Genomic DNA, 50,841 nt, shown 5'->3' with positions numbered 1-50,841 from the left:
CCTTCCCGAACTCAGAAGTGAAACCTCTTTGCGCTGATGGTAGTGTGGGGTTACCCATGTGAGAGTAAGTCATCGCCAGCTCATTATTCGAAACACCCCCTGCTTATGCAGGGGGTGTTTTTTTGTGTGTGGGGTTTATAATTATTAAGATAAAACTGTCCTTAAAACTTCATCTCATCGCAACTGTCCTGTCATTCACACTGTATTAAATAAGACGTCGACTTTATAAAAAGATGAATAGACGTATGAGAAAAATTTCTTTAAGTTTCCTGGCGGTCTCTGTATTCGCTCTGACGGCATGCAATGAATCCGATGATAAAACCCTTCAGCCCATCGAAAGCGTAACTGAACCAACTTTGGTGTCTTTTGCCAAACTGGATGTAGAGACCTATGCAGAAGGCCTTGATTCAGGACGAGATGTACGTGGGGCAAATGGTATTTTTCCTCCATTTTCAGGCCAGCCTGTACAGGGTTTTTCTGCTGCATTAAAGCAGCCGGATGGAACTTATCTGGTGATGTCGGATAATGGCTTTGGCTCGCAAGATAATTCTTCTGATTATTTATTGCGTTTGCATCATCTTTCTAGCGATTTCAGAACCAAGGCGGGCGGTACAGCAACTGTCAAACATTTATCTTACATTCAGCTTCGTGATCCGAACAAACTGATTCCTTTTGAAATTGTCCATCAGAATACTCAAGAGCGTTTATTGACAGGTGCTGACTTTGATCCGGAATCTATGCAGCGCGCGCCCAATGGCGATATCTGGATTGGAGATGAATTTGGCCCTTATTTATTACATTTTAGTGCAGATGGAATATTAAAAAGCCCGCCGATTGCTTTAGCTGATCCATTAGAAGCTGGAACTGAACTCAGATCTCCACAAAATCAGCTAAACAAGGGGACTACCGGTTATATTGACGGTTATATTGAACCTTTGGTACAGCGGAGTGGGGGCTTTGAAGGTATGGCAATTTCCCCCAATGGTCGCTATTTATATCCTTTACTTGAAAAACCTTTATTAAATGCCACGACGCCACAACTAATCATTTCAGAATTTGATCTGGAAAAGAAAGTTTATACTGGAAATTTCTATTATTTTGAGTTGGCTTCGAAAGCCTCTGCAATTGGTGATTTTCAGTTATTTAGTGCCAAAGAAGGTGTGATTATTGAACGTGATGACAGTGAAAATAATCTGGGCGGCTATAAAAAATTAATCAAGGTCAGATTGAATCAGTCCGGTGAGTCTGTCGCACGTGAAGAACTGGTTAATTTAATGGATCTGGCCAATCCAGATTTACTTTATGGTCCGGTACGTCCGGGAGATCTTGCCACCGGTCAGCGCTTTGGTTTTCCATTTCAGAGCATTGAAGACATTATTATTGAAGGGCCTGATTTAATTACCGTCTTGAATGACAATAACTTTCCCGGTTCAAGTGGTCGTAATCGAAATCTGGCAGATGATAATGAAATTATTCAAATCCGATTAGCTCAAGCATTATATTAATTTCAGTTTTTTCTCAATTTTAAAACGTTCCCTGAGTCTGAGAACTCAGGGATTTTTATATCGAAGAAGAAGCTTGAATTGTTAAGAAATCATTAAAAACTGGACGCATGGGTTTAGAATTTTGAGCAAAGCTTAAGACTTTAGTCGCATATTGCCTGAAAATTAGCTGTGTTGAACTAAGTTGTTGCACGAACATGGCGATAAGAATCATTAAAAATAATAAATAAGAGTTAGTGGCATGTGTCGTGCTGAAAACAACGAATAATAACTCACAGGAGGTGAGTAAAAATGGTAGAAAACACGAAAATGGCAGCAAATACGGTTAGTGTGAATGATGTGATTGATCAGGCAAAATTCAATAAATTTCACTTAAGCATTGTATTGTGGTGTTTGTTTATTGTTCTATTTGACGGGTATGATTTAGCAATTAACGGTGTCGTTCTGCCTCTACTGATGCAGGAGTGGGGCATGAGTGCTGTTGAAGCAGGCATGCTTGCCAGTACAGCACTAGCCGGCATGATGTTTGGTGCCATGCTGTTTGGGATGCTTGCAGACAAAATCGGTCGTAAAAAAGTGATTTTAATTTGTGTCACTTTATTTAGTGCTTTTACATTTTTGGGTGGATTTACCACCACTCCAACAGAGTTTGGTATTTTACGTTTTATTGCCGGCTTGGGCATAGGCGGGGTATTACCTAACCTGGTTGCGTTAACCTCTGAATATGCGCCTAAACGTTTAAAAAGTACACTTGTAACTACCATGTTTAGTGGTTATGCCGTAGGTGGGATTATGGCTGCATTATGTGGTACATGGTTTACTCCAAGTTTTGGTTGGGAAATTATGTTCTTCATTGCAGGTATTCCCTTACTTTTTGTTCCATTGTTTTGGAAGTTCTTACCTGAGTCTCTAACTTTCTTGGTTAAAGAACAAAAAATGAATGAGGCACGTCATTTTATAAAACGAGTTGAGCCAACTGCAGACGTACGAGCAGACACTGAACTGGTTCTAGCCACAGGCGATCAGACACAAAGTGCATCAGTAAAAGCGTTATTTACAGAAAATCGTGCAATGGGAACATTCTTATTCTGGATTGCTTTCTTTATGTGCTTGCTCATGCTTTATGCACTTGGAAGTTGGCTGCCAAAACTCATGATGGCTGCGGGTTATTCTTTAGGCAGCAGTTTAATGTTCTTATTAGCACTGAATATTGGTGCCGTGATCGGAACCATTAGCGGTGGTATTCTGGCAGACCGTTTTGACTTTAAACCTGTTCTTATTAGTATGTTAACTGTGGGTGTACTGTCTCTGGTTGGTTTAGGCTTTAACTCTCCAACACCTGTTATTTATTTACTTGTCAGTTTAGCAGGTGCTTCATCTATTGGTACCAGTATCTTGTTATATAGCTATGTTGCTCAATACTATCCTGTTGCAGTACGTTCTACCGGTATTGGTTGGGCTTCTGCTGTGGGGCGTACAGGTGCAATTGTGGGTCCAATTGTGATTGGTATGCTGCTGGGTATGGAATTACCACATAAATGGAATTTCATCGCGGTTGCCATGCCGGGTATTATTGGCATCATCGCTATTTCAATGATTCGTCAACCACAACCCGGTCGCGTTCAGGTGAAACAATTAAAAGCAGCCAAAATTTAAACGATCCTCATAGATTCATTCAGCTAAAAAAGCCCCTTTGTCTGAAGGGGTTTTTTATATTTTTAGTATGAAATAAAACCACTCAAAAAAAGTGATTGAGCTAAAAAATCTACAAATTCTGCTTAAATTAAAGTCATTATTATTAATAGCTTAAAATTTAATTTTTAATAATAATGTGACATATCACGCAAATAAATGGCATTACATTTATCATAGCAGAATATCAATTAGTCTTATTGTGCCTTAAATCCCGCTTGCGTATATTGCCTGACATTGAAGATTGCCTTCAATCTTCAACAAAGATGTTATGGACAAGTACTCATGGGAGATGAGAACGATGACAACGGAAAAAATAGATGTAAATTCTGTAGTCGATAATGCGAAATTCACGCCTTTCCACTTCAATGTAGTTGCTTGGTGTTTACTCATTATCTTATTTGATGGCTACGATTTAGCAATCAATGGTGTGGTTTTACCCTTACTGATGCAAGACTGGGGCTTAAGTGCAGTGCAAGCGGGCATGCTTGCAAGTACCGCACTGGCTGGCATGATGTTTGGTGCGATGATCTTCGGTTCCCTCGCGGACAAGATCGGTCGTAAGAAAGTGATCATGATCTGTATTGTATTATTCAGTGGTTTAACTTTTGCGGGTGGCTTTGCCTCAAATCCAACCGAATTTGGTATTTTACGTTTTCTTGCCGGTCTGGGTATTGGTGGGGTCATGCCGAATCTGGTGGCATTGACTTCGGAATATGCGCCACAAAAAATGCGCAGTACCTTGGTAACCACCATGTTTAGTGGTTATGCCGTCGGTGGTGTAATGGCTGCGTTGTTGGGTTCATGGTTTACCCCAAGTTTTGGTTGGGAAATCATGTTCTTTATCGCGGGTATTCCATTATTTTTATTACCAGTGATCTGGAAATTTTTGCCTGAATCGCTGGCATTTATTGTGAAGCAAAACAAGCAGGCTGAAGCACGTCAAATCGTACGTCGTCTGGCACCAAATCTAACGGTTACCGAGAATACAACGCTTACCCTGCCACAGGAAAATGTGCCTGAAGCAGCAAACGTGGTGAGCTTGTTCCGTCGTGGCCGTGCGGTCAATACCTTATTGTTCTGGGTCGCGTTCTTCACTTGTCTGTTAACTATGTATGCTTTAAGCAGCTGGTTACCGAAGTTGATGATGGCAGCGGGCTACTCGATGGACAACAGTCTGATGTTCATGATGGTGATGAACGTGGGTGCGGTTGTAGGTATTGTGGGTGGTGGTATTCTGGCGGATCGTTTCCACTTGAAACCGGTACTGATGTTCCTGGGTATTATGGGTGCGATTGTGATGAGCCTGATGGGCTTCCAGTCGAATTCGTTCCTGCTTTATATCTTGGTGTTCTTGGCGGGTGCAGCGTCGATTGGTTCGCAAATGTTGCTATATAGCTATGTTGCGCAGTTCTACCCACTTGCGGTACGTTCGACAGGTATTGGCTGGTCTTCTGCGATTGGTCGTATGGGTGCGATTGTAGGCCCAATCCTGATTGGTGGCTTACTGGGTATGAACCTGCCAGCTTACTTCAACTTTATGGCAGTCGGTTTACCGGTTCTGATTACTGCAATTGCGGTTGCCTTGATCATGCATGACAATGAGTCTGAAAAGATTGGTTCAATTGAACCAGCAGTATCTAAAGCTTAAAGCTAAGGATTAAATAAGAAGCCTCCGATAGGGGGCTTTTTTATTATTATCATTAAATGATAAATTTAAAAAATATTAAAAAAGTGATAAATAAATGAACCTAAATGATCGTTTTAAGAAGTTTGCGGATTCTGAATATGAATCGATAGATGATATACAGGATATTAAATTTATAGGGCGTAAGGCAGATTATTTTGCTTTTGAGCGCTCATGGATTTTGGAAGTCAAATTTTTAGAAAAAGATAGACAGAGTACAATTAATGACTTTACAAATGATCAAGTAGATAAAGATCAGGATTTCCCAGAATTTTTTGGGACTGTACATATTGAAGAGTTGATCCAAAAACATAAAGATCCTAATTTTATTAGAAATAAATTATGTGATTATGCCTCTCGAAATTTGCGATCACTTCTTTCATCAGCAGATAAACAAATCTCTGAAACTAAAAAAGCTATAGGAAAAGATGATTGCACAGGGATATTAGTTCTTCTAAATGAAAGAAATGATTTTCATGATCAAGATTTTATTTACCAAGAAATAAGTCGTCTATTACATAGAAAAGATGAACAAGGCAATATTCAAAGAAAACATATACAGGATGTATGGTATATCCATGAATATAAAGAAAATAATAAAAGAAATGTTTTCTCTAGTTTTTTAATGGGTCCTACAGCTAATATTGAGTCAGTTAAATCATTAGGAAATTTTTTGCACATGGATTGGATTAGTTATAATGGATATGCTTTTATACCCTCAGACTTAAAATAAATCTTGAGGTAGATTCTATGCAATTCGACTCATTCTCCCCAATCCCTGAAGATGATGACGAATTACATCTTCCTGAACTGGTGTACTGGGCTTCTTTAGGCGATGTTGAACAGGTCGAGCAAGGCTTACAGGAAGGTCTGGACGTTAACTCTGCCGACGAAGAAGGCTATAGTGCTTTACAGGCCGCTGCTGAAAATGATCATCTGGAAGTGGTCAAACTCTTGGTCAGCAAGGGTGCTGATATTGCACATCGCAGTCCTAATACTGCTTTAGAATTGGCCGAAATGGCAGGCAATAAAGAAGTGATGGTTTATCTAAAAAGCTTGACCGGAACTATTTAAAGCAAAAGAGAACCTTAATCATGAGGTTCTCTTTTTATGGTAGGAACTTAGGCAGCATCGCCTTCAAGTTCTTTTAAAATGGCTTCATTAAAGGCCGGAAGATCATCCGGATTCCGTGAAGTAATCAGTACCCAGCCACCGGTATTACAGCGATGCACTTCTTCATCGACCCATTTTCCGCCGGCATTTTCCAGATCCAGCTTGATGCTTTTATACGAGGTCAGATTCTTGTCTTTAATTCGATCTGCATCAATTAAGGCCCATGGCCCATGACAGATCGCCGCAATCGGTTTGTGATTGTCGGCAAAATGCTGAATAATTTTCTGGGCATCCTGATTAATTCTTAAAGTATCTGCGTTGACTGTACCACCTGGAATCACCAACAGATCATAATCATTCAGGTCGACATGGTCAAAACTGGTATCAGGCGTATATTGGGTAGCAGCTTTGGTATCACCTTTGACAGTGGCTACATCTTCATTTTTTTCTGCAGCATGAATCACTTCAAAACCTTTGGACTTTAAAAAATTTAAAGGCTCAGTCAGTTCATCATGTTCAATACCTTGATTGGATGTAATAAAGAGGACCTTTTTTACCATGATTGCTGTTCCCAAAAAATGTGAGGATTTTTAGCTTAACAACAAGCCGATTTTTACAATGTTGGAGTTTTAACTCGGAACTGTTAAGCAATGATAAATAAAGCAATGCACAGAAAAAGAAATAGCAGAAAAAAAGCCCCAACATCCTGTTGGGGCTTTTTCCGTATCTCGTGATTTAGGTATAACTCCTGTCGTACCTCACGTCCTGATGCTTGCTTATTCTTGTTGTTTTTAGGTTTTCGGAGCATCCTGCTCTCTATGTGTCTAAAGTAATACACAAGCAGATTTTGTACCAGCAGCAGATTGCGCTTATTGTTGTACGCTTTGACTTACATGAACGCAGAGAAATTGAGCACGACCAGCTGCTGAATTCTTGGCATCAAAAATGTACATCTAAGCCAATATACGGGCCTTTAAATTCCAGCTGTAAATCTGGACGTTGATCCTGTTGAAAATCTACCGTCATCATGCGATAACCGATTTTGGCACCGACATCGACCAGCAGATTATCAATAAAATCATATTGTAACTCAGCCTGTACATCGGTCTTTTTACTATCGCTGCCATGACTGTAAACGGCTTCTGCTTTGGCACTCAGTCCGGTAAATGGCAATTTAACCCCTGCAGTTGCATAGAGCAGTGGAGTGTATTCATCCAGATCGTATTGCGTGAAAGCCTCGGTATTCAGGTTTTTTACCGTACCCTCCAGATTGCTTAAGCCTGCGCCTACATCGGCATGTACCACGGTATCCAGTAATTCGTAATACAGAATATAGTCAATATTCTTCAGTTCGATTTCTGAGGCATTGATCGGAGTGCTTTGTTCGCTGTTGCTGTCCAGATTGACATATTTGATTTTGGCATTTGGCAACAGTGGCACTGGATGTTCAAAAGCCACGGACAGCTGCGCCGTACCTTGTCGATCCAGATCATGTTTCATACTGCTATTTTCGCTATAACCGTTAAAATTCCAGTAGCTGAGATCGGCTTTTGCCCCGATGAAATCTGCATGACTGAGCGTGCTTAATCCAAAACTGAAGAATAATGTGGCGAGTATTTTTGTCTGCATGACAGTGAGTCCCTAAAGCTTTATTAAAATTGAGCGTGTCTGGTTACTTAAAAACATCTTCTTAATATTTATCAGCAAGTGCATGATATAGAGAATTTCAAAAATGTATATCCTAGGATTTTGAAGGACTAAAAAATGCGATCTACAGCAGTACAACAGTGTAAAGACTATTCATTCTATGTGGCTGGTCAGGCGGTTCAGACCGGAGAATGGCTAGAGGTTAAACATAAATATACGCAAGCACTCTATGCACGTGTAGCTTTGGCCGATGCCAAAAGTCTGGAGCAGGCCATTCAGTCTGCCCTAGACACCGAGGCAGAGATGGCGGCTTTAGAACCCTTTCAAAAACAGAAAATTCTACTGCATTGTGTAGGCCGCTTTCATGAAATACGCGAAGAACTGACTGAAATTCTGATTGCAGAAGGCGGTAAACCGCGCAAAGCGGCAGAAGCCGAAGTCGAGCGTCTGATTAATACCTTTCAAATTGCCGCAGATGCCGTGACTCAAATCGATCAGGGACGTATGCTGCCTTTGGCTGTAACCGCGGCAGCATCGGGGTATCAGGGTATGGTTAAGCAGGTGCCGATTGGCGCAGTGTCTTTAATCAGCCCTTTTAATTTTCCCTTAAATCTGACCGCCCACAAAATTGCACCGGCAATTGCTGCCGGTTGTCCTTTCGTGTTGAAACCCGCCAGTCTGACGCCGATTTCTGCCTTGAAAATTGCCGAGATTCTGGCGGAAACCGATTTGCCGAAAGGCGCATTTTCAGTTTTACCCTGTCCGCGCGAGCTGGCCGATGTGCTGGTCACCGATGACCGTTTTAAATTACTCAGTTTTACCGGTTCCGATGTGGTGGGTTGGGATATGAAAGCGCGAGCTGGCCGCAAAAAAGTGGTTCTGGAGCTGGGCGGTAATGCCGCAGTGATGATCGAGCCGGATACCGAAATTAATGATGCCTTGATTACCCGTCTGGTTGGCGGTGCTTATGGTCATGCCGGGCAGGTCTGTATCAGTGTGCAGCGCATTCTGGTGCATCAGGATATTTATGCCGAAGTCAGAGATAAACTGCTTGCAAAACTCAAACATCTGAAAGCCACCGATCCAAATCTGAGCACAACTTTGGTGGGGCCGATGATCAAGGAAGCAGAAGCCAAACGCCTGAAAAAATGGCTGGAAAAAGCACTGAAAAAGGATGCCAGAATTCTGGCAGGTGGTGAGCTGGATGGAGTGATGTTCGCACCGACTTTATTGGAAAACGTGGATCATAATCTGGAAATTTACCGTGATGAAGTCTTTGGTCCGGTGGCGATGATTGAACCTTATCCTGATTTTGAAGCGGGAATTGCCTGTATCAATCGTAGCCGTTTTGGCTTGCAGGCCGGAGTTTATACCCAGAACTTGAACAAGATGCTGTATGCCTGGGATCATCTGCATGTCGGCGGGGTCATTATCAATGACATTCCATCTTTCCGGGTGGACAACATGCCCTATGGTGGGGTGAAGGATTCAGGTTTAGGCCGTGAAGGGATTCAATCTGCCATTCGCGATATGCAGGAAGAACGGATGCTGGTGATTAAATCTTAAGTAAATGACATCAATCGCTCAGATCCCGTGATGGATTTGCTGCAGGTCAGACCGGGGTATTGCAGTCCATTTTTAGATGTCAAAAATGCACGTGGAGCAGGGCGATCAGATCTCTGCTCCGCGCATTTCAGCTATAGAGTGGCTCACATCGCGATAAGCCTTTGACTTTAATTCTTCTATAAATATAAGGCGATTTGGATGATCGCAGCATGAGCTTTGCTTGACTACGGTTCTGTAGTCAAACTTAAGAAAGATATATTCCAAAAAGTTTGTCAATATATAACCTGTAAAATCAGGTGGGTTTCGTTGAATTATTGAACGCTTAATTCGAATAGATTATAAATAACGAATATTTTCAGCAGAATTTACAGAAAAAATTTAAAAAAGTCAGTATTGTTGAACCATCTACAAGGTCAGCTTTTCGATCAGACTTTAAGCAAGATGTAAGACCTGCTGACCTGTTTGTACATTAGAATTCGACGCCCAAAAGGTGCAGCTCTAATCCAAACACCCAAAATAATTGAAATGCTTCTTTATTTGCTTGCGCTATAACCATAACAAGCAGCATCTGAAGGGGTTTAAAGTTTAGGTGTTCTATGACAGAAACTCGTGAGAATTGGTCTGCACGATCAGGATTCATTATTGCAGCCATTGGTTCCGCCGTTGGCTTGGGAAATATCTGGCGTTTCCCTTATGTGGCTTATGAAAATGGGGGTGGGGCATTCCTGATCCCTTACCTGATTGCGATTTTTGCAGCAGGTTTGCCTTTATTGTTTTTAGACTATGCGGTCGGACACAAGTTCCGTAAAGCACCACCCATGGCCTATAAAAAACTCATGAATGCCGAATCCTTGGGTTGGTGGCAGGTGATGGTGACCCTGATCATCGGGATTTACTATGCCAGCGTCTTGTCTTGGGCCGGCAGTTATATGTTCTATTCCTTTGGGCAGCAGTGGGGCACAGATACCCAGGACTTTTTCTTTAACACTTATCTGCAAAATGGTGAAGGTTTAAGTTTAGGTTTTGTTCCTGTCCTGTTTTTCGGTCTGGTGGTTGTTTGGGCTGCGGTGATGCTGATTCTTTACGGTGGGGTACGCCGTGGGGTGGAACTGGCGAATAAAATCTTTATGCCACTTCTGGTAATTTTATTTTCTATTCTGGTGATTCAGGCGGTACGCTTACCGGGTGCAGTCGACGGCTTGAATGCTTTCTTTACGCCGAACTGGGAGGCCATGAGTAACTATAAAGTCTGGCTGGCCGCATTTGGTCATATCTTCTTCTCACTGTCGGTGGGCTTCGGGATTATGTTGACCTATGCCTCTTATTTGAAACGCAAAACCAACTTGACCGGTTCTGGGATCGTGGTAGCACTGGCCAACTCATCCTTTGAAATTCTGGCGGGTATTGGTGTATTTGCAGCGCTTGGTTTTATGGCCTTCAGCGCAGGTGCAAATGTTGAAGATGTCGTATCTGGCGGTATTGGTCTGGCCTTTATTGCTTTCCCGAAAATCATTTCCAGTTTAGGTGCAGGTGGTGACCTGTTTGGCTTCCTGTTCTTTGCTTCATTGACCGTTGCCGGTATTACCTCGATGGTCAGTATCCTGCAAGTTCCGATTGCCGCATTCCAGGACAAACTGGGCTGGTCGAAGAACAAGTCAGTCACGATTATTGCCGGTGGTTCAGCGGTGATTTCTACCTTGATGTTCTCGACCCATAGTGCGATTACCTTTGTCGACATTATTGACTACTTTGCCAATAATATCGGTATTGTCGGTGGTGGTTTGATCTCCATTATTCTGTTGTCGTGGTTCCGTCGTCCATTGATGAAACAGCTGGAAGGCCATGTGAATCAGTTTGCCAGCGTGAAACTTGGTCGCAGCTGGAACTTCATGCTGACCGTCATCACGCCGTTGTCCTTATTAATGGCATTGGGTCTGACCCTGAAATCGATCATGGCAGAAGGTTATGGTGGCTATGCTGCCAGCACCCTGTGGATGGTGGGTGGAGGTGTCATGGCATTCTTTATTCTGGGCGCCATTCTGTTTAGTCTGGTCAAAGACCGTCATAGCTAGGAGAGCGACTATGAATACATCTGCACTGGTGATGATGATCATCTCTATCGTTTTATTGTGGGGTGGTCTGGTACTGTCCGTGATTCATCTGGCAAAAAATCCGGAAGAACCAGAAGACTAAAAATCTTCACATAAACCTACTGTTTTACTGTAAACGAAAGTCATTATCATCTATGGTGATAATGACTTTTTTAATGGCTGACGATTTGGCATGATTTCCGTTTCAGATGGACAAGTCTATACAGCCTTTGCCGTGACCTTCTTCGCTGGGCTTGCCACCGTGTTGGGTGGAGGACTGATACTCTTCTTAAAAAAACCCAATTTCCGTCTGCTGGCCTTTGGTCTGGCCTTTGCCGCGGGCGCCATGATCTATGTTTCTTTAACCGAAATTCTGAATAAATCGATTGCCTCCTTTAGTCTGGCTTTTGATGAAAAAACCGGTTTTGCCTTTGGCACCTTTGCATTTTTGTTGGGCGTGATTCTGGTGTTATTGCTGGATCATTTTGTGCCGAATCCGCATGAAACTGTTGAAACGCATGCCAGTGAGGGCGTCAGTTCACCGCAACTATTGCGTACCGGTATGCTGACTTTATTCGCCATTAGCGCACATAACCTGCCAGAAGGTCTGGCGACCTTTTTTGCCACGCTGGAAAGTCCTGCCTTGGGTGCGCCTTTGGCGGTGGCAATTGCGATTCATAATATCCCGGAAGGTGTGGCAATTGCCTTACCAGTGTATATGGCGACCGGACGCAAAGATTATGCGCTCTGGGCCAGTCTGGTGTCGGGACTGGCTGAACCTTTGGGTGCCGCCTTGGGTTACTTTATTCTGGCACCTTATATGAGCGATACAGTATATGGTTTGGTTTTTGGTTTAATTGGCGGGGTGATGGTCTATCTGGCACTCGATGAGTTATTGCCGACTGCAAAACGTTATTCCGAAGGGCATGAAACGGTATATGGACTGGTGAGCGGTATGGCTGCGTTGGCCAGCAGTCTGGTGATCTTTAAGTTTATTCAGTAAGTCCTGTTGCCATCCGGCAACTCCATAAAAAAAGCAGCCTAAGCTGCTTTTTTTGATTGTAAACTAATGATTTATGCGGTCTTTTCAATATGGCAATAGAAGAAACCGTCGCCTTGATCGGCTGTTGGTAACAACTGACGACCGTGAATCTGTTCGATGCCCCAATCGGCTTCAATCTTGATTTCTTTGGCATCGCTATGCTGGGCAAAGAACTCGACCATCTGCTGTTCATTTTCCGCTTTTAGAATCGAACAGGTGATGTACAGCAAGCTGCCGCCAACTTTCAGCTGCTGCCACATATTTTCCAGAATCTGCTTTTGCAGCGCGACGGTTTGCGGAATATCTGTGGAATGACGCAGCAAGCGAATATCCGGATGACGACGAATCACACCAATCGCAGAACATGGCGCATCCAGCACAATACAGTCGACCGGTTCAGGCGCTGTCCAGCTAATGGCATCGGCTGCAATAATTTCAACTTCGGCATAATCGGTTAACAGTAAGCGTTCCAGATTTTCTGCCACACGCACTAAACGTTTGGCATCCTGATCAATTGCATACAGCTTTTTCGGGCTGTATTTTTCCAGAATATGCGCAGTTTTCCCACCCGGCGCAGCGCAGGCATCCACCACGACCTTGCCTTCAAGATCAGGCACTAAAGTTGCGCAAAGCTGTGCGTGTTCATCCTGAACCGAGAAACCGCCAGCTTCATAGCCCGGCAGGTTTGGAATATGTACATTCTGTTCCAGCACAATGCCTACTTCAGACAGGGTACAGGCGCGTGCCTCATAACCTTCTTCTTCCAGAATTTCCAGATATTCATCACGGCTGACCTGATTGACATTGACACGCAAGGTCAACGGCGCAATCTGTTTTAACTCGTGCGACAGTTCAGCCAGCTGTTCCGGCCAGTCTTTCTTTAAACGCTTAAATAACCAGCTTGGCAGGCCATGCGCCTGATTTAAAGCCAGATCAAATTCTTCTGTTTCACGTGAAACACGACGCAGCACCGCATTGACCAGACCACTTAAAGGTTCGAATCCCAGCTGTTTGGCTGCTGTCACCGTTTCTGAAATCGCAGCATGCGCCGGAATACGGGTACATAGAATCTGGTATAAACCCAAATATAAGCAGCTTTCTAGAGCTTGGTTATCGAGAGGTTTGGTTAACAGTGGCAGGGTAATGGCTTTCAGGCCATGCCATTGACGTAAACAGCCTAAGGTTAACTCGTGATACAAGCCACGGTCACGTTCAGACACGATATTGATATGTTGATTGAGTACAGAAGCAAGTGATTGGCCGTTTTGTACAGCCAATAGCGTTTTGACAACTTGCGCGCGCAAATTCAAGTTTTTAGCTGATGATTGAATTTGGCTCATGTGAATTTATATCCTAGCGATAGTTTTTGAGTTTGATTAATTTGAACAGCATTCAGGGCTTTGCCGCCCGGCCATTGCAGATTGGTGATGCAAATGGCGCTCTGATCACCACACATTACATGTACGCCGTCTTTATCCAGGGCAATCACTTCGCCAGGCAAAGCATTACTTGCGTTGTGCGTAGAAAGTGATGAGTTCCAGATGCGTAAATTGTTGCTGTCATCCAGCGGGGTAAAGGCTACTGGCCAAGGATTAAAAGCGCGGATATTACGGTCAATCTCTGCCGCAGCTTGTGTCCAGTCAATTTGCGCTTCTGCTTTAGACAGTTTATGTGCATAGACCGTCAGGCTGTCATCTTGCACTTCACGCTGTGCTAAATAGTGCTGCAAGGTCTGTTCCGATTCTAAAACCTTTAGCGTCGCTTCAGCGCCCTGTAGCGCCAGTTTGTCATGCAGGCTGGCAGAGGTATCTTCGGCGGTAATTGGGCAGATGGTTTTGTACAGCATGTCTCCGGTATCCAGACCGGCTGCCATTTTCATAATGGTCACACCGGTTTCGGTATCGCCAGTAGCAATCGCGCGCTGAATCGGGGCTGCACCGCGCCAGCGTGGCAACAGGGAACCATGAATATTCAGGCAACCATATTTTGGTGTATCCAGAACCACTTGTGGCAGGATCAGGCCATAGGCCGCCACCACCATCACATCTGCATTTAAGGCTTTGAGTTCTGCTTGCGCTGCCAGACCTTCTTCAGTCGAAGATTTGAAATGAAGCGGTTGGTACACTGGAATATTGTGTTCAAGCGCCAACTGCTTGACCGCAGATGCCGTGAGTTTTTGTCCGCGTCCGGCCTTGCGGTCAGGCTGGGTATACACCGCCACAATTTCATGCTCGGTTTTGAGCAGCGCAGCCAATGCAGTCGCTGCAAATTCTGGTGTGCCTGCAAATATGATCTTCACACATGAAATTCCAAATAAACTTAAAGCGTATTATAAGCCAAAAGCCAAATTTCAGCCTAATCGTTGCAAAAACTTATTGAATAAGACCGGTGAGTGCTTGAATTTCAGTGGAATTTTTATATAAAAAAAACTCATGCAAATTGTAAAAATTATTCATGAAAGTTTTGTATTGTCCTGATGATGATGACGGTATAGTAGATTTCATCAAGAAATTTTTATCGTCAGATCATTACGACCTCTCTATAGACATTTTTGCCTGCATCTACAACCAAAGGGTCATCTTGTAAAACGAGGGCTTGTAGTATGATAGGTGTAAAATTTAACTGATTTAAGCTTATTGTCAGTATGATTTAGCCAGAGTGGATCTGTCCGGTTCATTTCAAGCTCAAACTTTGTTGGAAATATAAAATGCCTGACTATCGTTCAAAAACATCGACACACGGAAGAAATATGGCTGGCGCACGCGGTTTATGGCGTGCTACCGGAATGAAAGATGAAGATTTCGGTAAGCCGATTATTGCGGTGGTGAACTCGTTCACCCAGTTTGTACCGGGTCATGTGCATCTCAAAGACCTGGGTCAGCTGGTGGCACGTCAAATTGAAGCGTCAGGCGGTGTGGCAAAAGAATTCAATACCATTGCAGTCGATGACGGCATCGCGATGGGTCATGACGGCATGCTGTATTCATTGCCTTCGCGTGACCTGATTGCAGACTCGGTCGAGTACATGGTCAATGCGCATTGCGCCGATGCCATGGTGTGTATCTCAAACTGTGACAAAATTACCCCGGGCATGTTGATGGCTGCGATGCGTCTGAACATTCCCGTGGTATTTGTCTCTGGTGGCCCGATGGAAGCGGGTAAAGTCCAAATCCGTGGTAATGAACAGGCGATTGACCTTGTTGATGCGATGATCGTGGCTGCAGATGACAACTATACTGACGAAGAAGTCAAAGCCTATGAACGTTCTGCATGTCCAACCTGTGGTTCATGTTCAGGAATGTTCACGGCGAATTCCATGAACTGCTTAACCGAAGCGCTTGGTTTATCTTTACCGGGCAATGGCTCTACGCTGGCAACCCATGCCAACCGTAAAAAATTATTCGAGCGTGCAGGTCAGTTGATTGTGGAAATCACCAAGCGTCATTATGAGCAAAATGATTACAGCGTATTGCCGCGTAATGTTGCAACCAAAGCATCGTATGAAAATGCCATGACTTTAGATATCGCGATGGGGGGTTCAACCAACACGGTTCTTCATTTATTGGCTGCTGCACACGAAGCAGAAGTTGACTTCACCATGGACGACATTGATCGTTTATCGCGTAAAGTGCCAGTGCTATGTAAAGTTGCACCTGCGGTTAAAAATGTTCACATGGAAGATATTCACCGTGCCGGCGGCATTATGTCAATCCTCGGTGAATTAGACCGTGGCGGCTTACTCGATACCTCTGTACCTACCGTACATGAAGCGACCTTAAAAGATGCTTTAGACAAGTGGGATATTATCCGTACTGAAAATGAAGAGGTGTATAACTTCTTCAAATCGGCGCCGGGCGGTGTACCGACGCAAACAGCATTCTCACAAGATCGTTACTACACCCGTTTAGATGGCGACCGTGAAAATGGTGTGATTCGTAATGTTGAACATGCTTTCTCGCAAGATGGTGGTTTAGCAGTTCTTTATGGCAACATCGCACTGGATGGTTGTATCGTCAAAACAGCAGGCGTGGACGACTCCATCTTAAAATTCAATGGCACAGCACGTGTCTTTGAGAGCCAGGATTCTGCAGTAGAAGCAATCTTAGGTGGCAAAATCACGGCAGGTGATGTGGTGGTGATCCGTTACGAAGGTCCACGTGGTGGGCCGGGTATGCAAGAAATGCTGTATCCAACCAGTTACTTAAAATCGAAAGGCTTGGGTAAAGACTGTGCGCTTGTCACCGATGGTCGTTTCTCTGGCGGTTCATCAGGTCTTTCCATTGGTCACGTTTCTCCAGAAGCAGCTGAAGGCGGTGCGATTGGTTTGGTTGAAGATGGCGACCGTATCGAAATTGATATTCCAAATCGTAGCATTCATTTAGCGGTTGAAGATTCGGTGATGGCTGAACGCCGTGCAGCGCAAGAAGCCAAAGGCTGGAAACCCGCTGAAGAGCGTCCGCGTAAAATTTCAAAAGCATTGAAAGCCTATGCAATGCATACCACTAGTGCGGCGAAAGGTGCGGTACGTGATATCTAAGCTGTAATCTTATAGTACAGAAAAGCACCTCTAGATGAGGTGCTTTTTTATTTAATGAAATTTATAGGTTCAGTACAGCGCAGTCTTAAAGGAAATTGGCTAATTGCAGCTTATAAGCTTCGGTTTGACCTACTTTTGTTTCGGCAAAAGTAGGCAACCACTCTCATCTGCAAAACTCGTCCGAAACTAGCTTTTTTCACTTAGATCGCAGAAACAGTAAATATTAATTGTAGTCCTGCCTCGGACAGTTGCAGATGACTTTGGCATGTATCAAATATTATAGAAACACCTGAAAGCTGTATTGCTCTGTTTTAATTCTATACAATGATCTTAAAATAAATTGCCAAAGACCGAAGCCTAACATTGGTCATCGCCAAGGAATAAAATAATGAGTAAAGATAATATCCGCGAACATTCAGCCCCTGTCTATGAAGGCATTGAAAATGCACCGGCGCGTTCCATGATGCGGGCTACCGGTTTTCAGGATGAAGATTTTAAGCGTCCATTTGTCGGCATTGCTTCGACCTGGGCCAATGTCACGCCTTGTAATATGCATATTGATGAGCTGGCCAGAACCGTCGAACAGGGCGTGAGTGCGGCAGGTGGCAAGGGCATTATCTTCAATACCATTACCATTTCCGACGGGATTTCTAACGGCACGGAAGGCATGAAATATTCACTGCTATCACGGGAAGTGATTGCAGACTCGATTGAAACTGTAGTGGGCTGTCAGGCCTATGATGGGGTGATTGCCATTGGTGGTTGCGACAAGAATATGCCGGGCTGCATCATGGGACTGGCACGTTTAAACCGTCCGGGCTTGTTTATTTATGGTGGGACCATCAAGCCGGGTGAAGGCCATACCGACATGATTTCGGTATTTGAAGCAGTCGGTCAATATGCCAAAGGTGAAATCAACGCAATTCAGGTCAAGCATATTGAAGAAGTGTCCTTGCCGGGTCCGGGTTCTTGTGGCGGCATGTATACCGCCAATTCCATGGCCTCTGCCATTGAAGCCTTAGGCATGAGCCTGCCAGGTTCATCGGCGCAGGAAGCCATCTCGGAAGACAAGCAAATCGACTGTGCCCGGGCCGGTGAAGCGGTGATGAATCTGCTGCGACTGGACATTAAACCGCGCGATATCATGACCAAGGCGGCTTTTGAAAACTCGATTAAAGTATTGATTGCCTTGGGCGGTTCTACCAATGGCGTACTGCATCTCTTGGCGATGGCACATACCGCAGGGGTGGAATTGAGTCTGGATGACTTTGTCCGGATTGGTAAAGATATTCCCGTAGTCGCTGATGTGCGTCCTTCAGGTAAATACCTGATGTCTGAGCTGATCGCGATTGGCGGCATTCAGCCACTGATGAAGCGCATGCTGGATGCTGGTATGCTGGATGGTTCATGCCTGACCGTGACCGGTAAAACCCTGGCCGAAAACCTGGCCGAGGTAGAAGATTATCCTGAAGGCCAGCAGATTATTCTGCCTTTTGATGCGCCGGTGAAAAAAGACTCGCATCTGGTGATTTTAAAAGGCAATCTGTCACCTAAAGGTGCTGTGGCCAAAATTACCGGTAAGGAAGGTCTGCATTTTGCTGGTCCGGCTCGGGTATTTGAAGGAGAGCAGGGCGCCATGCGTGGAATTCTGGATGGCGAAGTCCAGCCGGGTGAAGTGGTGGTGATTCGTGGCGTCGGCCCTAAAGGTGGTCCGGGCATGCCGGAAATGCTGAAACCGACTTCTGCGATTATTGGTAAAGGTCTGGGTGCTTCGGTGGCTTTAATTACCGATGGACGCTTCTCTGGCGGCAGTCATGGTTTCGTGATTGGTCATGTGACGCCAGAAGCTTATGAGGGCGGCCCGATTGGTCTGGTGAAAAATGGTGATCAGATTTCGATTAATGCCGAAACTCGGGAAATGACCTGGCATGTCGCGGAAGAAGAAATTGCCGCACGTCAAGCAGCCTGGACCAAACCTCAGCCAAATTATACGTACGGTGCGCTGGCCAAATTCGCCAAACTGACTTCAGGGGCAGAAACCGGGGCAGTCACTGACCTGAATCTTGACCTCTAATCCATTGTTAAACATTGAACATTTGCTTATGACTTGATATAAGTTTTTACAGCATGCAGGGCTTTGGCTTCTGCGATCTTAAAAATAGATTATTCTGCGCAGCTTCTCATGTGTTGAGCTGCGCACTGTCATTCTTGTCGAGGCCGATCTCATGTCCCTGTTACGCCGTTGGTTTGATCCAATCCGATCGAGTTGGTTTTACCAAAAACCGACCCGTCAAACGGTGTTATCTATTCAAGATGGGCTGAGTATCCATTTAAGACTGGATGATGTGTACAGTTATCTGGCGGTACAGCAGTTGCCCCAGCTCGAAGAAATTTTAAGTCCAGAACTCAAGCCGCTGAAAGTCATCATTTCCAGTGAGCATGCCGAACCGCCGAACCAGATGTCTTTTGATGAATGGCAGCACTATACGATTAATGATGCCAAAATCTTGTCGAAACAGCATCGTTTCAGTTTTCATGATACCCCGGAATTACCGACCGCTGAGGCCTTAAAACAGGCCGAACTGATTTTGCGACATACACCGCTGCGTGGACAGGATTTCCTGTATTTACTGGAAGATGTCTTCCATATGCTTTGGCAAAAACAGACCGGAAAATTGCGCACCTTATATGCCATGGCCAGTCGCCATCATCAGCCACAGGATTTTCCCGAACGTATTTTTGACCAGACCCCGATTCTGGCCAGCTATTTCAATTTAGGCGGTCGCCAGTATCAGGCGGTCGATGACCTGTTGCGTCTGACCCGGCGTCTGGAGCAGCAAAAACTGCTGACTGGTAATCCGATTTTTATGATCGATCACATTGAATGGCGTGAACATCTGATCAGTGATGCCGAGGAGCTGAACGAGATCCACTCGATGGATCCGGAACTGGACTTGTATATCGCGCTGGAAGATCCGATTTCCTGGCTATTACTGGCCTATATCAAGGAAGAACTGGCGGATTATTATAATATCCAGCTAAATGTCTATCCCTTGTCCTATCGCGGTCGGGATGATTTTGACTGGAGTCTGGCCACACGGTTATCCAAACGGACAGAAGTAGAATTTACCCCGTTCTGCCGGCCGACCGAGCAGGCGATTGCGCCAATGGCACAATTATTTTATAGCTGTCCCGAGGAGCAGCGGATCGAGGCGATGTACCAGCTCTTGCAGGCCGTCTGGACCCGTGGTGAAGACCTGTCTTATGCACCCCATTTCAAACGTTTGCAGCAACAGTTAAATATTGTCGATCTGACCCAGGACGATATTCTGGCCAAGCTGCAGGACAATGATATGCTCTGTGAAATGAAGTCGCAGCCGAATTTTCCGGTACTGGAACTGCGCATAGATGATCAAAGTTATACATTTAATAGCCTATATCGGGTCTGGATGATTGAAAGTATTTTCAGTAATGTGTTAGAAGAAAAGTATAAGAGTAATAATCAAACTGAAAGTGAACTGAAAAAACATGGAAAAGATCAAAGCTGAATCACTAGAACATGCACGTCAACAGATCGATGCCATTGATACAGCTTTAGTTGAGCTGATCGCTGCGCGTCAATTTTATGTTGATCAAACCACCCGTTTCAAAAAAACCGAAACCGATTTACAGTCACCAGAACGTATGGAACAGATTGTAGAAAATGTCAGAGCTCTGGCGCAAAAGCAGGGTATCGATCAGGAGTTTATTGAACATCTATACCGTGAAATGTTCCAATACTTTATTCAACGTGAACTGAAAGAGTTTCGTCCTTAAACAGACACGTGCTTTAATAGAAGCCTTGCGGGGTTTGTTGTTATTGCACTGGCTATAAATTTGAACCCTATCAACATAAAAAAAGCAGCCTAAGGGCTGCTATAAATTTTCAAGTTTTACGGTTATTTTTTATCGGCCAGACTAAAGAACCAGTTCAGGAACAGTGCAGCAAACGTTGCCGTACCAATACCACCCAGATTGAAGCCACCAAAAGTCAGGGCAAAATTACCCGTACCTAAAATAATGGTCACCGCAGCCACCATCAGGTTCTTGTTCTGCGAAAAATCGACCTTGTTCTCAATCCAGATTTTGGCACCGGCAATGGTAATCAGACCAAAGACCACAATCGAAGCACCGGTCAGAATCGCTGTCGGAATCGTGTGAATAATCGCACCAAACTTCGGCGATAAACCCAGAAACACAGCAAAGACACCCGCGACTGCAAAGATGATGGTGGAATACACGCGGGTGACTGCCATCACGCCAATGTTTTCCCCATACGTAGTCATGCCCGGCGCACCGACACCCCCTGCCAGAGTGGTTGCAACACCATCGGCCACAAAGGCTTTACCAATATGCGGATCCAGATTTTCTCCGGTCATCGCACCTACAGCCTTGATATGTCCCAGATTTTCAGCCACCAAAATCAACGCAATCGGTGCAATGATCAGCATGGCATTGACTTCAAAAGTCGGCGCATGGAAAGTCGGTAAACCGAACCAGGCTGCTTGCTGAATGGGAAGGAAGTTGATAGCAGTGCCATAACCCATGACATTGCTGAGTACAAAGTAGATCAGATAAGCCAATAACAGGCCGACCAATAACAGCAGGCGCTGTAATAAGCCACGGGTGAATACGGCAATTGAACCCATGCACAGCACAGTGACCAGGGACATCCACATATTGAAGGTATTGCCCATCACGCTTTTCACTGTGACTGGAGCAAGGTTCAGGCCAATGATCATCACCACGGCACCGGTCACTACCGGTGGCATCAGCTTTTCAATCCAGCGCGTGCCGGTCGCCATGACCAGAAAACCCATCAGGGCATAGAAGATACCACAGGCAATAATACCGCCGGCTGCGACGCCAATATTGGGGTTGAGTCCACCACCACCGGCATAACCGGTTGCCGCGATGACCACCCCAATAAAGGCAAAGCTTGAACCTAAATAACTTGGAACCCGGCCACCGGTAATCAGAAAGAACAGGATGGTACAAATCCCTGACATTAAAATGGCCAGGTTAGGGTCAAAGCCCATTAAAAAAGGTGCCAGTACAGTCGCGCCAAACATGGCAAAAGCATGTTGTACACCCAAAACGACCGTTTGTGCGGGTGGCAAATACTCTGCGGTACCTACTGGGCGTGCATCGATGCTGCCCTCATAAGGGCGCCATTTGGGAAACCAACTGGACATAAAATGAGCACTCGAAAGATAAATTGTGCACATCATACTCTTGTTCTTTAGAAGATTTAATCACTTAAACAAAATTTTTGTTCAAATTAATTCTATGACTTTATTTAATATTTTACCGGGTGGTAAAAGAATTTTGAGTTAAAACTAAAGTGAAATCAGTAGATTAATTTCTTATAATCAATAGGGCTATGTATAAATAAATCTGATTTACTATATAAAATAAAATATTTCTTGGCTATTGACTGCTCAATAAAAAAGCACATCGCGAAGATGTGCTTTTAAACAGTCTGTTTGGATTAACCGGTATTGCGTAAACCCGCAGCAATTCCGGCAATACTGACCATCAGGGCATGATCCACTGGGGTATTTTCAGCTTGCTGCTGTTGCAGATAGAGACGACGACGTTTCATCAGCTCGGCTTGCAGCAAATGTAGTGGCAACAAATACGGTTTACGGACTTTCATGGATTGATCCAGTACGCCGTTGCTACTCAACAATTTGGATTCACCCTTTAACGTCAGCAAGGTCTGTACAGCATCCTGCAAACGCTGGCGCAGCTCTGTGCCGAGTACTTTGAGATCTTCATCTTGGGTCAGATGTGATTCATAGTACAAGGCCACATGTGCATCGGCTTTGGACAGCACCATTTCCAGCATATCAATCAGGGTCTGAAAATATGGCCACTCTGCCAGCATCTCATCGAGTACCGCCCGTTGCCCCTGATCCAGTACTTTATTCAGCGCGGCACCGGTACCCAGCCAGGCAGGTAACATCAGACGAATCTGGGTCCAGGCAAATACCCACGGAATCGCACGCAAGGACTCAATCCCGCCACTGACTTTACGTTTCGCCGGCCGTGAACCCAGCGGTAGCATTTGCAGTTCAAGTTCCGGAGTGACAGTGCGCAGGTATTTGACAAAATGCGGGTTTTCACGCACGGTCTGGCGATAGACCTGAACCGAGAGTTCGGTCATTTGATGCATCAAGTCGCGCCATTCCTGTTTCGGCTCGGGTGGCGGGAGCAAGGTCGCTTCTAAGGTCGCAGCGGTATAAATTTCCAGATTCTGCAGGGCAATCTCTTCCAGTCCGAATTTAAAGCGGATCATTTCGCCCTGTTCAGTCACCCGAATCGTGCCTGAAATCGACCCCGGTGGCTGTGAGAACAAGGCTTGCTGGGTTGGCGCACCGCCACGGCTGATCGAACCGCCACGGCCATGGAACAGGGTCAGCTGAACGCCATGTTGCTGGGCAATCGTCGTCAGTTCTTCCTGGGCACGGTACTGCGCCCAGTTGGCCGACATAAAACCGGCGTCTTTGGCTGAATCCGAATAGCCAATCATCACTTCATGCTTGCCCTGAATATGCTGTTTATACCAATGCATATTGAACAGGGTCGACATGGTCTCGGCTGCGCCGTCCAGATCTTTGAGGGTTTCAAACAGCGGTACCACTCGTAAGGCGTGCTTGATACCCGCTTCTTTTTGTAGAAGCAATACTGCCAGCACATCACTTGGATATTCTGCCATGGAAATAATATAGGCACCCAGAGACTCACTTGGCTGTTCTGCCAGGGTGCGCATGGTGGCAAAGACTTCCTGTACATCCGGGTGCTGAATCAGACTGCCGGCTGGTTCATTCAGATGTTTTGGGAGCAAGGGACGTTTGCTTTGCAATTCTTGCAGTAAAAAGTTTTGACGTGCCTGTTCGGTCCAGGTTTCAAAATTTCCCAGCCCTAAATATTCGGTAATCGCCGAGATCGCCTGACGGTGACGTCCTGATTCCTGACGAATATCCAGTTTCAGTAACTCAATTCCAAAGCTGTTGACCCGGTAAATAAAGTCCAGCAGGCTGCCATTGGCAATTTCGGCCAGATTGCAGTGCATTAAGGAGCGATAGCAGGTCAATAGTGGCTGTAATAGCTCATCTTTACTTTTAATGACTAAACTATCATCGGCATCATTGCCCTTTAATTTTTCTGCCAGCCAGTGTCGGGTCGCTTTCAGGCGGCTACGGGTGTCACGTAAATATTCACGGTAGGGTTCCGGATGGTCCTGACCCAATGCCTCGGAGATTTCCGTACTACATTGCTGAATGGAGAGTTCCCAGCGCAGGTTCTCAATATCGCGTAAATACAGATCGGCAGCTTTCCAGCGTGACAGCCATAACACTTCTTGCGTCACATTATGGGTAACATTCGGGTTGCCATCGCGGTCACCGCCCATCCAGGAAGCAAAACGTACCGGTGCAATATCTAAGGGCAAGTTCTGGCCGCATTGTTGTTCGACCATGCCATTTAATTCCCGGATAAATTTCGGAACCGCATTCCACAAGGTCTGTTCAATGGTAGTAAAGCCCCATTTGGCTTCATCGATCGGGGTCGGGCGATGCTGACGGATTTCATCGGTTTGCCAGGCCGAGCTAATCAGCTGTTTCAGATCTGCCAACACCGCCTGACGTTCACGCGGCGTGAGTTTCTGCTGGTCGAATTTGGACAGGGCATTATTGATACCATCATATTTCTGGATCAGGGTGCGGCGGCTGACTTCTGTCGGATGCGCGGTCAGTACCAGTTCAATTTTTAATTCACAGATTTGCTGGTACAGCGTGTCGGCAGAAATCTCCTGCTGTTTAAATTTTTCAAATAAAGGCACCAGAGGATTGGGCGATTCTGCAGTGTCATCAAACTCGCTCTGACGGCGACGACGTACCACATGATATTGTTCGGCAATATTGGCAAAGTTTAAAAAGTGGGTAAAGGCGCGGGTCAGCGGCAGGATTTCTGCATCTTCTAGACTCAAAAATAGTTGTTCCAGTTGTTTTTCTGCTTCGACCTGTCCATCGCGAGCGCCTTTGGATAGGGCACGGATCTGCTCGATCTGATTAAACAAATCCTGCCCGGCATGTAATTTTAAGGTTTCCCCAAGCAAATTACCCAGTAAGCGTACGTCTTCGCGTAGTGGTGCATCAATCTGTTGAATCATTTTTTATTCCCTCACATGCATGCTTTGACTATACCGCGACTGCATGACAATCCAAGTCCCTTAGAGACAAAAGTTGCAGAGCATTGGCTGCTTTTTTAGCAAATTTTAGGCCACATATGGTTATCGGTGCTCGATCCTGAGAGAAGGCTTTAGTCAGGCAGAGCATATTTCAGCATAAACAGTTCAATGGCCTCGCTAATGATCTGTTGCTGTTCTGCGCTTGAAGGGGGAGGGCTGAGACCCAGCAGGATTTTCTGATGACGGGTTCCGGTCAGCAGGGACACGATCAGCTCGGTCTGTTTTTCTGGAAGATCGACCTGAATAAAGCTGTACTGTTGGGCCAGAGCAAAGAAATCATTCCAGACTGCATCCAGTTTGCTATGCGAGGCCTGATAAAACTGTTCTGCCAGAGGACTTTGCTGCGAGGCCAGTTCCATCAGTAACAGGTCCAGCTTGATCGCTTCTGGTAAATGAATAATATTTAAAGCGCGCTGACAGGCCTGATAAAACTCCTGCGCAAAGTCACTGCCCGGCTGCAAGAGTTGAGGATGTTCATGCAGAATGGCTTCACAGGTATCCTCAATCGCACAGCTAAACAGGGTTGCCTTGTCCTGAAAATGGTTATACACCGTCAGCTTGGTCACACCTGCCTCACGTGCAATCTGGTTCATGCTGGAGGCATGATAGCCATGCGCTAAAAACAGCGCTTTGGCCACACTCAGGATGCGCTGACGCTTTTCCAGATCCTTGGGTCGTCCTACAGGTATTTGCACAATTTCTTCCAAAAAAAGTCAACACGGTCATTGCTTTGAAGCTTCAGTTGTAATTAGTGTACCGGGTGGTATATTAATTAAAAAACAAGCAATTCAATATATCAGCATAGTTTGCCCTAAAAAAGACGATCAGATAAGAGCGAATAAGATGAGCAGGATTTACAGCGTATTGGCTGGCATGGTGGTGCTTTGCAGCGTGACCTTAACCGGGTGCAGCAAAGATACTGCTGCAGCAGAACAGGAAGTTCCCTTTGTCATGGTGGCCACACCCACTACTTCACAGCATGAATTAAAAAGTTATGCCGGTGATGTGCAGGCGCGCCAGCAAACGGCGCTGGCATTTCGGGTGGCTGGACAGGTGACCCAGCGCTTCGCCGATGTGGGTGACCAGGTCAAAATCGGGCAAGTCCTGGCAACTCTGGATGTCAAAGATGCCCAGCTGCAGCTGAATGCAGCACGTGCACAGCTGGAAAGTGCGCAGTCTGCCACTAAGATTTCTCAGGATGAATTACAACGTTTCAAGCAGTTATTGCCATCCAATGCCGTGAGCCGCTCACAATATGACGCGATCGAAAATCAATACAAGACCGCCCTGTCAAATCTGAAGCAGGCACAATCCAATTATGATACCGCTAAAAACCAGACTGCTTATAACCAGCTGATTGCCACCAGAAACGGCGTAATCACGGCACGCAATATAGAAACAGGTCAGGTGGTTGCTGCCGGGCAGGCTGCGTATGAACTGGCGATTGCCGGTGAGCGTGAAGTAGTGATTGGCGTACCGGAACAGGCTATTTCGGAGATCAAGGTTGGACAGGCAGCTACAGTGACATTATGGTCCAAACCTGAAGAAAAATTTGCCGCTTTTGTTCGCGAGATTTCACCGGCAGCGGACCAGTCGCGTACCTTCAGGGTTAAAGTTTCCTTACGTGAAGGCAATGGCCAGATCCAGCTGGGACAAAGTGCCCGGGTATTTTTTCAGCACAGCCGCGATAATATGCTCAGTGTGCCGCTGTCCAGTGTCTCTGCAACGGATCAGCAGGCTTATGTGATGGTGGTCCAGCCGGATCATACCTTGCGTAAAGTTCCGGTTCAGCTCGGTGCCTATGGCCGGGATAGTGTTCCCGTGCTTAACGGCCTCAAGCCGGAAGACTATGTGGTGATTGGCGGTGTACATCTGCTGCGTAACCAGCAAAAAATCAATCCGATTGATCGTGAAAACCGTCGTGTGACCATTCAGGCAGGGAGTTAAGCATGAACTTTAACCTGTCGGAGTGGGCCTTAAAAAATAAAGGTCTGGTGCTGTATTTTATGATCCTGCTCGGGCTGATTGGCATCGTGTCCTATTCCCAGCTGTCGCAAAGTGAAGATCCGCCTTTTACCTTTAAAGTGATGGTGATCCAGACCTACTGGCCGGGTGCCAGTGCCAAAGAAGTGTCCCTACAGGTCACGGATCGGATTGAAAAGGAACTGATGACCACGGGGCAATATGACCGCATCATGGCCTATTCGCGTCCGGGTGAATCCATGGTGACCTTTATTGCCAAGGATTCTCTGGCTTCGAAAGATGTGGCCGATGTCTGGTATAACGTCCGCAAGAAAGTCAGCGATATCCGGCATGAATTGCCGCAAGGAGTACAAGGCCCATTCTTTAATGATGAATTCGGCGATACCTTTGGCAATATCTATGTGCTCAAAGGCAAAGACTTCGATTATGCGACCCTCAAGGAATACGCCGACCGTTTGCAGTTACAACTGCAACGGGTCAAAGATGTCGCCAAAGTCGATTTAATCGGCCTGCAAGACCAGAAAATCTGGATTGAGATTTCCAACACCAAAGCCATCCAGCTCGGAGTTCCAATCAGCGCCATTCAGCAGGCTTTGCAGCAGCAAAATGCCATGACCCATGCCGGTTTTTTTGAAACCGGTTCAGACCGGATTCAGGTTCGGGTCAGCGGTGCCTTAAACAGTATTGAAGAATTACAGCAACTGCCACTTTTGATAAATGGCAAAACCATTCAGCTGGGAGATGTCGCTGAGATCTATCGTGGCTTTAGTGATCCGGCCCAACCCCGGATGCGTTTTATGGCTGAAAATGGCATTGGGATTGCCGTGTCCATGCGCAAAGGCGGCGATATTCTGGCACTGGGCAAACATCTGGAACAGGAATTTGCCCGTCTGCAAAAAACCTTGCCCCTCGGCATGGAGTTGCAAAAAGTCTCCGATCAGCCAGTGGCAGTCAAACGCAGTATCAATGAATTTATGAAAGTGCTGGCAGAGGCAGTAATTATTGTGCTGCTGGTCAGTTTCTTCTCGCTGGGTTTTCGTACCGGACTGGTGGTGGCCTTTTCGATTCCGCTAGTATTGGCCATGACCTTTGCCGGCATGCATTTATTTGATGTCGGCCTGCATAAAATTTCCTTGGGTGCCCTAATTCTGGCACTCGGTCTTCTGGTCGATGATGCGATTATTGCCATTGAAATGATGGCGATTAAAATGGAGCAGGGCTATAGCCGGCTTGAAGCAGCAGGCTTTACCTGGAAAACCACCGCCTTTCCAATGCTGACCGGCACCCTGATTACCGCCGCCGGATTTTTACCGATTGCCACAGCAGCATCGAGTACCGGTGAATATACCCGTTCTATTTTTCAGGTGGTCACGATTGCACTGCTGATGTCCTGGATTGCCGCGGTGTTATTTGTGCCTTATCTGGGTGATAAACTGCTACCCAATTTCAACAAAGACTTGATACAAAAAGCGCCGTGGTATCAGCGCCTTTGGGCGCGTTTGCGCAAGCAGCCTGAACCTCAGCCGGTCGTGCATCATGCCGGCGAACAGCATGACCCTTATCAAACCCGGTTTTATCAAGGTTTTCGCCGTTGGGTAAATACCTGTGTGACCTATCGTAAGACCGTGATTACAGCAACGGTAGGAATTTTTATTCTCTCCATTTTAATGTTTAAGCTGGTGCCACAGCAATTTTTCCCGCCCTCGAATCGGGCTGAAATTCTGGTGGATCTCAAACTTGAAGAAGGCGCCTCTCTGAAAGCCACCGAAGCTGCGGTGAAAAAAGTTGAAGCCTTTTTGTCGAAACAGCAGGGCATTGATAACTATGTGGCCTATGTCGGAATTGGTTCTCCGCGTTTCTATTTACCGCTGGATCAGCAGCTGCCGCAAACCAGTTTTGCCCAGTTTGTGGTGCTGGCATCCTCTTTGGAAGATCGTAACGAAATCCGTCAATCCTTGAGTGACCAGATTCGGCTGTTATTACCGGAAGTCCGTACCCGGGTGTCCCTGCTGGAAAATGGCCCTCCAGTCGGTTATCCATTGCAGTTCCGGGTCTCTGGTGAAGATCTGGGACTGGTTCGTGAATGGGCGCAGAAAGTCGCCGCAACCGTGGGCGAAAATCCGAATACCACCAATGTACATCTAGACTGGGGTGAGCCGAGCAAAGTCATCAAACTGGAGATCGATCAGGATCGTGCCCGTCAGTTGGGCGTGACTAGCAGCGAACTGGCCAATGTGCTGAACAGCTCGATTTTGGGGGCCGGCATTGATCAGTATCGGGAAAAGCGTGAACTGATTGAAATCCGTTTACGTGGTGCGCAGGCTGAACGGGTTGATGTCGCTTCTTTAAGCAGTCTGGCGATACCGACGTCACGTGGTACTTCGGTACCGTTGGCACAGCTTGCCAACATTGAATATAGCTTTGAAGAAGGCTTGATCTGGCATCGGAATCGTTTACCGACCATCACGGTGCGTGCCGATATTCGCACGGCCTTACAGCCGGCCACTGTGGTGAATGAATTACACGATTCACTGCACCAACTTCGAGCTGAGTTGCCGAATGGCTATCTGCTGGAAGTCGGCGGTACGGTCGAAGAATCCGCGCGTGGACAGAACTCGGTCAATGCTGGCATGCCTTTATTCCTGGCGGTAGTGATGACCCTGTTAATGATTCAGCTCAAGAGCATCTCACGGGCCTTTATTGTGTTCCTGACCGCGCCTTTAGGCATTATCGGAGTGGTGTTATTCCTGTTACTTTTCAATAAACCTTTCGGTTTTGTGGCCATGCTCGGGACAATTGCGCTCTCTGGAATGATCATGCGAAATTCCCTGATTCTGATTGACCAGATCGAGCAGGATATTCAGGCCGGAGAATCCCAATGGGATGCCATTATCAATGCCACAGTCCGCCGTTGTCGCCCGATTGTCTTGACCGCATTGGCCGCTGTTTTAGCCATGATTCCCTTGTCTCGCAGTATTTTTTTCGGGCCGATGGCAGTGGCAATTATGGGTGGTTTAATTGTGGCGACACTTCTGACCCTGTTTTTCCTGCCTGCCTTATATGCACAATGGTTTAAAGTGAAAAAAAGTTTAAATTCTGTTTAAAATTGTCATAATTTCAGGTGCGAAATATTGAAATTTTCAATATAGTAGCAGCTGAGATTTTTATAATTTAAAAAAATAAGTAACTACTGCATTGGCCGAACTGCCAATCCGGTAATGAGGTTAAACCAAACATGACTCAAACTACATTAACCAAGATGCGACGTTCCGTAGCGATGGCTTATGTCTTCATGTTTTTGGCCTTATTTACGCTATTTAGTGGACTTTTTGCTTACTGGTTGGCCCGTAAAGTGACGCAAGTCGATTATGCCGAAGTCTGGTTACAGGCGCAGGCCTTGTGGATCATGCGAAATATCGTGATTTATACCATTTTGGCGCTCTTTGCTGCGCTGTGGTTTATTCCGCTGTTTTTCTTTGCCTGGGACAGCCAGTTATGGGTCAAGGCCTGTGTCGTGACCGGGGTGATTTTCAGCTTTATTGCCTTTATTTTCCTGCTCAATGCCTGGTTTAAAGGCCTGCATAAATTCTCTCAAAATAAAGCCGTGTTCTAAAGCATATAATTTTTTTCATATTTCCCCTTGTAAAATCAGGTTTGACCCCAATTTCAGACCTCAGTTGAATATTAAACAAAATTCCGTGAGGAGCATCGCCAGACATGGCTAAACGTGATTATTATGAGGTTTTGGGCGTCGCTAAAACCGCTAGTGATGATGAAATCAAAAAAGCCTACCGTAAGTTGGCGATGAAATATCATCCAGACCGTAACCCGGACAATGCTGAAGCTGAAGATAAATTTAAAGAAGCAGCAGAAGCCTATGAAGTGCTGTCTGATGGTGAAAAGCGCAGCATGTACGACCGTATGGGCCATCAGGCCTTTGAAGGGGGTATGGGCGGCGGTGGCGGCTTCGGTGGTGGTTTCAGCGCAGAAGACATTTTCAGCCAGTTCGGTGATATTTTCGGTGGTGCCTTCGGTGGCGGCGGTGGTCGTGGCCAGCAACGTGCGCGCCGTGGTTCGGACTTACGCTATGTGATGGAATTGACCCTGGAAGAAGCGGTCAAAGGCGTCAAGAAAACCATTACCTTTACTGCACCGGCACCATGTGATGCCTGTGATGGTAAAGGCTCAAAAAATCCAAATGATGTAGAAACCTGCCGTACCTGCCATGGTGCCGGTCAAGTGCGTATGCAGCAAGGTTTCTTCTCGGTGCAGCAAACTTGTAGTACCTGTCGCGGTCAGGGCAAGATCATCAAGAACCCATGTAATAAATGTCATGGTTCAGGTGTGTCGGATCGTCAGCAAACGCTGGAAGTTACTATTCCTGCGGGTGTGGATAATGGCGACCGCGTACGCTTGACCGGTAAAGGTGAAGCGATTCGTGATGGTCAGTCAGGTGATTTGTACGTCGAAGTGGTGGTGCGTGAGCACGAAATCTTCCAGCGTGATGGTGCTGACCTGTATATGGATGTGCCGGTTTCAATCGCCGATGCAGCGTTAGGTAAGGAGGTTCAGATTCCGACTCTAGACGGTCGAGTAAGCCTGAAAATTCCTGAAGGGACGCAAACGGGTAAACTGTTCCGCTTACGTGGCAAAGGTGTTAAACCGGTACGTACCAGCATGCAAGGTGATTTGCTGTGCCGTATTGTAGTGGAAACACCAGTTAATTTAAGTGCACGTCAACGTGAACTGTTGAAAGAGCTGCAAGAAACTATGGATGGTGAAGACAGTAAATCATCACCAAAGAAAAAATCATTCTTTGATCGTTTGTTTGATTGATCGAATGAAAATAAAGAAGGACGCTGCGGCGTCCTTTTTTGTGCTTTAAATTTATACTATGATAGAAATAGAATTAGGTACTTGAAATGGGATTTCGCATAAGAGTTTTTATGTTAAATCTAGCCTGTTTGCCCTTTTATTTTTGAATTGTTTACTAGATGGCAGCATAGTTGAGTAAAATCGAATAATATGATTAGAATCATGAAATTTAGTGCGTAATCCAGACTATTACTTTAAATAGTTACCTTTTTACTCTCTACAATTCAGATTAATATAATTATCTATATTGGATATAGGCACATTCAATGAAAATTTTTAAATATTCATTTGTAATTCTAGCTGTAGTTTCAGTCTCTGCTTATACCATGAGTGACCGGCAGTCCACACAGTTTCAGGTCAAAATAAAAGTCAATGAAATTTGTGATATCGGCACAGGTTCTACTTCTAATATAGATTTTGGTACGATTTCTCGTAATACCCAAAATATCCAGGCAACGGGTAGTCTAAATGTTTCATGTACTAATGGTACGCCTTACAATATTTCACTAAATAGTGATGGTACACTAAAGAATACTCAGGATGCTTCCTTGAAGCTTTCATATCGACTTTATCAAGATGCATCTATGAGCAAAGAATGGGGAAACAGCTCTGAAAATCTTTTTTCACAACACGGTACAGGACAAACTCAAAATATTACCATTTGGGGGAAAGTGCCTGATACTAACGTTCCTGCCGGTCAATATATAGATACAGTTACTGCTACGATTACCTATTAAATATAGAGTTTTCTAATAAGTTAAAGTCACAGTAATGGTATCGGAATATTTCCCTATACTGCTAATGCTTTGCGATGGGACCATCGCATAAACAGGGATAGTCTGGTGGGTTATAGAATATGAAGTATCCGCCTGCCAAATGTTCGAGTGACTTGGATCCTGATATAAACCGTATTGAATATAACTTCCTAAAGAATTTTTCATACGTCTTTGTGAGCCCAATGGATTTAGACCATTATTTAAACTTACCTTCATATTGGTACCCATTGGACATGCTAATTGAATAGTCCCTGAACGATATAAAGTATTATTCAATAGCTCCACTGAACCAAAATCTATATCTGATGCAGATAAAATCAAACAGCTATTTTCATAGTTAGAATTGACGACTATATTGTTAGTTGAGCTATTTTGACTAGCTAGAGCTTCTAAATCTGAAGGTGTTTCTAAGCCATAGCGATAAGCATAGTATAGCTTTATAGAAGTACTATTGGTTTTATAGGAGCCAGCAGGTACATTTTGTCCTGCAAGAACTTGACCATATATTTTGACTAATGTACTTGGATTTCCTGTATTAGCACCTACTTGAACAGACTGGCACTGAGCTGTGTTTTTAGCGTCTGAGTTTGGTATCTTGCGTGTTCGTGCGACATCATAATATAAGTTATAATTTAATAAGGAAGCAGGATTGGTATCATAGTTAATCATTGTGCGAGGGTCTTTAGCCGCTGGATCTATACTATCAACCACCATACACATCTTATATGTCACGGGCTGACTCCAGTGGGAATTACATGTTACGGTAATATCCGTAGAGGCAGTCATCGAACCTTGAATGTTCGCTGTGCCTAGGCTTAAATTACCTCCACCTACCCAACAACTCTCTGCATAAGCAGATGACGAGCCTATGCTATAAGCTAAAAAAAATAAGCTCATCCAAGCTAAGCGCTTGATGAGGCTATAAGCTCTGATTCGGTGAAACCGATGATTTATTGACATACCACCCTTCCTAAATCGCTAAAACCTTCAAGAGTGGAAACTTCAGGAAGATTCACTTGGCATTGCTTAAGCTCATCGCCAATATATAATTTATTATTTTTCACATCATCTAAATATACAATACCATCATGCGCCACAATGGTTTTAGGAGACTGTTGTGTTGATGGTTGAATATCCCAAACAGATTTACCCACTGCTAGATTCTCTCCCTGATCGTCGACTGCCTGTAATTGAACAGATTTCACTTGATACATTGGAAAACGAACAAATACACCACTTGCCTGACGAGGTACAACATCTTGCTGTGTGGTTTCTATTTTTACATCCATGGGTAGATTTAGCGTATCAACTGCTACACTATTATGCTGATATGGATTTAGACGATCCAATAGCAAATATCCTTTACGATTAGTTTTACCAATCAAACGATTCTCCATACGCACCGGTACACCATTAATATTATCTGTTGAAACAATGGCAAATGAACCGTTACTCAAACGTGTGGGTAGTATTACATCTTTTAGAATAACTAACCCTCCGTTGACTGAGGCAAATGCACTGGTATTATTTTGTTGGTCTGATGCTGTATGTTGCACATTTAATTGTGCTAACCCATAGCGACCGAGATAGTCGATCTGCCCCTGAAACTGTGAGTATTGATCTGTACGATTGGCCATGGCTTGCCATCCCATCCCTCCCTGATCTTGATTTAGCGCATGCATTATATTGAAACCAAACTGTTGGTTATCATGACTACGCTGTATTGATGCTGTGGCTGAGTTGCGTTGCGCCCAAGGGATATTAAGTGATAGATAGTAACTATCTTTCTTATTAATTAAATCATGCGTATAACCTAAATTTAGGTTCATACGTTGCGGCAAGATATAAGACCAGTTTAGCAATACAAACTTACTCTCTTGCTCCGTATATTTTTGCTGGATATAGCTACTTCCCAACTGACCAATTTTAGTATTAAAACCTATATAAAATTGGTCTGACCTACTGGCAAATGCCGCATCATTCAAGCTAGCAATATCATTAAACTCACCAAACTGTCGTAGCCCATTATAATTTAAACTTATTAATGTAGAGTTCCAACTATAACCTAGGCCTAATAATTGTCCATATTGCTCAGGTGTACGACTATAAGCATAAGAGAGATTAAGCTGTCCTGCACGTTTGCCTAATTGATAAAGTGTGCCTAGTCCTACCTGTTGCAATTGATCGGTCAATTCAGTATGTGTTTCCAGAGTAAGTTTATTTGATATTCCATAACGATAGCTTCCACTAAATGCAGGATCTTGTGCATAATCAAATGAAGATAAGCCATAATTTAACTTTGGATAACCTACATTAAAAGACCAGTCATTTAAGCTTTTTGCGAGTAGATTATTCGTACCATATAAGGGAATATTCAGTACTTGCTGTTGACCATTAATATCTGTAATGACCATTTGTGCATTGCCTGCACCTGTAATACTGGGGACTGATTGAATATCAAATTGTCCTGGTACGACATCTTGAGAAGCCTGCTTAATACCATTAATTATTAAATCTACTTGTGAAGGCAATGCTACCTGACCTTTAAAACTCATTAAGGGGGTCGTCACGGTATAGGGTTGTAAAGCAAAATTTTTCGATAAACTAAGACCACTCAAGCGAGTAGAGCGTGTCCATGACAGTGCATTACTTTGTGCATCACCTAAACGTAGTCTAAGCAATTGTTCTGGGATATCTTTTTCCCAATATGTATCCAGTACATTATGATTTATAAAGGCATTATCTTGATATTGGTAGCTACTAGAAAGGCTGAATACCCCACCAAATAGCCCAAAAACACGGAATTCATTCCAACCATTTAAAGAAAATATATTCTCATGCTGCTGAGCAAAGGCAGTGTAATTGAGCAAGACACCTGTTTTTTCATGCAATGGATTAACTTTTGCAGCAGGCAGATGCTGATAGCCATATTGATGTTGACTGCTTAACAGTGTAATAGGTACTTGGATTGAAATTTTTTGATTGAGGTCGTCATATTTATAGCTTAGCCCTACAATCTGATCAAGTGCGATATAGGGTACCTGATCAATTATGATTGGTGTTATCTCGGCAGTAATGGCGAAATTTTTTAAGGAAGCTACATCAATATAGAGTTGCTGATCTTGTTGTAAAAAATGACCAATTTGAATCTGTGCAGACTGATTTACTTCTACATCCAAATACAATTCCTGTTGAATCGCACTGTCTATATTATTGGATAAGTATTGTTCTGCAAATGTTGTCGGTGCTGTGACCAGCATTATTCCTGCAAGTATAAAATTGCTTGCTCGAACCTTCAATGATCAGAAACTCCCTATACCTAAAGCTTATTCTGTATCAGGGAGATAATGGTAGAGTTTGTTCACGAAGATCCATATTAACTACAGCTATAAACTTTCCGCCACGCGTAACATTTATATTATTTGGAATTTTCCATTGCATGCTTTTCCCACTAAGTACATAACCCATCAATCCCATTTGAATTGGGGTTTTTTTGCCTTGCGCATCCATGTAGGAAAACTGACTAAAGCGCTTATAATGACTAGACTGATTGTTGATTGTTAGTGTTTGCGTATTATATTTAAAGCTCATACCTTGCAGGGATGTTATGCCTTGATCTATATCATTACTGTCCGATACTTTAAAAAAAACAGGAATGGAATATTTGAGTAACAATTGTAGACCACTTTGTACATCAGTCTGGGAGTTAGGTAATTCATCCACGATGAGGCGATAAGCTTGTTCAGTCGTATTTGCTATTTGAGTATTGCGGATCAATCGAACCAATTGCCGTTGTCCGGCAGGAATACTAATGACCATAGGACTAGCAATTAAATCTTTAGAGTTTGTTAAAATATCTTGTTGATTGCTTTGTGTCCAAGCGTTCACTCGCACTTGTGCACGAATACTCTCATTACCTGTATTGGTCAACCAAAGTTCTTTGACTTTTTCTTGTTGTGAGAATTCTAATAAAATAGGCGCAACTTGCAAACTGGCAGCATGCGCCTGTGTTATAAAAATACTAGCTGCCAAGATTCCTGTACCACAAATGTGGAACACATGAGAGAATTTGGCTGGCTTTTTCATGTGGACTCTTTACGATAATAAAAATTAATAAGTTACTGTAGCGGTGACGGTATCTGCATAGTTACCAGCGCGTACATTTGTAGAGCCAAATAATTTAGCAACTACAGGAATACTCTGTACATCACCTGAGCCAGTTGCAGAATATAGATTATCTTTGTTGTCCCACGCTGTATCACTAGATTTTTGAAATAATTTATAATCAATGCTAGACGTAGCGTCAGCCGTATTGGTCATTTTACCACTACCAGATAAACCAACTTTGTATGGTGTTTGACTAGTACAGGTTACATTTAAAGTACCAGTTTTATCTGTTGCTGCCATACCACTATTTACTTTACCGAAATCGATATCTGTAGCACTGATCGCACATGTTGATACAACTTCAATTTTAACTTGGAAGGTTGTATCCGCAGCTTTAGTAGAAGCATTCGTCTGTCCTGCTATAAATACGCCAGAAGAAAGCAATAATGCTGTAGTGATAAAGTTTTTCATATAAGGGCCTATTAATAATGAAACAGATGGTTTTTTTAAAAACTTGCTGTTATTTTTTAATAGTTTCATAAAAAAATTTTACTACTAAAAAATAGAGTGTGAAACATATCACATTTTATGACTTTTTCAATATTTATTGACGTTATTTTAAGCGACTTTAATTCGTATCCTGGACGGCACACCCGACGCTGATTTAAGAAATCTAAATAATAAAAAACCCCGGCATCCTGCCAGGGTTTTTTATTGGAACATTAGGTCTCTGTGCTCTTGCGTGTCTTATATAGCGCCATCCTGGTGCTTATTTTTAATTATATGGAACTTCCTGTCCCTGACCATTCAATCATATGAAAATTATACTATTCCGAATAGCCGCAAAGGGCCGAGTTTCATGTGAGCCAAAGCGTACAAAATAGCCTAAATTTTATCCACAGCAATTGGGGATAGTTTCGCAACCTAGATCCGCATGAAATAGGCATTGATCCCAAAATGATCATTTATTAATCAATTCTCTTGGCAAAATGTTACAGATTTGCCTAAAAACTCACCAACTTATTACAAAAGCAGATTTTTTGTGCATTTTGTGATCATGGTTAAAATTTTAAGTTATTGATATTTCAATTAATATACAAGTGTACTTCGTATAACGCCCATTATGTTAAATGAAGAATAATTTCGTCGAATATTCAGGCTCTCAATTCCGCAAAGCTTGCAGAATCTTGTCTAATTTGTAATCCTTGCAGCCAAGGGTGTCTAGCTGAGCTAAGGCAGGTATTTGTTGTAGTCGGGCCGCTATAACCCTGATGACGAGTGCCTGTATGTTTAATCTAAATATCTTTAATAAGATCTCTGGCGAAGTATTGACCATTAAAAATGACCTTCAGCTTAATTCTGAAATTCAACTCATAACAAAATATAAGACCTCTACTTCTGAAGATTATAAAAAAGCAATTATTTTGATTTTTAAAGAACGTGGCTATACCAGGTTAGAAATAGGTCAGCTGTTTAGTAGTTAACTCTAAGACTTTAATTGATGTCTCGCCCAGTCTGCAAGGAGCTGTATTGCTTGTCTAATTTCATCTGATAGCGAATGTCCAGCATTGATCCTTATACAATTGTTATAGCGATTGCCTGCACCAAAAACCAATCCTGGCACAATATTAATCTCTTGCTGCTGAGCGAAGCAGTACATTTCCAAACTATCTATTTGTTTTGGAAACTGGAGCCATAAAATATATCCTCCTTGAGGATTGGTTAACCCAAAAGAGATATCTTTAAAAGCTTCTGCTATGAAGTATCGATATTCTTCTACCTGCGCCCATAGCTTCGGGCGTAAATTATTTAAATGTTGTCTATATGCACGACTATAAATTAAGTCTGCCAATCCAAGTTGTAATGGGGTATTTACATTGATGTTCTGTGTTATCAATTTAGCATGTAGATTTACGAGTCTTGAGGGAGTACAGAACCAACCGATTCGATATGCGGGTGAAACTGTTTTAGAGATAGATCCACAATATATGATGTATCCATCTTCATCCCAGTATTTGATAGGCAACGGTCGTAGATTATCAAAACAGCATTCAGCATAAATATCATCTTCGATAACATAGCATTGATATTTAGCAGCCAATTGTGCAATTTTTTCTTTATCTTTGTTTGTTAAGCAAAACCCTAAAGGATTTTGATAGTTAGCTGTCAATAGGCAGACTTTTGCTCCCGAATGTTGCATTGCTTGTTCTAATCGCTCTAAGTCAAATCCCTCCGTATGTGCAGGAACTTCAACAATTTTCCGCTTAAGTAAGGCCAATAATTGCAACTGACCGTTATAACATGGAGTCGGGACAATAATACTGTCGCCTACTTGAGTTAGCTGTTGAACTATTACTGATAGTGCAGGCATACATCCATTACTAATGTAAATACTCTCTGGAAGGATATAGAAACCATCTTCTGCCCAATGAGTGGATAGAGCTTCGCGTAAGAGAATGTGGCCTTGTCGATCACTATAGAGAAAATCTTCAGCTTTACTATTTTTAATTGCCCGTAGCATTGACTGCTTTAAAAAAGTAACTGGAATTAAGTCAGGAGAAAGTTGAATTGAGCCTAATTGAGCTAGTTTTTTCTTAGTTGCCGCTTCTTGGATCTGAATTTGTAGATCTAAATGAGAAACCTCCTGTATACCTGGAACAAAATCAGAATGGTAAGGTAAAGTTAAATTAGAGAGTGTTTCTAATCCATTAATATTCTGAACAAAGTATCCCGATTTGTTTACCACATAGATAAAACCTTTGGCCTCTAATAGGTCATAACAAGATTTTGCCGTATTAATACTGACCTTATGTTGTTTAGAAAATTGACGCAAAGACAGCATTTTTTGTCCAGATTTTAACTCTTGACCTTTGATTCTATTAATTAATTGATTTGCTAAGATCTGATATTGAAACATTGTCAATCTGTACCTATTTTTTTAATTTATCTGCATCTGTATCTATTAAAGTAACAGATATATTCTGTTTTCAGGTACAAACGGATACTCATTATGAAAATTATTTTGATGCTCTTAACATTAGGAGGATTAACTGCTTGTGAACTAAAACAAGTTTCTCAACAAGTTCAACAGCAACAAGATGTCTGTGAGGGAGTTATCACATTATTTCTTAAAGTACAAAGTTTAGAAAATTATCAGCTTTTAAGTATAAAAGCTTTATCTGATCTCCCTAAAAAATATAGTTATCAGTATCGCTTTGAAGGCGATCTTCATTTTATAAATACGCCTAAAAGACCAAATTTAAACTTTCAATGTAGTGAGAATTTTGATCAAAAAATTGAAGTAAAATTAGTAGATGGTGAAAAAAAAATATTGATTGGAGAAATGAATATTTTAAAGGCTCAGATAGTGAAAAAAATTATAGCCTATCGAAATTTATGAAAATTTAGTATTGCTAAAATTAACATAATACACCTTATGCGAAGTCAAAAATGGGAGCCATTAGCTCCCATTTTTACTATATTTTTTTAAGGTCTTAGGCATGTTGTACTGTGAGTTTTAAGCCTAAAGCATTCACTACACGATTAATGGTATCAAAACGTGGTGCTGAATCATGACGTAGGGCTTTGTAGAGTGCCTCACGCCCAATCCCTGCTTCTTTAGCAATTTGAGTCATGCCACGAGCTTTAGCAATAACACCAAGTGCATGGGCTAATTCAGCTGGATCATTATCTTCAAGAACCATATTGAGATACATCACAATGTCTTCTTCAGTTTTGAGTGACTCAGCCATATCAAAACTTGGTAAATCAGCGACTTTAACCATTTTAATCCTCCAATGTTTTCGATAATTTGACTGCACGATCGATGTCTTGTTGTTGAGTCGATTTATCTCCTCCACCAAGCATTACAATCACTACGTCACCATGTTGGATGTAATACATTCTCCATCCAGCACCGAAGAATTCTCTCATTTCCCAAACGCCATCTTGGAGAGGCTTAATGTCTCCCCAATTTCCACGTTGAACCTTATCTAATCTACGATTCAGGCGAATACGGGTCATATTGTCTTTAATGCCATCCAACCATTCATCAAATTCTGGCAGACGTTTAATTTCAATCATGAGGATTCCTTATCTTCTCACTATATTGTATTCGATCGAATACAATATGCAAGTAATCTATACGAACATTCATTAATTTCGTATAACCACCATTATGTTAAATGGGGGGCTTTTTGTAATGCCAGTTTCCTGCCCAGAGGTCATATACATCAAAATTTTTAAGGGCAGCCCAAATATTATCCTCACCAACAAAATCAAGAATATTTGTTGGAATTGATAAGCCAAATAAGTTTTTATCTATAAAGAAGCCTTCACAAGAATCAATAACACCTTTCAAAGATTCAATTATCTCATTCTCGTTCTCGCAACGGATTATGACTTGTAACCCCATTATTCTTTAAACTCCACAGATGCGACTAGGCTTAATTGATTAACTATTTTTTCCTGTATATGGACGTCTATCAATTGTCCTCTAATATCATAAATAATTCGACAATTAGAAATGTGTGATGGTAATTGTGATCGAGTAAATTTAACTCTCGAAAGGTTATATTGGATGCTCATAGTTACTTGTTCATCTGCCTCTAAAGCATGATTGCAAACAAAAATAAATTCTTTATTTTTTTCATTTATAAATTCAGGAGTAGAAGACCAATAATCATACATATGTTAGATATCCAATTTATTTATTTTTTCTAAAATTAACATAATACACCTTATACGAAATGCTTCAAATTATTTGTTTTAATTCAGTTGTTTATGTTGTATTGAAAAGCCCAATCCTCACCGATTGGGCTTTTTTTATGATTATTCACGTTCCACGCTTACTATTTGAGCAATGTTCCACAACTTTATAAAGCCAATCTAATCAGAAAATTCTAGATATATAAAAATCGCTCATAACACCTTTCATATCTTTTCATTGATTTTTATGCAATGCATCTTAGTGTTATTCCGCAGTTTTGCTATAGTAAAAGCAATTTTGGATCAACATCAGGACTATGTTATGTCAGCTACACCACGCATTGGAATCTTGGGTGCAGGCGGCCGTATGGGGCGTATCCTCATTCAGGCTGTGCATGAAGCCGGTTATCAATTGGCAGCTGCAGTAGAACGCCCTGAAAGTACCCTATTAGGCGCAGATGCGGGCGAACTTGCCGGGATTGGTGCAGTCGGTGTCAAGGTGGTGGGTAGTCTTGCAGAGGTGGTCAAAAACTGTGATGTCGTGATTGATTTCACTGCACCGGCAGCGACCGTCAATCATCTGAAAATTTGCCGTGAAGCAGGTGTTGCCATCGTGATTGGTACCACGGGGATGAATGATGAGCAAAAAGCTTATTTAGATGAATCAGCAGCTGAAACCCCTGTGGTTTATGCAGCGAATTATTCAGTCGGTGTGAACGTATCGATTAAACTGCTTGAACTGGCATCGAAAGTCTTTGGCGATACGGTGGATATCGAAGTGATTGAGGCACATCACCGTCATAAAGTGGATGCACCATCGGGTACTGCACTTATGTGGGGTGAAGCGATTGCGGATGCTTTAGGCCGTGACCTGAAAGAAGATGCCGTGTATTGTCGTGAAGGTCATACCGGTCCGCGTGAGCGTCAAAGCATTGGTTTCCAGACCATTCGTGGTGGTGATATCGTCGGTGAACATACCGCCATGTTTATTGCCGATGGGGAACGTGTGGAAATTACCCATAAAGCCACCAACCGCATGAACTTTGCCAGCGGTGCAGTACGTGCTGCTGCCTGGGTGGTCGGCCGTGATGCACGTAAATATGACATGAAAGATGTGCTGGGTTTTAACGATATTCAGGTTTAAAACCCAGTCAAAATCATTTATAAAAAAGATCTAAAACTAAAATAAGACGAATAATAAAATGCAAAAAATGATCTTCCTGCTCTGTGCAGTGGTGCTTGGCACCATTGCGCAGGCAAAGCCGCTACATACGCCCAAACTGAGTATTGATAAAAATAATATCAAGGTCTGGACCTATCAGGATCAGCAGAATCCGGTCTTTCTATATAAGGCAGAAACTACCTACCATGCACCAATTGAAAATGCCGTGTCGCTGATTCTGGATATCGAGCATGCCGTGCAATGGGTGCCTTATATGGGCAGCATCAAGGTCTTATCACGTGATGATAAAAAAGGCGAATTTACCTTGTATATGGTGCTGGATTTTCCATTTCCGTTAAAAGACCGCGACCTGATTGTACAGGGCAAGATGATCAAGCAAGCCAATGGACAGATTAGTATCAAGAATAAAGCCATTCAGACCGGTTATCCCTTAAATCCGAATTATGTGCGTTTGACCGATTATCAGGGGGATTGGACTTTTCAAAAGCTGGCCAATAATCAGGTCAAGGTTTCAACTTATGGTTATGCCAATCCGGAAGGCTCGATTCCCTTAACTTTTGTAAATATGTTCGTGCAGCAACAGCCTTATCAGATGCTACAAAAGATGAAAGCAGAGCTGGCCAAGCCTGCAGGCCTTGCAGTTTTGCCGGAAGTATTGCAATAAAAAAAAGACCCAATTGCTGGGTCTTTTTGACAGATTGAAACAGGCAGAGTTTAAGCTTCAAAATCTGCTTTAAGTACAATCCGGTAGCGGGCTTTACCCGAATGCAGATGTTCAATTGCTTGATTCAGCTGTGATATCGGGAAGACTTCAATTTGTGGGGCAATATTTTTACGCGCAGCAAATTGCAGTAACTGACGTAAGGCTGCCGGTGAACCGGTTGGAGAGCCGGTAACAGACTTGGCGCCGCCAATCAGCATGCCCGCCGGAATCGGCATCGGTTCTAATGGCAGACCCAGCATATGCACAGTACCGTTCGGTGCTAAAGTGGCCAGATAAGCCTGCCAGTTCAAGGTGACATTGACCGTACTCAGCAATAAATCGAACTTGCCACGCTGTGCCTTTAGGGCAGCGACATCACGACTATTCACCACATGATCAGCACCCATGGCTTTCAGCTCATCGGTTTTATCCAGATTTGATGTGAAAGCCGTAATCTCACAGCCCCAAGCTTTGAGCAGTTTAATTGCGATATGACCCAGACCCCCAATCCCGATCACGCCAACATGATGAATAGCCTGAATCTGATGTTTCAGGATTGGATCAAATACGGTAATGCCGCCACAGAGCAGAGGGCCGGCACTTTCAGGATCCAGATCTTCAGGCAGAGGAATGACCCATTGCCAGCCAGCACGGACCTTGTCGGCGAAACCACCGGCATGTCCGACAATAGTCGCCACTTGGCCGCCAGTACAGAGTACCTGCTGACCTGAAATACATGGATCACAATACTGGCAGCTTTCCGCCGTCCAGCCAATGCCAACCCGTTGACCCACTTTCAGGCCTTTGGCTTCGCCACCCAGTTGCGTGATGATACCGATAATTTCATGTCCAGCCACGACCGGATAAACGGATGAACCCCAGTCATTATTGAGGACTGAAATATCAGAATGACACAGGCCACAGTATTCTACTTTGACTTCGACCTGATGTGGCTGTAGTTCACCAGCATCGAATTGATAGGGTTCGAGTGCAGCACCTGCTGACATTGCAGCATAAGCGTGGATAATATTATTCGACATAAATTCAGCTCTTCTTTGAATGGGAATATATTGTTTTAAAGTGACAATGATTTTCGTGATCATCGACCATACCGACGGCCTGCATAAAGGCATAGCAAATGGTGGGTCCGACAAATTTAAAACCGGCCTTTTTTAAGGCTTTTGACATGATCTGGCTTTCGATAGTCTGTGCCGCTGCCTGACGATAATCCGCAACATCATTATTCAGTCGTGGTTGCTGGGCAAAAGACCATAGCCATTGCCCTACATTGATGTCTTGCTGTTGCAGCTTGAGCCATGCTTGGGCATTCTCGCGAATGGCATGCAGCTTGCCACGATGACGGATCAGGCGGGCATCCTTAAGCTTGAGTTCGAGTTGTTGATCTGTAAGTGCTGCAATCGACTGAATGGAATATTGAAAAAAATGTTCACGATACGCTTCACGTTTTCTGAGTACGGTAATCCAGGCTAGACCGGCCTGCTGTCCTTCCAGACACAGCATTTCAAACAGGCGATTTTCATCCAGCAGGGCTTGTCCCCATTCCTGATCATGATAGGTGATATACAGCGGATCATTGGAGCACCAGCCACAGCGTTGCAGAGTCATGCCATGCTCCTTGTTTTTATGGTTTTATAATTTAAACACAGCCCATTGATCCTGCTGATTGTCCCAGTACGACAGTTCAGCCTGATCCAGATCGCTAAATTGAATCCACATGTCTTTACCACTTTTGTCGGTATAACCGGTACTGATCAGCAGCGCATCTTCGGTAATTTCCATCACCCAGCCCTGGTAGCTTTGACCATTCAGCACGATTTTTTGTTGATTGCCTGATTCAGCAAATTCTACCAGACGGTTGATCAACGTTTCTGACATGTAAATATCCTAAAATTAACGTAAATAGGGGTAGGGGTTGACCACACCGCGCCCCTTGCCCTGTAAATAAATACCATAATGCAGATGTGGTGCAGTATGTCGGGCATTACCGCTATTGCCCACATAGCCGATGAGCTGGCCTTTTTTGACAGCATCACCCACTTTCAGGCCGCGTTTATGTCCATCCAGATGTGCATAATAATGCCAGGAACCGCCCGGACCCAGAACCCAGACTACTTTACCACCCAAATTGTTATTGCGTAAATCTGCAATCAGACCTTCTGTGGCACTAAAGACTTTGGTTCCACGTGGAGCCATGATGTCAATGCCCTCATGCAAACGTCCGCGACTGCGCGACGCCCCCCAGGTATCCTGTAATTCACGTGCCTGTACACGTGCCACCGGGATGGGCAGTGAAGAAGGCATTCGCTTATTTTGCAGTTTTTGTACCAGTAGCGGATTTAACTGTGCAGAAGAAGGTTGTTTCGGCGTACTGCTACAGGCGGTCAGTAATATGGCAATCAAAGCCACCCAGGTCAAAGCAAGGTATTGGCGCACGCTATTCATCCTTAAATATTGGCAATGCTCATTCTGAGCTGATCGATATGATGCTTTGTCCAGACTATGTCATAGGTTAACGGCAGAGATCAATTTTTTCATTGCTGTCGGCAGACCGCAATCAATGGCTGTCTCTGGACGCATCCAGTTGCTTTGCAGTTCAATCGCCAGATGTTCCTGCTGATCCTGATCCACTGCGAAAACGGTTGCTTCAAGCTGCCAGGTGAAGTGGGTGAAACTATGGCTGATCTGGACTTTTTTAAGGATATTTTTTAGGCCAAGCTGCTGACATTGCTGTTCGAATTCATGGGCATTTTCAATAATTGGCAAACACCAGAGTCCGCCCCACAGGCCACTGTTGGGTCGTTGTTGCCACAGCCATTCATTAGAGGACTGAATCAATAATACTTGTGCTGAGCGCACTGGCACCGGTTTTTTGGCTTTCTTGAATGGTAATTCATTTTCCAGACCCTGCTGATGCGCTTTGCAATGTTGCTGCATCGGACAATATAGGCACAGAGGTTTTTTTGGGGTACAGACTGTAGCCCCGAGATCCATAATCGCCTGGGTATAGTCATGATTACGTTCGACCGGACATAATTCTTCAGCCAGTTGCCATAAAGCACGTTCATGAATGGGTTTGGACAGATCCTCTTCAATTGCGAAAAAACGCGACAACACCCGTTTGACATTGCCATCCATAATCACGCCGTATTGGCGTAAACCCAGTGACATTAAGGCACCAGCGGTGGAACGGCCGATCCCCGGCAAGGCAATCCATTGTTCCAGGGTTTGAGGAAACTGCTGCTGTGCTGTCACCATGCCGGCAGCTTTGTGCAGGTTACGGGCACGGGCATAATAGCCCAGTCCTGCCCAGTAAGGTGCAACCTCATCCCAAGAGGCTTGACCCAAGTCCTGAACGGTCGGAAAACGCTGAATAAAGCGTTCATAATATTGCAGCACAGTTTTGACCTGGGTTTGTTGCAACATGATTTCAGAGACCCAGACTTTGTAGGGATCATCTGTCACCTGCCAGGGCAAGTCATGACGACCATGCACATCAAACCATTCTAACAGGGCATCTGAAAATACAAACATGGATAAATAGCAACCGAATAAGCAGCAGCCATTATAGCGGAATCGGCAGGCCTAAAATGTGAAAAGTAGATAAAAACTGCGGAGTAGTGTGTAGGGATATCGGCTTAATAACACAAACAATAAATGCTCCGAAGAGCATTTATTTTAAAACAGCAAAGATTTAGTCGCTAATCCCCCAGCGTTCATCCAGCTTCAATATTTTGTCTTTATAGCGCGGAATAATATGAATATGCAGATGTTCGACCTTTTCCTGAAACACTTCGCCATCAATAAAACCGACATGGAAACCGGCGGGCTGGTAACGTAAATTGAGCTCATTACGTGCCTGTTCGAGCAAAGACATCAGGCTTTTACGTTCTTTGTCCGTCACTTCAAAAAATGAAGCCACATGCCGGAGTGGAATCACTACACAGTGACCTTCGGATAATGAATTCGGTTCAGGCAGCACCACACCATAATCATTTTTAGCAATGACATCATATTCGTCATAGTTACAGTAAGGGCAGTTGGTTTCAGCCATAGTCAGCATTCTCCTCTGGTAGGATTTATCGTTCTTTTCTTCAATGATTCTTTAAAGTGCTCAGCTTGATTTCAAGTCGAGCACTTATATCTATTTAAGCCAAATGACGTTCCAATAAGGCATACATCGCCGCCAAGCTTTTTTGTTCCGCTTCAGCATTGTAACCAAGATCCACGCCATTGGCTTTGGCCCGTTCGTCGGCGAGCGGGTTGCTAAAGCCATGTTTGGCATCTTCAAAGACAATCACCTCATGCTCGACGTTGGCCGCATGCATTTCTTCACGGAAACTGGCGACATCATCTAAGGTGACCATGCTGTCTAGCTCACCGTGCAAGACTAGAATTTCGGCCTGAACCTGACCTTCTTGAGCCGGTGCTTTGGCAGCAAGTGTCCCGTGGAAGGTGGTCACTGCTTTTAAAGGGGCATTGGCACGCGCCAGATCCAGCACTACTTTACCGCCGTAACAAAAACCGATGGCAGCAAGTTTCTCTGCATTGACTTCATCCTGTGCTGCCAAGGTATTTAAAGCTGCTGTCGCACGATCAACGATGGTGTCCGGATCTTCAAAGGTCTGCATCATCCACTGGTAGGCCTGATCAGAATGGGTGGTCACTTTTTTGTCACCATACATGTCAATTGCCAAGGCCGCATAGCCATGTTCTGCAAGTTCGCGAGCACGCTGTTCGGTATATTCATTACGACCCCACCATTCTGGTGCGACCAGCACACCTGCAAGGGGTGTATCTGTTTCTGGAGCGGCAAAATAGCCAATCAATGCGCTACCATCCGGCGCAGTATAATGAATTTCACGGGTCTTGATTGCTGCCATGCTGACGTCCTCTATTCTTGTTGAACCGTTTAATTAACATATAACATAGCAAAACTGATCTGAATGTGACATGAAAACATTCGATTAATTATGCTTCATCCATATAAAAAAGAGAGGCCGCTATCGCGCCTCTCTGATTGAATATTTAAAAAAACAGTATTGATTACTTCATAATTTCCAGTAATTCCACATCAAAAATTAAGGTACTGTTTGGCTCAATCACATCACCTGAACCAATTTGTCCATAGGCCAGTTCTGCAGGAATGAAGAAGCGGTATTTGGCACCTTCTTTCATCAGTTGCAGGCCTTCAGTCCAACCGGTAATCACTTGGGTGGTACGGAAGACCACAGGCTGATTACGGGCAATTGAACTGTCAAAAACCGTGCCATCAATCAAACGGCCTTCATAATGTACGCGGACATTGCTATCGGCTTTTGGCGATTTGCCTTTGCCTTCCTGAAGAATCTGATATTGCAGGCCAGATTTAGTCGTTTTTATCCCTGCTTTTTTGGCATTTTCTGTCAGAAAAGCCTGACCGATTTTGGTGTTTTCTTCAGCTTTTTGTTTTAATTCAATCAGCTCTTTGGCTTCACTTTGACGTTTAAACTGGGTCAGCACTCGAGCCATGTCTTCTTCAGTTAAAGTGGATTGTTTTCCGGCAGCAGCAGCTTTTAAACCGGCACTGAAAGCATCCAGATCAATCCCTTGCAAAGAGTCGGCATTACTTTTTCCCATCAGATAACCAAAGCTATAACCGACCTGTTCAGCTTCCGGGCTTTTATTGGTCACATCTTTGGCAAGCAGATTGCCAGAACTTAGCAGTAAAACCATCAAGCTTATTTGTATTTTCATATTTATTCTCAAAATAAAGGAGAGCGCATTGCTCTCCTTATTTATAGATTATTTGACTTCAATGAGTTCCACATCAAAAATCAAAGTACTGTGTGGAGGAATCGTCCCTGGCACGCCTTGTTCACCATAACCAAGTTGAGATGGGATATACAGGGTCGCTTTACCGCCTTCTTTCATCAGTTGCAGACCTTCAGTCCAGCCTGGAATCACTTGATTGAGTGGAAACTCAATCGGCTCGCCACGTTCAACCGAACTGTCAAATACAGTACCATCCACCAGTTTGCCGGTGTAATGGACTTTCACGATTGAAGAAGCAGCTGGCTGTTTGCCCGTGCCTTCTTTAGTCACTAGGTATTGCAAACCGGAAGCTGTGGTTTTTACACCCGCTTTTTTGGCATTTTCTGTCAGGAAACTGTCACTCGATGCTTGTGCCTGTTTAGTGCTATCGAGTTGCTTTTGCTGCATTTCTTTCTGGAACTGTTCGTAAGCTGCCTGTAATTCTTCTTCAGTATACGCCGGTTCAGTACGCGCATGTCCTTCACGTACGCCTGTCACAAAGCTATTAATATCGAGTTCAGGTGGGGTTTGATGAGCCACTTCATAACCGAGAGCATAGCTGATTTTAGAAACAGCAGAGGCATCTTTAGATGCTTTAGTCGTTTGAGCAGCTGGGTTTTGAGTTGCATAGTAAACAGGTACTAGCGCGGCACCGCCTAGAAGAACAGCGACAGCAATCGGTAAGGCCTTGCTCATGTATTATTCCAATCTAATGTTATCGTTGAGGTTCATTCCATCTTAGCAGAAAATTTTGAGAAATCTTGCAGAATGGGTGGTTTTTTAGCAAGCAAATATCGCAGTTTGGTAGAGCTTTAAAAAAATAAAAAAACCAGCAATGGCTGGTTTTTTTATTCAAAAAGATCAACTGGTTTTTGTTTTGGTTTTATAGCTATAAGTATAATCATAGCTATAACTACCACCTGCTGAACGCTGGATATCATTCAGGATAAAGCCATTTACGGTACTTCCCGCTTGTTTAAAACGGTTCACTGTCAGTGCCAATTCCTTCATTTGTGTTTTTGCATAGCGGGCCACCACCAGATTGAGTCCGACATATCGGGACACGATGATCGCATCCGTGACCGCCAGGACAGGAGGCGTATCAATTATAATATGATCATAGTGTGGCGTCAGGTGTTGCAGTAATTCCTGAAACCGTACCGAATTGAGAAGTTCGGATGGATTGACTGGATTTTCACCACAGGTGATGACGCTGAGGTTTGCTACATTGGTGCTTTGTACCATCTGTTCCAAGGTAATTTGCTCATTCAGGTATTCAGTTAATCCATATTGATTATCCAAATCAAAATATTTGTGTATATGACCACGACGCAAGTCCGCATCAATGATCAATACGCGTTTATGTTTTTCTGCCATGATGACTGCCAGATTGCTGGAAACAAATGATTTTCCAACTCTAGGCGCTGGACCCGAGATCATAATAATATTGTTTTTGGCCTGAGACAGAGCGAAATGACTTGCTGTCCGGATGCTGCGCAAGCTTTCGATCGCCATATCATCACTATG

48 protein-coding genes (1 of these 48 cut by a window edge) are annotated in these 50,841 nt (G+C 43.9%); 22 read left to right on the top strand and 26 right to left on the bottom strand.

The annotated features are described in order from the left end of the window. Window positions 1–245 precede the first annotated feature (245 nt). The 5 genes from FTU44_RS10175 to FTU44_RS10155 all read left to right on the top strand — a co-directional run bounded on the left by FTU44_RS10175 (window position 246) and on the right by FTU44_RS10155 (window position 5,955). Window positions 246–1,505, top strand: coding sequence for an esterase-like activity of phytase family protein (locus tag FTU44_RS10175; RefSeq protein ID WP_257226475.1), 1,260 nt, complete (start codon window positions 246–248; stop codon window positions 1,503–1,505). Between the two features lie 288 nt (window positions 1,506–1,793). Continuing rightward, on the top strand, window positions 1,794–3,158 hold the full coding sequence (locus tag FTU44_RS10170) for an MFS transporter (protein WP_171255752.1): 1,365 nt from the start codon (window positions 1,794–1,796) through the stop codon (window positions 3,156–3,158). A 337-nt stretch (window positions 3,159–3,495) separates the two neighbouring features. Continuing rightward, a complete protein-coding gene (locus FTU44_RS10165; protein WP_005173562.1) occupies window positions 3,496–4,845 on the top strand; it encodes an aromatic acid/H+ symport family MFS transporter in 1,350 nt (449 codons plus the stop codon). 94 nt (window positions 4,846–4,939) lie between these two features. Next, on the top strand, window positions 4,940–5,614 hold the full coding sequence (locus FTU44_RS10160) for a hypothetical protein (RefSeq protein WP_180050538.1): 675 nt from the start codon (window positions 4,940–4,942) through the stop codon (window positions 5,612–5,614). A 17-nt stretch (window positions 5,615–5,631) separates the two neighbouring features. Beyond that, a complete protein-coding gene (locus FTU44_RS10155) occupies window positions 5,632–5,955 on the top strand; it encodes an ankyrin repeat domain-containing protein (RefSeq protein WP_180050535.1) in 324 nt (107 codons plus the stop codon). Window positions 5,956–6,002: 47 nt separating this feature from the next. Here FTU44_RS10155 and FTU44_RS10150 read toward each other — a convergent pair whose 3' ends face one another. Both FTU44_RS10150 and FTU44_RS10145 read right to left on the bottom strand, forming a co-directional pair. After that, window positions 6,003–6,554, bottom strand: coding sequence for a type 1 glutamine amidotransferase domain-containing protein (locus FTU44_RS10150; RefSeq protein ID WP_005173569.1), 552 nt, complete (start codon window positions 6,552–6,554; stop codon window positions 6,003–6,005). A gap of 379 nt (window positions 6,555–6,933) precedes the next feature. Further along, entirely contained in the window at window positions 6,934–7,623 is a 690-nt protein-coding gene (locus FTU44_RS10145) for a TIGR04219 family outer membrane beta-barrel protein (RefSeq protein ID WP_180050532.1), read from the bottom strand. Window positions 7,624–7,758: 135 nt separating this feature from the next. Here FTU44_RS10145 and FTU44_RS10140 point away from each other — a divergent pair, with 135 nt between their 5' ends. From FTU44_RS10140 to zupT, 4 genes are all read left to right on the top strand, one after another. Continuing rightward, complete coding sequence (locus FTU44_RS10140) at window positions 7,759–9,207, top strand: aldehyde dehydrogenase family protein (protein WP_180050529.1); 1,449 nt, start codon at window positions 7,759–7,761, stop codon at window positions 9,205–9,207. Window positions 9,208–9,803: 596 nt separating this feature from the next. Beyond that, entirely contained in the window at window positions 9,804–11,279 is a 1,476-nt protein-coding gene (locus tag FTU44_RS10135; RefSeq protein WP_074383770.1) for a sodium-dependent transporter, read from the top strand. Window positions 11,280–11,289: 10 nt separating this feature from the next. Further along, window positions 11,290–11,400: a methionine/alanine import family NSS transporter small subunit gene (locus FTU44_RS10130; RefSeq protein WP_005173576.1), complete on the top strand. Its 111-nt coding sequence runs from the start codon at window positions 11,290–11,292 to the stop codon at window positions 11,398–11,400. Window positions 11,401–11,490: 90 nt separating this feature from the next. Next, on the top strand, window positions 11,491–12,300 hold the full coding sequence (zupT, locus tag FTU44_RS10125) for a zinc transporter ZupT (RefSeq protein WP_074383769.1): 810 nt from the start codon (window positions 11,491–11,493) through the stop codon (window positions 12,298–12,300). A gap of 71 nt (window positions 12,301–12,371) precedes the next feature. On the opposite strand, the gene rsmB is transcribed toward zupT, so the two are convergent. Next, window positions 12,372–13,679, bottom strand: coding sequence for a 16S rRNA (cytosine(967)-C(5))-methyltransferase RsmB (rsmB, locus tag FTU44_RS10120; protein WP_180050526.1), 1,308 nt, complete (start codon window positions 13,677–13,679; stop codon window positions 12,372–12,374). Continuing rightward, window positions 13,676–14,638 carry a methionyl-tRNA formyltransferase gene (gene fmt, locus FTU44_RS10115; protein ID WP_180050523.1) on the bottom strand — a complete coding sequence of 321 codons (963 nt, stop codon included), beginning with the start codon at window positions 14,636–14,638 and terminating at the stop codon, window positions 13,676–13,678. Before fmt ends, rsmB begins: the two co-directional genes overlap by 4 nt. A gap of 408 nt (window positions 14,639–15,046) precedes the next feature. On the opposite strand from fmt, the gene ilvD (FTU44_RS10110) reads away from it, so the two are divergent. The 4 genes from ilvD (FTU44_RS10110) to FTU44_RS10095 all read left to right on the top strand — a co-directional run bounded on the left by ilvD (FTU44_RS10110) (window position 15,047) and on the right by FTU44_RS10095 (window position 20,692). Beyond that, entirely contained in the window at window positions 15,047–16,876 is a 1,830-nt protein-coding gene (gene ilvD, locus FTU44_RS10110; RefSeq protein ID WP_180050520.1) for a dihydroxy-acid dehydratase, read from the top strand. A 388-nt stretch (window positions 16,877–17,264) separates the two neighbouring features. Continuing rightward, window positions 17,265–18,950 carry a dihydroxy-acid dehydratase gene (ilvD, locus tag FTU44_RS10105; protein ID WP_180050517.1) on the top strand — a complete coding sequence of 562 codons (1,686 nt, stop codon included), beginning with the start codon at window positions 17,265–17,267 and terminating at the stop codon, window positions 18,948–18,950. A gap of 151 nt (window positions 18,951–19,101) precedes the next feature. Then, window positions 19,102–20,424, top strand: coding sequence for a hypothetical protein (locus FTU44_RS10100; RefSeq protein ID WP_180050515.1), 1,323 nt, complete (start codon window positions 19,102–19,104; stop codon window positions 20,422–20,424). Further along, window positions 20,405–20,692 carry a chorismate mutase gene (locus FTU44_RS10095; RefSeq protein ID WP_180050512.1) on the top strand — a complete coding sequence of 96 codons (288 nt, stop codon included), beginning with the start codon at window positions 20,405–20,407 and terminating at the stop codon, window positions 20,690–20,692. The genes FTU44_RS10100 and FTU44_RS10095 overlap by 20 nt, the downstream gene beginning before the upstream one ends. A gap of 122 nt (window positions 20,693–20,814) precedes the next feature. Here FTU44_RS10095 and FTU44_RS10090 read toward each other — a convergent pair whose 3' ends face one another. From FTU44_RS10090 to FTU44_RS10080, 3 genes are all read right to left on the bottom strand, one after another. Then, complete coding sequence (locus FTU44_RS10090) at window positions 20,815–22,110, bottom strand: solute carrier family 23 protein (RefSeq protein WP_180050509.1); 1,296 nt, start codon at window positions 22,108–22,110, stop codon at window positions 20,815–20,817. Window positions 22,111–22,406: 296 nt separating this feature from the next. Continuing rightward, complete coding sequence (gene ppc / locus FTU44_RS10085; RefSeq protein ID WP_159138873.1) at window positions 22,407–25,091, bottom strand: phosphoenolpyruvate carboxylase; 2,685 nt, start codon at window positions 25,089–25,091, stop codon at window positions 22,407–22,409. Between the two features lie 149 nt (window positions 25,092–25,240). Beyond that, window positions 25,241–25,864, bottom strand: a complete 624-nt coding sequence (locus tag FTU44_RS10080) for a TetR/AcrR family transcriptional regulator (protein ID WP_180050507.1) — start codon at window positions 25,862–25,864, stop codon at window positions 25,241–25,243. Window positions 25,865–26,012: 148 nt separating this feature from the next. On the opposite strand from FTU44_RS10080, the gene FTU44_RS10075 reads away from it, so the two are divergent. From FTU44_RS10075 to FTU44_RS10055, 5 genes are all read left to right on the top strand, one after another. After that, entirely contained in the window at window positions 26,013–27,116 is a 1,104-nt protein-coding gene (locus FTU44_RS10075; protein WP_159138875.1) for an efflux RND transporter periplasmic adaptor subunit, read from the top strand. 2 nt (window positions 27,117–27,118) lie between these two features. Continuing rightward, window positions 27,119–30,256, top strand: a complete 3,138-nt coding sequence (locus FTU44_RS10070) for an efflux RND transporter permease subunit (RefSeq protein ID WP_180050504.1) — start codon at window positions 27,119–27,121, stop codon at window positions 30,254–30,256. 131 nt (window positions 30,257–30,387) lie between these two features. Next, entirely contained in the window at window positions 30,388–30,765 is a 378-nt protein-coding gene (locus tag FTU44_RS10065) for a hypothetical protein (protein ID WP_004280853.1), read from the top strand. A 104-nt stretch (window positions 30,766–30,869) separates the two neighbouring features. After that, entirely contained in the window at window positions 30,870–31,988 is a 1,119-nt protein-coding gene (gene dnaJ, locus FTU44_RS10060) for a molecular chaperone DnaJ (protein WP_005094779.1), read from the top strand. A gap of 305 nt (window positions 31,989–32,293) precedes the next feature. After that, on the top strand, window positions 32,294–32,764 hold the full coding sequence (locus tag FTU44_RS10055; protein ID WP_159138977.1) for a spore coat U domain-containing protein: 471 nt from the start codon (window positions 32,294–32,296) through the stop codon (window positions 32,762–32,764). 12 nt (window positions 32,765–32,776) lie between these two features. Here the strand turns inward: FTU44_RS10055 and FTU44_RS10050 are convergent, their stop codons facing one another. The 4 genes from FTU44_RS10050 to FTU44_RS10035 all read right to left on the bottom strand — a co-directional run bounded on the left by FTU44_RS10050 (window position 32,777) and on the right by FTU44_RS10035 (window position 37,450). Next, the gene (locus FTU44_RS10050; RefSeq protein ID WP_159138976.1) at window positions 32,777–33,763 is read right to left on the bottom strand and encodes a spore coat U domain-containing protein; all 987 of its coding nucleotides are present in this window, start codon (window positions 33,761–33,763) and stop codon (window positions 32,777–32,779) included. After that, entirely contained in the window at window positions 33,754–36,063 is a 2,310-nt protein-coding gene (locus FTU44_RS10045; protein WP_159138975.1) for a fimbria/pilus outer membrane usher protein, read from the bottom strand. Before FTU44_RS10045 ends, FTU44_RS10050 begins: the two co-directional genes overlap by 10 nt. Before the next feature lie 76 nt (window positions 36,064–36,139). Beyond that, window positions 36,140–36,889 (bottom strand): molecular chaperone, encoded by a 750-nt coding sequence (locus FTU44_RS10040; RefSeq protein ID WP_159138974.1) that lies wholly within the window; start codon window positions 36,887–36,889, stop codon window positions 36,140–36,142. A 24-nt stretch (window positions 36,890–36,913) separates the two neighbouring features. After that, window positions 36,914–37,450 carry a spore coat U domain-containing protein gene (locus FTU44_RS10035; RefSeq protein ID WP_218949987.1) on the bottom strand — a complete coding sequence of 179 codons (537 nt, stop codon included), beginning with the start codon at window positions 37,448–37,450 and terminating at the stop codon, window positions 36,914–36,916. 746 nt (window positions 37,451–38,196) lie between these two features. Between FTU44_RS10035 and FTU44_RS10030 the strand changes: the two genes are divergently transcribed. Further along, window positions 38,197–38,394, top strand: coding sequence for a hypothetical protein (locus FTU44_RS10030; protein ID WP_100535484.1), 198 nt, complete (start codon window positions 38,197–38,199; stop codon window positions 38,392–38,394). A 2-nt stretch (window positions 38,395–38,396) separates the two neighbouring features. Here the strand turns inward: FTU44_RS10030 and FTU44_RS10025 are convergent, their stop codons facing one another. After that, a complete protein-coding gene (locus FTU44_RS10025) occupies window positions 38,397–39,827 on the bottom strand; it encodes a PLP-dependent aminotransferase family protein (protein ID WP_100535483.1) in 1,431 nt (476 codons plus the stop codon). A gap of 93 nt (window positions 39,828–39,920) precedes the next feature. Between FTU44_RS10025 and FTU44_RS10020 the strand changes: the two genes are divergently transcribed. Beyond that, on the top strand, window positions 39,921–40,310 hold the full coding sequence (locus FTU44_RS10020) for a hypothetical protein (protein WP_100535482.1): 390 nt from the start codon (window positions 39,921–39,923) through the stop codon (window positions 40,308–40,310). A gap of 94 nt (window positions 40,311–40,404) precedes the next feature. Here the strand turns inward: FTU44_RS10020 and FTU44_RS10015 are convergent, their stop codons facing one another. The 4 genes from FTU44_RS10015 to FTU44_RS10000 form a co-directional block, all read right to left on the bottom strand. Then, window positions 40,405–40,695 carry an addiction module antidote protein gene (locus FTU44_RS10015; protein WP_060875721.1) on the bottom strand — a complete coding sequence of 97 codons (291 nt, stop codon included), beginning with the start codon at window positions 40,693–40,695 and terminating at the stop codon, window positions 40,405–40,407. A 1-nt stretch (window position 40,696) separates the two neighbouring features. Then, window positions 40,697–40,993: a type II toxin-antitoxin system RelE/ParE family toxin gene (locus tag FTU44_RS10010; RefSeq protein ID WP_005175534.1), complete on the bottom strand. Its 297-nt coding sequence runs from the start codon at window positions 40,991–40,993 to the stop codon at window positions 40,697–40,699. Window positions 40,994–41,090: 97 nt separating this feature from the next. Then, window positions 41,091–41,324 carry a hypothetical protein gene (locus tag FTU44_RS10005; RefSeq protein WP_180018776.1) on the bottom strand — a complete coding sequence of 78 codons (234 nt, stop codon included), beginning with the start codon at window positions 41,322–41,324 and terminating at the stop codon, window positions 41,091–41,093. Further along, window positions 41,324–41,599, bottom strand: coding sequence for a hypothetical protein (locus FTU44_RS10000; protein WP_180050501.1), 276 nt, complete (start codon window positions 41,597–41,599; stop codon window positions 41,324–41,326). Before FTU44_RS10000 ends, FTU44_RS10005 begins: the two co-directional genes overlap by 1 nt. 340 nt (window positions 41,600–41,939) lie before the next feature. Here FTU44_RS10000 and dapB point away from each other — a divergent pair, with 340 nt between their 5' ends. Both dapB and FTU44_RS09990 read left to right on the top strand, forming a co-directional pair. Continuing rightward, window positions 41,940–42,761, top strand: a complete 822-nt coding sequence (gene dapB, locus FTU44_RS09995; RefSeq protein ID WP_005173632.1) for a 4-hydroxy-tetrahydrodipicolinate reductase — start codon at window positions 41,940–41,942, stop codon at window positions 42,759–42,761. 58 nt (window positions 42,762–42,819) lie between these two features. Then, on the top strand, window positions 42,820–43,464 hold the full coding sequence (locus FTU44_RS09990; RefSeq protein ID WP_005094773.1) for an START domain-containing protein: 645 nt from the start codon (window positions 42,820–42,822) through the stop codon (window positions 43,462–43,464). Between the two features lie 50 nt (window positions 43,465–43,514). Here the strand turns inward: FTU44_RS09990 and FTU44_RS09985 are convergent, their stop codons facing one another. The 10 genes from FTU44_RS09985 to FTU44_RS09940 all read right to left on the bottom strand — a co-directional run. Further along, window positions 43,515–44,543: an NAD(P)-dependent alcohol dehydrogenase gene (locus tag FTU44_RS09985; RefSeq protein WP_180050498.1), complete on the bottom strand. Its 1,029-nt coding sequence runs from the start codon at window positions 44,541–44,543 to the stop codon at window positions 43,515–43,517. A gap of 4 nt (window positions 44,544–44,547) precedes the next feature. Next, window positions 44,548–45,129: a DNA-3-methyladenine glycosylase I gene (locus FTU44_RS09980; protein WP_004728898.1), complete on the bottom strand. Its 582-nt coding sequence runs from the start codon at window positions 45,127–45,129 to the stop codon at window positions 44,548–44,550. Between the two features lie 24 nt (window positions 45,130–45,153). Beyond that, the gene (locus FTU44_RS09975) at window positions 45,154–45,399 is read right to left on the bottom strand and encodes a hypothetical protein (protein ID WP_004728896.1); all 246 of its coding nucleotides are present in this window, start codon (window positions 45,397–45,399) and stop codon (window positions 45,154–45,156) included. A 15-nt stretch (window positions 45,400–45,414) separates the two neighbouring features. Continuing rightward, a complete protein-coding gene (locus FTU44_RS09970; RefSeq protein WP_180050496.1) occupies window positions 45,415–45,957 on the bottom strand; it encodes a M23 family metallopeptidase in 543 nt (180 codons plus the stop codon). Between the two features lie 69 nt (window positions 45,958–46,026). Further along, the gene (mutY, locus tag FTU44_RS09965; protein WP_180050494.1) at window positions 46,027–47,055 is read right to left on the bottom strand and encodes an A/G-specific adenine glycosylase; all 1,029 of its coding nucleotides are present in this window, start codon (window positions 47,053–47,055) and stop codon (window positions 46,027–46,029) included. Window positions 47,056–47,215: 160 nt separating this feature from the next. Then, window positions 47,216–47,575, bottom strand: coding sequence for an HIT family protein (locus tag FTU44_RS09960; protein WP_180050492.1), 360 nt, complete (start codon window positions 47,573–47,575; stop codon window positions 47,216–47,218). Between the two features lie 94 nt (window positions 47,576–47,669). Continuing rightward, window positions 47,670–48,404 carry a dienelactone hydrolase family protein gene (locus FTU44_RS09955; protein WP_180000602.1) on the bottom strand — a complete coding sequence of 245 codons (735 nt, stop codon included), beginning with the start codon at window positions 48,402–48,404 and terminating at the stop codon, window positions 47,670–47,672. Window positions 48,405–48,567: 163 nt separating this feature from the next. Then, on the bottom strand, window positions 48,568–49,257 hold the full coding sequence (locus tag FTU44_RS09950) for an FKBP-type peptidyl-prolyl cis-trans isomerase (protein WP_005173644.1): 690 nt from the start codon (window positions 49,255–49,257) through the stop codon (window positions 48,568–48,570). 48 nt (window positions 49,258–49,305) lie between these two features. Continuing rightward, a complete protein-coding gene (locus FTU44_RS09945) occupies window positions 49,306–50,010 on the bottom strand; it encodes an FKBP-type peptidyl-prolyl cis-trans isomerase (RefSeq protein ID WP_005094756.1) in 705 nt (234 codons plus the stop codon). Window positions 50,011–50,175: 165 nt separating this feature from the next. Continuing rightward, window positions 50,176–50,841 carry the 3' end of a polysaccharide biosynthesis tyrosine autokinase gene (locus FTU44_RS09940; RefSeq protein ID WP_180050490.1) on the bottom strand. 1,518 nt of this gene lie beyond the right edge of the window, so only the last 666 of its 2,184 coding nucleotides appear in the window; its start codon lies off the right edge, out of view; it ends in the stop codon at window positions 50,176–50,178.

It is taken from the genome of Acinetobacter sp. YH12105 (assembly GCF_013419095.1).
GTDB lineage: Bacteria > Pseudomonadota > Gammaproteobacteria > Pseudomonadales > Moraxellaceae > Acinetobacter > Acinetobacter pseudolwoffii.
This window is presented reverse-complemented; position numbering and strand designations above follow the sequence as displayed.

What these genes read in the sequence shown, in the direction of transcription:
- FTU44_RS10175 (WP_257226475.1), top strand. Translation starts at nt 246, where the DNA reads ATGAGAAAAATTTCTTTAAGTTTCCTGGCGGTCTCTGTATTCGCTCTG.
- FTU44_RS10170 (WP_171255752.1), top strand. Translation starts at nt 1,794, where the DNA reads ATGGTAGAAAACACGAAAATGGCAGCAAATACGGTTAGTGTGAATGAT.
- FTU44_RS10165 (WP_005173562.1), top strand. Translation starts at nt 3,496, where the DNA reads ATGACAACGGAAAAAATAGATGTAAATTCTGTAGTCGATAATGCGAAA.
- FTU44_RS10160 (WP_180050538.1), top strand. Translation starts at nt 4,940, where the DNA reads ATGAACCTAAATGATCGTTTTAAGAAGTTTGCGGATTCTGAATATGAA.
- FTU44_RS10155 (WP_180050535.1), top strand. Translation starts at nt 5,632, where the DNA reads ATGCAATTCGACTCATTCTCCCCAATCCCTGAAGATGATGACGAATTA.
- FTU44_RS10150 (WP_005173569.1), bottom strand. Translation starts at nt 6,554, where the DNA reads ATGGTAAAAAAGGTCCTCTTTATTACATCCAATCAAGGTATTGAACAT.
- FTU44_RS10145 (WP_180050532.1), bottom strand. Translation starts at nt 7,623, where the DNA reads ATGCAGACAAAAATACTCGCCACATTATTCTTCAGTTTTGGATTAAGC.
- FTU44_RS10140 (WP_180050529.1), top strand. Translation starts at nt 7,759, where the DNA reads ATGCGATCTACAGCAGTACAACAGTGTAAAGACTATTCATTCTATGTG.
- FTU44_RS10135 (WP_074383770.1), top strand. Translation starts at nt 9,804, where the DNA reads ATGACAGAAACTCGTGAGAATTGGTCTGCACGATCAGGATTCATTATT.
- FTU44_RS10130 (WP_005173576.1), top strand. Translation starts at nt 11,290, where the DNA reads ATGAATACATCTGCACTGGTGATGATGATCATCTCTATCGTTTTATTG.
- zupT (WP_074383769.1), top strand. Translation starts at nt 11,491, where the DNA reads ATGATTTCCGTTTCAGATGGACAAGTCTATACAGCCTTTGCCGTGACC.
- rsmB (WP_180050526.1), bottom strand. Translation starts at nt 13,679, where the DNA reads ATGAGCCAAATTCAATCATCAGCTAAAAACTTGAATTTGCGCGCGCAA.
- ilvD (WP_180050520.1), top strand. Translation starts at nt 15,047, where the DNA reads ATGCCTGACTATCGTTCAAAAACATCGACACACGGAAGAAATATGGCT.
- ilvD (WP_180050517.1), top strand. Translation starts at nt 17,265, where the DNA reads ATGAGTAAAGATAATATCCGCGAACATTCAGCCCCTGTCTATGAAGGC.
- FTU44_RS10100 (WP_180050515.1), top strand. Translation starts at nt 19,102, where the DNA reads ATGTCCCTGTTACGCCGTTGGTTTGATCCAATCCGATCGAGTTGGTTT.
- FTU44_RS10095 (WP_180050512.1), top strand. Translation starts at nt 20,405, where the DNA reads ATGGAAAAGATCAAAGCTGAATCACTAGAACATGCACGTCAACAGATC.
- FTU44_RS10090 (WP_180050509.1), bottom strand. Translation starts at nt 22,110, where the DNA reads ATGTCCAGTTGGTTTCCCAAATGGCGCCCTTATGAGGGCAGCATCGAT.
- ppc (WP_159138873.1), bottom strand. Translation starts at nt 25,091, where the DNA reads ATGATTCAACAGATTGATGCACCACTACGCGAAGACGTACGCTTACTG.
- FTU44_RS10075 (WP_159138875.1), top strand. Translation starts at nt 26,013, where the DNA reads ATGAGCAGGATTTACAGCGTATTGGCTGGCATGGTGGTGCTTTGCAGC.
- FTU44_RS10070 (WP_180050504.1), top strand. Translation starts at nt 27,119, where the DNA reads ATGAACTTTAACCTGTCGGAGTGGGCCTTAAAAAATAAAGGTCTGGTG.
- FTU44_RS10065 (WP_004280853.1), top strand. Translation starts at nt 30,388, where the DNA reads ATGACTCAAACTACATTAACCAAGATGCGACGTTCCGTAGCGATGGCT.
- dnaJ (WP_005094779.1), top strand. Translation starts at nt 30,870, where the DNA reads ATGGCTAAACGTGATTATTATGAGGTTTTGGGCGTCGCTAAAACCGCT.
- FTU44_RS10055 (WP_159138977.1), top strand. Translation starts at nt 32,294, where the DNA reads ATGAAAATTTTTAAATATTCATTTGTAATTCTAGCTGTAGTTTCAGTC.
- FTU44_RS10050 (WP_159138976.1), bottom strand. Translation starts at nt 33,763, where the DNA reads ATGTCAATAAATCATCGGTTTCACCGAATCAGAGCTTATAGCCTCATC.
- FTU44_RS10045 (WP_159138975.1), bottom strand. Translation starts at nt 36,063, where the DNA reads ATGCTGGTCACAGCACCGACAACATTTGCAGAACAATACTTATCCAAT.
- FTU44_RS10040 (WP_159138974.1), bottom strand. Translation starts at nt 36,889, where the DNA reads ATGAAAAAGCCAGCCAAATTCTCTCATGTGTTCCACATTTGTGGTACA.
- FTU44_RS10035 (WP_218949987.1), bottom strand. Translation starts at nt 37,450, where the DNA reads ATGAAACTATTAAAAAATAACAGCAAGTTTTTAAAAAAACCATCTGTT.
- FTU44_RS10030 (WP_100535484.1), top strand. Translation starts at nt 38,197, where the DNA reads ATGTTTAATCTAAATATCTTTAATAAGATCTCTGGCGAAGTATTGACC.
- FTU44_RS10025 (WP_100535483.1), bottom strand. Translation starts at nt 39,827, where the DNA reads ATGTTTCAATATCAGATCTTAGCAAATCAATTAATTAATAGAATCAAA.
- FTU44_RS10020 (WP_100535482.1), top strand. Translation starts at nt 39,921, where the DNA reads ATGAAAATTATTTTGATGCTCTTAACATTAGGAGGATTAACTGCTTGT.
- FTU44_RS10015 (WP_060875721.1), bottom strand. Translation starts at nt 40,695, where the DNA reads ATGGTTAAAGTCGCTGATTTACCAAGTTTTGATATGGCTGAGTCACTC.
- FTU44_RS10010 (WP_005175534.1), bottom strand. Translation starts at nt 40,993, where the DNA reads ATGATTGAAATTAAACGTCTGCCAGAATTTGATGAATGGTTGGATGGC.
- FTU44_RS10005 (WP_180018776.1), bottom strand. Translation starts at nt 41,324, where the DNA reads ATGGGGTTACAAGTCATAATCCGTTGCGAGAACGAGAATGAGATAATT.
- FTU44_RS10000 (WP_180050501.1), bottom strand. Translation starts at nt 41,599, where the DNA reads ATGTATGATTATTGGTCTTCTACTCCTGAATTTATAAATGAAAAAAAT.
- dapB (WP_005173632.1), top strand. Translation starts at nt 41,940, where the DNA reads ATGTCAGCTACACCACGCATTGGAATCTTGGGTGCAGGCGGCCGTATG.
- FTU44_RS09990 (WP_005094773.1), top strand. Translation starts at nt 42,820, where the DNA reads ATGCAAAAAATGATCTTCCTGCTCTGTGCAGTGGTGCTTGGCACCATT.
- FTU44_RS09985 (WP_180050498.1), bottom strand. Translation starts at nt 44,543, where the DNA reads ATGTCGAATAATATTATCCACGCTTATGCTGCAATGTCAGCAGGTGCT.
- FTU44_RS09980 (WP_004728898.1), bottom strand. Translation starts at nt 45,129, where the DNA reads ATGACTCTGCAACGCTGTGGCTGGTGCTCCAATGATCCGCTGTATATC.
- FTU44_RS09975 (WP_004728896.1), bottom strand. Translation starts at nt 45,399, where the DNA reads ATGTCAGAAACGTTGATCAACCGTCTGGTAGAATTTGCTGAATCAGGC.
- mutY (WP_180050494.1), bottom strand. Translation starts at nt 47,055, where the DNA reads ATGTTTGTATTTTCAGATGCCCTGTTAGAATGGTTTGATGTGCATGGT.
- FTU44_RS09960 (WP_180050492.1), bottom strand. Translation starts at nt 47,575, where the DNA reads ATGGCTGAAACCAACTGCCCTTACTGTAACTATGACGAATATGATGTC.
- FTU44_RS09955 (WP_180000602.1), bottom strand. Translation starts at nt 48,404, where the DNA reads ATGGCAGCAATCAAGACCCGTGAAATTCATTATACTGCGCCGGATGGT.
- FTU44_RS09950 (WP_005173644.1), bottom strand. Translation starts at nt 49,257, where the DNA reads ATGAAAATACAAATAAGCTTGATGGTTTTACTGCTAAGTTCTGGCAAT.
- FTU44_RS09945 (WP_005094756.1), bottom strand. Translation starts at nt 50,010, where the DNA reads ATGAGCAAGGCCTTACCGATTGCTGTCGCTGTTCTTCTAGGCGGTGCC.